General features: G+C 68.5%; 49 protein-coding genes and 2 tRNA genes (1 of these 51 cut by a window edge). 29 read left to right on the top strand and 22 right to left on the bottom strand.

Going from position 1 to position 57,022, the window contains the following annotated elements; translation table 11 throughout:
- A partial coding sequence (locus tag GVY41_RS10330; RefSeq protein WP_161656893.1) for a transposase domain-containing protein occupies window positions 1–106 on the top strand: 106 nt, incomplete at its 5' end.
- A 118-nt stretch (window positions 107–224) separates the two neighbouring features.
- Complete coding sequence (locus tag GVY41_RS10335) at window positions 225–2,045, top strand: TniQ family protein (protein ID WP_161346133.1); 1,821 nt, start codon at window positions 225–227, stop codon at window positions 2,043–2,045.
- A 165-nt stretch (window positions 2,046–2,210) separates the two neighbouring features.
- On the opposite strand, the gene GVY41_RS10340 is transcribed toward GVY41_RS10335, so the two are convergent.
- Window positions 2,211–2,286 (bottom strand) — tRNA-Arg (locus GVY41_RS10340).
- Between the two features lie 299 nt (window positions 2,287–2,585).
- Between GVY41_RS10340 and GVY41_RS10345 the strand changes: the two genes are divergently transcribed.
- The 4 genes from GVY41_RS10345 to GVY41_RS10360 are packed head-to-tail and all read left to right on the top strand — an operon-like array spanning window position 2,586 to window position 6,228.
- Complete coding sequence (locus GVY41_RS10345; RefSeq protein ID WP_276208229.1) at window positions 2,586–3,647, top strand: LacI family DNA-binding transcriptional regulator; 1,062 nt, start codon at window positions 2,586–2,588, stop codon at window positions 3,645–3,647.
- A 10-nt stretch (window positions 3,648–3,657) separates the two neighbouring features.
- Complete coding sequence (locus GVY41_RS10350) at window positions 3,658–4,482, top strand: glycosyltransferase family 2 protein (protein WP_308421085.1); 825 nt, start codon at window positions 3,658–3,660, stop codon at window positions 4,480–4,482.
- Window positions 4,479–4,784 (top strand): lipid-A-disaccharide synthase N-terminal domain-containing protein, encoded by a 306-nt coding sequence (locus GVY41_RS10355; protein WP_161346135.1) that lies wholly within the window; start codon window positions 4,479–4,481, stop codon window positions 4,782–4,784. Before GVY41_RS10350 ends, GVY41_RS10355 begins: the two co-directional genes overlap by 4 nt.
- Entirely contained in the window at window positions 4,774–6,228 is a 1,455-nt protein-coding gene (locus GVY41_RS10360; RefSeq protein WP_161346145.1) for an ArnT family glycosyltransferase, read from the top strand. Before GVY41_RS10355 ends, GVY41_RS10360 begins: the two co-directional genes overlap by 11 nt.
- Before the next feature lie 13 nt (window positions 6,229–6,241).
- Here GVY41_RS10360 and GVY41_RS10365 read toward each other — a convergent pair whose 3' ends face one another.
- The 4 genes from GVY41_RS10365 to tsaD are packed head-to-tail and all read right to left on the bottom strand — an operon-like array spanning window position 6,242 to window position 9,035.
- The gene (locus tag GVY41_RS10365; RefSeq protein ID WP_161346147.1) at window positions 6,242–6,661 is read right to left on the bottom strand and encodes an EVE domain-containing protein; all 420 of its coding nucleotides are present in this window, start codon (window positions 6,659–6,661) and stop codon (window positions 6,242–6,244) included.
- The gene (locus GVY41_RS10370) at window positions 6,661–6,927 is read right to left on the bottom strand and encodes a YciI family protein (protein ID WP_161346149.1); all 267 of its coding nucleotides are present in this window, start codon (window positions 6,925–6,927) and stop codon (window positions 6,661–6,663) included. Before GVY41_RS10370 ends, GVY41_RS10365 begins: the two co-directional genes overlap by 1 nt.
- A 3-nt stretch (window positions 6,928–6,930) precedes the next feature.
- A complete protein-coding gene (locus GVY41_RS10375; RefSeq protein ID WP_161346150.1) occupies window positions 6,931–7,893 on the bottom strand; it encodes an NAD(P)H-dependent glycerol-3-phosphate dehydrogenase in 963 nt (320 codons plus the stop codon).
- Window positions 7,890–9,035: a tRNA (adenosine(37)-N6)-threonylcarbamoyltransferase complex transferase subunit TsaD gene (gene tsaD / locus GVY41_RS10380; RefSeq protein ID WP_161346152.1), complete on the bottom strand. Its 1,146-nt coding sequence runs from the start codon at window positions 9,033–9,035 to the stop codon at window positions 7,890–7,892. Before tsaD ends, GVY41_RS10375 begins: the two co-directional genes overlap by 4 nt.
- A gap of 73 nt (window positions 9,036–9,108) precedes the next feature.
- Between tsaD and GVY41_RS10385 the strand changes: the two genes are divergently transcribed.
- From GVY41_RS10385 to GVY41_RS10395, 3 genes are all read left to right on the top strand, one after another.
- Complete coding sequence (locus GVY41_RS10385) at window positions 9,109–9,828, top strand: uroporphyrinogen-III synthase (RefSeq protein ID WP_161346154.1); 720 nt, start codon at window positions 9,109–9,111, stop codon at window positions 9,826–9,828.
- Between the two features lie 63 nt (window positions 9,829–9,891).
- Complete coding sequence (locus tag GVY41_RS20200) at window positions 9,892–11,358, top strand: COG4223 family protein (RefSeq protein WP_161346156.1); 1,467 nt, start codon at window positions 9,892–9,894, stop codon at window positions 11,356–11,358.
- A 10-nt stretch (window positions 11,359–11,368) separates the two neighbouring features.
- A complete protein-coding gene (locus tag GVY41_RS10395; protein ID WP_161346158.1) occupies window positions 11,369–12,913 on the top strand; it encodes a heme biosynthesis protein HemY in 1,545 nt (514 codons plus the stop codon).
- 78 nt (window positions 12,914–12,991) lie between these two features.
- Here the strand turns inward: GVY41_RS10395 and GVY41_RS10400 are convergent, their stop codons facing one another.
- The 5 genes from GVY41_RS10400 to GVY41_RS10420 all read right to left on the bottom strand — a co-directional run bounded on the left by GVY41_RS10400 (window position 12,992) and on the right by GVY41_RS10420 (window position 19,629).
- A complete protein-coding gene (locus tag GVY41_RS10400; RefSeq protein WP_161346160.1) occupies window positions 12,992–15,451 on the bottom strand; it encodes an arsenate reductase (azurin) large subunit in 2,460 nt (819 codons plus the stop codon).
- Between the two features lie 13 nt (window positions 15,452–15,464).
- Complete coding sequence (locus GVY41_RS10405; protein ID WP_161346162.1) at window positions 15,465–15,989, bottom strand: arsenate reductase (azurin) small subunit; 525 nt, start codon at window positions 15,987–15,989, stop codon at window positions 15,465–15,467.
- A 150-nt stretch (window positions 15,990–16,139) separates the two neighbouring features.
- On the bottom strand, window positions 16,140–17,357 hold the full coding sequence (locus GVY41_RS10410; RefSeq protein ID WP_161346164.1) for a sigma-54-dependent transcriptional regulator: 1,218 nt from the start codon (window positions 17,355–17,357) through the stop codon (window positions 16,140–16,142).
- Complete coding sequence (locus GVY41_RS10415) at window positions 17,351–18,778, bottom strand: sensor histidine kinase (RefSeq protein WP_161346166.1); 1,428 nt, start codon at window positions 18,776–18,778, stop codon at window positions 17,351–17,353. The genes GVY41_RS10410 and GVY41_RS10415 overlap by 7 nt, the downstream gene beginning before the upstream one ends.
- Window positions 18,778–19,629 carry a substrate-binding domain-containing protein gene (locus tag GVY41_RS10420; RefSeq protein ID WP_163535488.1) on the bottom strand — a complete coding sequence of 284 codons (852 nt, stop codon included), beginning with the start codon at window positions 19,627–19,629 and terminating at the stop codon, window positions 18,778–18,780. Before GVY41_RS10420 ends, GVY41_RS10415 begins: the two co-directional genes overlap by 1 nt.
- A gap of 106 nt (window positions 19,630–19,735) precedes the next feature.
- Here GVY41_RS10420 and rsgA point away from each other — a divergent pair, with 106 nt between their 5' ends.
- The gene (gene rsgA, locus GVY41_RS10425; protein ID WP_161346168.1) at window positions 19,736–20,770 is read left to right on the top strand and encodes a ribosome small subunit-dependent GTPase A; all 1,035 of its coding nucleotides are present in this window, start codon (window positions 19,736–19,738) and stop codon (window positions 20,768–20,770) included.
- A gap of 160 nt (window positions 20,771–20,930) precedes the next feature.
- Window positions 20,931–21,006 (top strand) — tRNA-Thr (locus tag GVY41_RS10430).
- 107 nt (window positions 21,007–21,113) lie between these two features.
- Here GVY41_RS10430 and GVY41_RS10435 read toward each other — a convergent pair.
- The 4 genes from GVY41_RS10435 to GVY41_RS10450 all read right to left on the bottom strand — a co-directional run bounded on the left by GVY41_RS10435 (window position 21,114) and on the right by GVY41_RS10450 (window position 24,465).
- Window positions 21,114–21,614, bottom strand: coding sequence for a YciE/YciF ferroxidase family protein (locus tag GVY41_RS10435; RefSeq protein WP_161346170.1), 501 nt, complete (start codon window positions 21,612–21,614; stop codon window positions 21,114–21,116).
- A 418-nt stretch (window positions 21,615–22,032) separates the two neighbouring features.
- Window positions 22,033–22,374, bottom strand: coding sequence for a DUF2853 family protein (locus tag GVY41_RS10440; RefSeq protein ID WP_161346172.1), 342 nt, complete (start codon window positions 22,372–22,374; stop codon window positions 22,033–22,035).
- A 154-nt stretch (window positions 22,375–22,528) separates the two neighbouring features.
- Window positions 22,529–23,917, bottom strand: coding sequence for an adenosylhomocysteinase (gene ahcY, locus GVY41_RS10445; RefSeq protein WP_229726035.1), 1,389 nt, complete (start codon window positions 23,915–23,917; stop codon window positions 22,529–22,531).
- Between the two features lie 104 nt (window positions 23,918–24,021).
- Window positions 24,022–24,465, bottom strand: a complete 444-nt coding sequence (locus GVY41_RS10450) for a hypothetical protein (RefSeq protein WP_161346176.1) — start codon at window positions 24,463–24,465, stop codon at window positions 24,022–24,024.
- 181 nt (window positions 24,466–24,646) lie between these two features.
- Here GVY41_RS10450 and GVY41_RS10455 point away from each other — a divergent pair, with 181 nt between their 5' ends.
- Window positions 24,647–25,255: an HD domain-containing protein gene (locus GVY41_RS10455; RefSeq protein WP_161346178.1), complete on the top strand. Its 609-nt coding sequence runs from the start codon at window positions 24,647–24,649 to the stop codon at window positions 25,253–25,255.
- A gap of 3 nt (window positions 25,256–25,258) precedes the next feature.
- On the opposite strand, the gene GVY41_RS10460 is transcribed toward GVY41_RS10455, so the two are convergent.
- From GVY41_RS10460 to GVY41_RS10470, 3 genes are all read right to left on the bottom strand, one after another.
- Window positions 25,259–25,576, bottom strand: a complete 318-nt coding sequence (locus GVY41_RS10460) for an H-NS histone family protein (RefSeq protein WP_161346180.1) — start codon at window positions 25,574–25,576, stop codon at window positions 25,259–25,261.
- Between the two features lie 129 nt (window positions 25,577–25,705).
- Window positions 25,706–26,260, bottom strand: coding sequence for an ActR/PrrA/RegA family redox response regulator transcription factor (locus tag GVY41_RS10465; protein ID WP_161346182.1), 555 nt, complete (start codon window positions 26,258–26,260; stop codon window positions 25,706–25,708).
- Between the two features lie 69 nt (window positions 26,261–26,329).
- Window positions 26,330–26,956, bottom strand: coding sequence for an SCO family protein (locus GVY41_RS10470; RefSeq protein WP_161346184.1), 627 nt, complete (start codon window positions 26,954–26,956; stop codon window positions 26,330–26,332).
- Window positions 26,957–27,047: 91 nt separating this feature from the next.
- On the opposite strand from GVY41_RS10470, the gene regB reads away from it, so the two are divergent.
- The 7 genes from regB to trxA all read left to right on the top strand — a co-directional run bounded on the left by regB (window position 27,048) and on the right by trxA (window position 39,325).
- Window positions 27,048–28,433 carry a sensor histidine kinase RegB gene (gene regB / locus GVY41_RS10475; protein ID WP_161346186.1) on the top strand — a complete coding sequence of 462 codons (1,386 nt, stop codon included), beginning with the start codon at window positions 27,048–27,050 and terminating at the stop codon, window positions 28,431–28,433.
- Window positions 28,434–28,573: 140 nt separating this feature from the next.
- Window positions 28,574–30,262, top strand: a complete 1,689-nt coding sequence (locus tag GVY41_RS10480) for a PAS-domain containing protein (RefSeq protein WP_161346188.1) — start codon at window positions 28,574–28,576, stop codon at window positions 30,260–30,262.
- Window positions 30,263–30,410: 148 nt separating this feature from the next.
- Entirely contained in the window at window positions 30,411–31,958 is a 1,548-nt protein-coding gene (gene tsaE / locus GVY41_RS10485; RefSeq protein ID WP_161346200.1) for a tRNA (adenosine(37)-N6)-threonylcarbamoyltransferase complex ATPase subunit type 1 TsaE, read from the top strand.
- Window positions 31,940–32,635 carry a nucleotidyltransferase family protein gene (locus GVY41_RS10490; RefSeq protein ID WP_229726034.1) on the top strand — a complete coding sequence of 232 codons (696 nt, stop codon included), beginning with the start codon at window positions 31,940–31,942 and terminating at the stop codon, window positions 32,633–32,635. Before tsaE ends, GVY41_RS10490 begins: the two co-directional genes overlap by 19 nt.
- Window positions 32,628–35,585 carry a double-strand break repair protein AddB gene (addB, locus tag GVY41_RS10495; RefSeq protein WP_161346202.1) on the top strand — a complete coding sequence of 986 codons (2,958 nt, stop codon included), beginning with the start codon at window positions 32,628–32,630 and terminating at the stop codon, window positions 35,583–35,585. Before GVY41_RS10490 ends, addB begins: the two co-directional genes overlap by 8 nt.
- Entirely contained in the window at window positions 35,582–38,947 is a 3,366-nt protein-coding gene (gene addA, locus GVY41_RS10500; protein WP_161346204.1) for a double-strand break repair helicase AddA, read from the top strand. Before addB ends, addA begins: the two co-directional genes overlap by 4 nt.
- A 57-nt stretch (window positions 38,948–39,004) precedes the next feature.
- Window positions 39,005–39,325, top strand: coding sequence for a thioredoxin (gene trxA, locus GVY41_RS10505; protein WP_161346206.1), 321 nt, complete (start codon window positions 39,005–39,007; stop codon window positions 39,323–39,325).
- Between the two features lie 51 nt (window positions 39,326–39,376).
- Here the strand turns inward: trxA and GVY41_RS10510 are convergent, their stop codons facing one another.
- Entirely contained in the window at window positions 39,377–40,369 is a 993-nt protein-coding gene (locus GVY41_RS10510; protein ID WP_161346208.1) for a phosphotransferase family protein, read from the bottom strand.
- A gap of 130 nt (window positions 40,370–40,499) precedes the next feature.
- On the opposite strand from GVY41_RS10510, the gene hslV reads away from it, so the two are divergent.
- From hslV to GVY41_RS10530, 4 genes are read left to right on the top strand one after another with little or no spacing between them, the layout of a single operon-like run.
- The gene (hslV, locus tag GVY41_RS10515) at window positions 40,500–41,081 is read left to right on the top strand and encodes an ATP-dependent protease subunit HslV (RefSeq protein WP_161346210.1); all 582 of its coding nucleotides are present in this window, start codon (window positions 40,500–40,502) and stop codon (window positions 41,079–41,081) included.
- A complete protein-coding gene (locus GVY41_RS10520) occupies window positions 41,062–42,132 on the top strand; it encodes a hypothetical protein (RefSeq protein ID WP_161656895.1) in 1,071 nt (356 codons plus the stop codon). The genes hslV and GVY41_RS10520 overlap by 20 nt, the downstream gene beginning before the upstream one ends.
- Window positions 42,129–43,436, top strand: a complete 1,308-nt coding sequence (gene hslU, locus GVY41_RS10525; RefSeq protein ID WP_161346212.1) for an ATP-dependent protease ATPase subunit HslU — start codon at window positions 42,129–42,131, stop codon at window positions 43,434–43,436. The genes GVY41_RS10520 and hslU overlap by 4 nt, the downstream gene beginning before the upstream one ends.
- Before the next feature lie 58 nt (window positions 43,437–43,494).
- Complete coding sequence (locus GVY41_RS10530; protein ID WP_161346214.1) at window positions 43,495–44,607, top strand: alpha/beta hydrolase; 1,113 nt, start codon at window positions 43,495–43,497, stop codon at window positions 44,605–44,607.
- A 3-nt stretch (window positions 44,608–44,610) separates the two neighbouring features.
- Here GVY41_RS10530 and GVY41_RS10535 read toward each other — a convergent pair whose 3' ends face one another.
- From GVY41_RS10535 to GVY41_RS10545, 3 genes are all read right to left on the bottom strand, one after another.
- Window positions 44,611–45,222 carry a Smr/MutS family protein gene (locus GVY41_RS10535; RefSeq protein ID WP_161346216.1) on the bottom strand — a complete coding sequence of 204 codons (612 nt, stop codon included), beginning with the start codon at window positions 45,220–45,222 and terminating at the stop codon, window positions 44,611–44,613.
- Window positions 45,219–46,076, bottom strand: a complete 858-nt coding sequence (gene mltA / locus GVY41_RS10540; protein ID WP_229726033.1) for a murein transglycosylase A — start codon at window positions 46,074–46,076, stop codon at window positions 45,219–45,221. The genes GVY41_RS10535 and mltA overlap by 4 nt, the downstream gene beginning before the upstream one ends.
- A gap of 80 nt (window positions 46,077–46,156) precedes the next feature.
- A complete protein-coding gene (locus GVY41_RS10545; protein WP_161346220.1) occupies window positions 46,157–46,819 on the bottom strand; it encodes a Tim44/TimA family putative adaptor protein in 663 nt (220 codons plus the stop codon).
- Between the two features lie 133 nt (window positions 46,820–46,952).
- On the opposite strand from GVY41_RS10545, the gene GVY41_RS10550 reads away from it, so the two are divergent.
- The 6 genes from GVY41_RS10550 to GVY41_RS10575 all read left to right on the top strand — a co-directional run bounded on the left by GVY41_RS10550 (window position 46,953) and on the right by GVY41_RS10575 (window position 55,793).
- Entirely contained in the window at window positions 46,953–47,453 is a 501-nt protein-coding gene (locus tag GVY41_RS10550) for an FxsA family protein (protein ID WP_161346222.1), read from the top strand.
- A gap of 94 nt (window positions 47,454–47,547) precedes the next feature.
- The gene (secB, locus tag GVY41_RS10555; protein WP_161346224.1) at window positions 47,548–48,072 is read left to right on the top strand and encodes a protein-export chaperone SecB; all 525 of its coding nucleotides are present in this window, start codon (window positions 47,548–47,550) and stop codon (window positions 48,070–48,072) included.
- A gap of 72 nt (window positions 48,073–48,144) precedes the next feature.
- A complete protein-coding gene (idi, locus tag GVY41_RS10560) occupies window positions 48,145–48,678 on the top strand; it encodes an isopentenyl-diphosphate Delta-isomerase (protein WP_161346226.1) in 534 nt (177 codons plus the stop codon).
- A 230-nt stretch (window positions 48,679–48,908) separates the two neighbouring features.
- Window positions 48,909–50,693 (top strand): autotransporter assembly complex protein TamA, encoded by a 1,785-nt coding sequence (locus GVY41_RS10565; RefSeq protein WP_161346228.1) that lies wholly within the window; start codon window positions 48,909–48,911, stop codon window positions 50,691–50,693.
- A 2-nt stretch (window positions 50,694–50,695) separates the two neighbouring features.
- The gene (locus GVY41_RS10570; RefSeq protein ID WP_229726032.1) at window positions 50,696–54,568 is read left to right on the top strand and encodes a translocation/assembly module TamB domain-containing protein; all 3,873 of its coding nucleotides are present in this window, start codon (window positions 50,696–50,698) and stop codon (window positions 54,566–54,568) included.
- 169 nt (window positions 54,569–54,737) lie between these two features.
- Window positions 54,738–55,793, top strand: a complete 1,056-nt coding sequence (locus GVY41_RS10575; protein WP_161346230.1) for a PRC-barrel domain-containing protein — start codon at window positions 54,738–54,740, stop codon at window positions 55,791–55,793.
- A gap of 274 nt (window positions 55,794–56,067) precedes the next feature.
- Here GVY41_RS10575 and GVY41_RS10580 read toward each other — a convergent pair whose 3' ends face one another.
- Window positions 56,068–57,022, bottom strand: the 3' portion of a protein-coding gene (locus GVY41_RS10580; protein WP_161346232.1) for a sensor histidine kinase. Its footprint extends 794 nt past the window's final position; 955 of the gene's 1,749 nt are visible here — the last part of the coding sequence; its start codon lies beyond the right edge, outside the window; its stop codon occupies window positions 56,068–56,070.

Below are 57,022 nucleotides of genomic sequence, written 5' to 3' on the forward strand. Positions count from 1 at the left end.
CAATGCCGTCGATCCCCAAGCCTGGCTCGCCGACACCCTAGCCCGCATCCCAGACTACAAGATCACAAAGGTCGACGACCTGCTGCCCTGGCGCTGGAACCGATAGCGGTCAGGCCGGACGCTTACCTCTTCTGAGCATGTTCACCTGGTTGACCGGGCACCAAAGGTTGCGATTGGCCGCCGAATGCCTGAGAAAGGCGGTGCCCTCCCAAGACAGTGCCCGAATGCTCGCTCCTGCCCATCGTGAAACGCTGCTTTCGTTCCTCGGTCGACTGGCGACCTCGAAGGGCGTCAGGGTCGCCGACCTTGCCTTCGATCTGGGCGGATCGATACGGAAGTTTCTGAACCACGATCCTGCGGCAATTGACAGCCTCGCCGCTTGGGCAGGACTGTCTGACCACCAACTCCAAGAGCTGCTCACTTGGTCCGGGCGAGCTGTCGGCAACGTCCGGACCTCGTTCCGCGGCGAGATTTTCGTGTCGCGTGCCCTTCGCAACCCGGTTGTCCGCGGTTGCCTAGACTGCCTGCGGGAGGATACTTTCTCGCACCCAGCGGCGCCATTGGACGCCATGATCCTCCGCGGTGACTGGCAGTTCAGAGAAGTTTCGATCTGCGTCCGGCACCGTCGCCCGCTTGCGGAGCTATGGACTGCTGCCAAAGTCATTGAGCGCTACAATGTGCCGGCCCGCCTCGGAGAGATGCTCCCTCGTATCCTTGATGCTTTGGAACCCTCCCCGATTGAGCTGTCCGCATATGACCTCTGGCTGGATCGGCGGATGGAAGACGGGAATGACACGACCGCGCTGGCCAGCCGTTCGCTTTATGCGGGGACGACCTTCTGTCGTCTTCTCGGCGGCGAACTGCTTCGCATAGATGGCGTAGAGCCCTGTGATCCGATCAACCACCTTCGCCTTGCTCAAGCTGCGGGATTCGAGGTGGCGCGTCAGGGCGACGAGGCGATACGTGGGGCGCTCTATCGCATTGCCGCATGTGCCACGGGCAAGCTGGATGAGCCGAATGCGGCGTTCGGGGAGCTCTTCACTAAGTTCAAGCTCAATTACTGCGATGACGCGGCCTTCGCGCCGTTCATAGGCTTGCTTCGCGAGTGCATCTTGGACGTCTGGCCCGTAGCGGCCGGTGAAGACCTGTTGGGCACGCCCACTGCCGAGCGGCGTCTCCATTCGATCGTTACGGCTGCCGACGAAGCTGGCGTTTCTCCCGCACTCGCGAAGCAGTTCTTGGTTGAAGCTGGCGCAATCACTCGCAGTGACCCTCGCCCCGACGGCCGGACGACGTTCCCTGCAGCGCCCTATCGCGATCTGCTCTCCATGATTCCAAGGTTGGTGCAGAACGGGGAAATGCGGCGGCGAATGGGCGCGACCGCTGTGGAACTAAAGACGCTTGAGGAAGGCGGCGTCCTGACGCCGCGCACCCGCGTTCCGACCACACGGGCAAGATGGCTAGTGGAGGATGGCCTGATCTTCATCGCCGAGCTCCAGGCACTAGTTTCGCCCGTCGCACCAGATGATGGCGAGTGGGAGGGCATCCAGCAGGCCAAGGTTCGGCATGGCGTGCCTATTGCGCAGATCATCGCTGCGATCCGGTCAGGCGACGTTCGCATCGGTCGTCGCACATTTGCCGAGGGCTACCGGTCCTTTGTGGTTGCAAAGATGGACACGAATGCCCTCAGGGCCGAACCAAGTGGGCCCATTGCGGAGGAAGTCATCTCCGTCGCGGCCTTCGGGCGGTCGATAGGGCTCCGGGATGGTGGACTGTTTCTTGCGATGGCGGATGCAGGGCACATCTCATGCCGCTCTCAGTGGAACGCCAAGACCCAAAAATCACAACTGGTCATGACTCGACGCGACATCGCCGCGTTCCATTCGACCTATCTGACCACTCGCACCATCTCGATTGAATACGGCCTGCACCGCAACGCGGTCCGGACGATTCTAAAGATGAAAGGCGCGTTACCGTTCACCGCCTATGGCCGGTCCTACGGGATGGTCTTCCTGCGCGGGGACATCGAGCGTCACTTCACGTAAGATGAGCGCAAGAGCGCACGCACGAACTTCAACAGAAATTATCATTTTGAATTAATATGTTGGATCACTGCCGCAGCAATCTAAAACGATTCCCTTGACACGGATGTGCACGCTTATGGCCATTTCGTGCATGGTTATGCTTCATCAGCAGAAGTGCAATCTGAGTGGTGACCCCGGATGGATTCGAACCATCGACCTGCCGCTTAGGAGGCGGCCGCTCTATCCCCTGAGCTACGGGGCCCACGGGGCTCTACATGCTGGCAAATGGCCTGCGTTGCAAGCCGCAGCGCGGGATCGGCGCCGGAGAAATGCGGGGACATGCGGGTTAGCGTCCAGCAAAAGAAGGCGGGGGAGCAGATTTTTGGCCCACCGCTCCCCCTCCAGGTCCATCGCGCCCTTCGGATGGAAGGCTTGCCGGGCGCGCGGGGTCTTGTCAGCCGGGGCTGTTAGCGGTCACATAGCCAGTGCCGCCTCGCTTGCACAAGGAAATCCTTTGGCGATAAGCAAGGACAGTGACCCCGCTGCAACAAGGATGCGCCCGTGAGCCGACAGCCCGACCCCGATACCCGCCGGCCGCTTCCGCGCAACCCGGCCCTGCGGCCGCTGACCCTGCGCGATGTGTCCGAGGCCTCGGGCGTGTCGGAGATGACGGTCAGCCGGGTGCTGCGCAACCGCGGCGACGTGTCGGACGCGACGCGTGACAAGGTTCTCGTCGCCGCCAAGATGCTGGGCTACGTGCCCAACAAGATCGCCGGGGCGCTGGCCAGCCAGCGGGTGAACCTGGTGGCGGTGGTGGTGCCCTCGCTTGGCAACCTCGTCTTCCCCGAAGTGCTCAGCGGCATTTCCGAAACGCTGGAAGATACCGGCCTGCAACCCGTCTTCGGCGTCACCAACTACTCGCCGGAACGCGAGGAGTCGGTTCTGTATGAAATGCTGTCCTGGCGCCCCTCGGGCGTGATCGTCGCGGGGCTGGAGCATTCCGACGCCTCGCGCGCCATGCTGCGCAATGCCGGCATCCCGATCGTCGAGATCATGGATGTCGATGGCGATCCCATCGATTCGGTCGTCGGCATCTCGCATGTGCGGGCGGGCCGCGAGATGGCGCGGGCGATCATCTCGGCGGGCTATCGCCGCATCGGCTTCCTCGGCACCAAGATGCCCGAGGATTACCGCGCCCGCAAACGCATGCAGGGCTTCGAGGCGGAGCTGGCCGAAGCTGGCGTGGGGATCGAGGACCGCGAGTTCTACTCCGGCGGCTCGGCCCTCGCCAAGGGCCGCGAGATGACGGCAGCGATGCTGGCCCGCAGCCCGAACCTCGATTTCCTCTATTACTCCAATGACATGATCGGCGCGGGTGGCCTGCTGTGGTGCCTTGAGAAGGGCATCGACGTACCCGGCAAGCTCGGCCTCGCCGGGTTCAACGGCGTCGACCTGCTGGACGGATTGCCCCGCAAGCTCGCCACCATGGACGCCTGCCGGCGCGAGATCGGCCAGCGCGCGGCGCAGATCATCGCGGGGCAAAGCAACAGCGGGCTGGTCGGCGGCGAGCGGGTGGAGCTTACCCCGCGCCTGCAACCGGGCGACACGATCCGCAAGGTCTAGGGGCGCCTAGATGGACAAGCGCGGCGCCGTCGTGTTTAACGGCGCGGCAATGACAACTGGCCAGATCCGGGCGGACGCGATGACAGAAGTATCCATCGTGATCCCGATGAAGAACGAGGTCGGGAATGTCGCGGCGCTGGTGACGGACATCGCCGCCGCCTGCGCGGCCGGTCCCGCTTTCGAGATCATCGTGGTCGATGACGGGTCCACCGATGGCACGGGCGAAGCTGTGGCCCGCCTTGCCGCCACCCTCCCCAACCTGCGCCTGCTGCGGCATCCGGTGTCGGGCGGCCAGTCCGCCGCGGTGCATTCGGGCGTGCTGGCGGCCCGCGGCGCGATCTGCTGCACACTGGATGGTGACGGTCAGAACCCCCCCTCGGAACTCCCCGGCCTGATGGCCCCGCTGCTGGCCGACGGCACCGGACGGCTTGGGCTGGTGGCGGGCCAGCGGGTGGCGCGGCAGGATACCTGGTCGAAGAAGCTCGCCTCGCGCGCCGCCAACCGCCTGCGCGCCGCGATGCTGAAGGACGGCACCCGCGACACCGGCTGCGGGCTGAAAGCCTTCCGGCGCGAGGCGTTCCTGGCCCTCCCCTATTTCAACCACATGCACCGCTACCTGCCCGCCCTGTTCCGCCGCGACGGCTGGGAGATCGCCCATGTCGATGTCAGCCACCGCAACCGTCAGGCGGGGCGGTCCAATTACTCCAACCTGCAGCGCGCGCTGGTCGGCGCCCATGACCTGATCGGCGTCGCCTGGCTGATCCGCCGCCGCAAGACCGCGCGGCCTGCCGAGGTCACGCTGCCCGCCCAAGTCCATTCGGAACCCGGCGCATGACCGACTCCGTCTTCACCTTCCTGCATGTCCACAGCTGGACCGAGTTCTGGTGGGTCATGATCGGCCTTCTCGGCCAGCTGCTGTTTACCGGACGTTTCCTGGTGCAATGGCTGGCCTCGGAACGCGCCCGCCGCTCGGTGATCCCGGTGGCGTTCTGGTGGTTCTCCATCGGCGGCGGCTTGATCCTGCTGGCCTATGCCATCTACCGCAAGGACCCGGTCTTCATCCTCGGCCAGTCGATGGGCGTGTTCATCTACATCCGCAACCTCTGGCTGATCCGGGCAGAGCGTCGTGCGGTCTGACACGCGCGGCCTATGGCTCGGCCCGGCGCTCGTCGCGCTGACCCTCATCACCGCCCTGCGCATCGCCGCCCTCGCTCTCACCCCCATGGATCTGTTCGTCGACGAGGCGCAATACTGGCTCTGGGGCCAGGAGCTTGCCTTCGGCTACTACTCCAAACCCCCCCTCATCGCCTGGCTGATCCGCGCGGTCACCGATCTCGCCGGCTCCGACGCGACCTTCTGGGTGCGCCTCCCCGGCCCGCTGCTGCATATGGCAACCGCCCTCCTCCTCGGCGCCATCGCCGCGCGGCTGTGGTCGCCCCGCGCTGCCCTCTTCACCGCGCTGGCCTACGCCACCCTGCCGATGGTCGCCGTCGCCTCGCTGCTGATCTCGACCGACAGCGTGATGTTCCCCTTCCTCGCCGCCGCGCTGCTGCTCTGGCTGCAAACCGCGGAACGCCCCCGCGCCGCCACCGCGATTGCCGCCGGCCTCTGCCTCGGCCTCGCCCTGCTGGCAAAATACGCCGCCATCTACTTCCTGATCGGCGCCGCCCTCGCCCCGCTGCTCTCCCCCGCCGCGCGCGTGAAACCTTCCCTCGCCCTGCTGGCCCTCCTCGCCTTCGCCGCTACCATCGCGCCGAACATCCTGTGGAACATGGCCAACGGCTTCTCGACGCTGGAACACACGCTCGACAATGCCGACTGGGTCCGCGACCCCGCCGCGCGGATAGAGCTGTCGCTGGCCGGCCCCGCCGCCTTCCTCGCCGCGCAATTCGCCGTCTTCGGCCCGGTGCTGTTCGGCGGCCTGTGCGCGCTCACCGTCTCCACCTTCCGCCGCCGCACCGGCGCGCCGGTGCCGCTTCTGCTGGCCTTCACCCTGCCCGCGCTCGCCGTCGTCACCGTGCAGGCCGTCCTGTCCGACGCCTATGCCAACTGGGCCGCCTCCGCCTACCTTGCCGGCACCGTCGCTGTCGTCCCCTGGCTGCTGGCCCGCGCCCGCGCCTGGCTCGGCATCTCCTTCGCGATCAACGGCGCACTCTGCCTCGCCCTGCCGCTCGCCGCCATCTTCGCCGACCGGCTGAGCCTCGGCGATCCCGATGACCTCCTCCTCGCCCGCCAGATCGGCCAGGCCGAACTCTCGCACCAGATCATCGCCGAAGCGCAGGCCCAAGACCTGCAAACCGTCGTCGCCCGCAACCGCGACGTCCTCGCCGACCTGTTCTACACCGGCCGCGAGGCAAGCCTCACCTACCGGGCCGAGCCGCAACCCGGCCGCCCCCCGCATCACTACGCGCTGAAATTCCCGCTGGAACCCGGCCTGCCCGGCGATGTGCTGCTGGTCAGCATGGACGGCGCGCCGGACTGCACGCCCGCCGCGCCGCTGCAAACCATCACCCCCGCCCGCGGCACATGGGCCGGCAAGACCATCACCCTCTGGCGCGTCCCTGCCAACTGCTGGGGCTAGCCAACTGCTGGGATTAGGGCTCCACCCCGCCCAACTCGCACACCATCTTCCACTCTTCCGCCGTCACCGGCTGCACCGACAGCCGCATCGACGTCACCAGCGCCATATCCTTCAGCCGCGGGTCCGCCTTCACCTCGGCCAGCGTCACCGGCCGCTTGAAGGGGCGCACCGCCCGGATATCCACGCAGTCCCAGCGCGCGTCATCCGTCGTGCTGTCCGGGTGGCTCTCAGCGCAGACCTCGACGATCCCGACGATCTCTTTCCCGATGTTGGAATGGTAGAAGAACCCTTGGTCGCCGATCTTCATCGCGCGCATGTGGTTGCGGGCCTGATAGTTCCGCACTCCGCCCCATTCCTCGCCCACATCGCCCTTGGCAACCTGCGCGTCCCAGCCCCAGACATCGGGCTCCGACTTGAACAGCCAATACGCCATCAGCCGATCACCCGCTTCCACTCGGTCACGCTGACGCTCTCGAACAGCCCCGCCGCCGCGTAGGGATCGCCCGCCGCCCAGGCCTGCGCGGCCTCAAGGTCCGGCTGCTCCACCACCACCAGCGATCCACACATCTCGCCATTCTCCAGAAACGGCCCAGCCAGCACCACCGGAGTGGACTTCAGGTAAGCCACATGGCTATCCCGCGTCTCCAGCCGGGTTTGCAGATGGCCGGGCTTGTCGCGGCAGATCACGGCATAGAGCATAGGTCATTCCTTCTTCAGGGGACGGGACAGCAGGGCCTCGGCGGCCTCTGCCACGGTAATCTTGTGCTGACACAGCGCCGTGACCATATCGGCCAGCGGCATCTCCACCCCGCGCTGCGCGGCAAGCTTCGACACGGCGGCGGCGGTCGCCACGCCCTCCACGGTCACGGCAGGGTCAAACCCCTCGCCGCGCCCCAGCGCCTGCCCCAGCCGGAAGTTGCGCGACTGGGCCGAGGTGCAGGTCAGCACCAGATCGCCCAGCCCCGACAACCCGGCAAGCGTCTCCGCCCGCGCTCCCAGCGCCAGCGCGAGCCGGCTCATCTCGGCAAAGCCGCGCGTCACCAGTGCCGCCCGCGCCGATTCGCCAAGCCCCGCGCCAATCACCACCCCCGCGGCAATGGCGATCACATTCTTCAGCGCCCCGCCCAGCTCTGCCCCCAGCGGGTCGCCCGACAGGTAAATCCGCAGCGTCGGCGCCGACAGCTCCCCCTGCAACCGCGCCCCCAGCGCCGGATCGGCACAGGCCAGCGTCAGCGCCGTCGGCAATCCCCGCGCAATATCGGCAGCAAAGCTCGGCCCGGTCAGAATCGCCGGCGCCAGCCCGGGGCAGACCCGCGCGATCAGCCCCGTCGGCCCCTCCAGCGTCGCAAGGTCGATGCCCTTCGAACAGGCCACCAGCGCCCGCCCCTGCAACGCCGCGCAATGCGCGCCCAGCGCCCCCGCCATCTGCTGCATCGGCATCGCCAGCAGCACCGTCTGCGCGCCCGCGAAATCCTCCAGCCGGGCGGAAACCGTCACCCCCTCCGGCAACTCCACCCCCGGCAAGCGCCGCTCATTGCGCCGGCTCGCCGCCATCTCGGCCACCTGCCCCGCATCCCGCGCCCAGAGGCCCACGCCCTGCCCGCCCCGCGCCAGCGCCACCGCCAGCGCCGTGCCGAACGCCCCGGCCCCCATCACCGCGATCATGCCTTGGCCCCCCGCTTGCCCGCGCCCAGCATCGGCGCCGCGTGCTGGTCCAGCGGCCAGCGCGGCCGCGCCGCCAGATCCATCCCGTCGCGCCCCCCGATGCGGAACCGCTCGATCCCCGCCCAGGCGATCATCGCGGCGTTGTCGGTGCACAGCTTCAGCGGCGGCGCCAGGAACCGCGCGCCGGCCTCGTCGCAGACCCGTTCCAGCGCGGCGCGGATCACCGAATTGGCGGCGACACCGCCCGCGACGGCCAGAACCGGCGCGTATTCCTGACCATTCTGGTTTACATATGGCGTCTGTATGGCTTCCATATCGTTTCCATACGCCTCGCCCAGCAGCTTCAGCGCCCTCCGGGACTTCTCGGCCAGCACATCCGCCACAGCCGCCTGAAACCCCGCACACAGGTCCGCCCGGTCCTGCCGCGTCAGCCCGCCCGCCTCCGCCATCGCCGCATCCCGCGCCCGCAGCAACGCGGTTTTCAGCCCCGAAAAGCTCATGTCGCAGCCCGGCCGGTCCAGCAGCGGCCGCGGAAAGGCGATGCGTCTGGGGTCGCCCGCCCGCGCCTCCGCCTCCACCGCAGGCCCGCCCGGCTGTGGCAACCCCAGCAATTTCGCAGTTTTGTCAAAGGCTTCGCCGGGGGCATCGTCGATTGTGCCGCCCAGCCGGGAAAACTCCTCGGGCCCGCGCACGATCAGGAACTGGCAATGCCCGCCCGACACCAGCAGCATCAGATAGGGGAACGCCAGCCCATCGGTCAGCCGCGGCGTCAGCGCATGTCCCGCCAGATGGTTCACCCCCACCAACGGCAACCCCGCCCCCGCCGCCAGCCCCTTGGCACACATCACCCCGGCCATGACCCCGCCAATCAGCCCCGGCCCGGCCGTCACCGCGATTCCGTCCATGTTTTCAAGGGTTAACCCCGCCTGATCCAGAGCCTCCTCGACGCACAGATCCAGCTTCTCCACATGCGCCCGCGCCGCCAGCTCCGGCACCACCCCGCCGAAATCAGCATGCAAGGCCACCTGCCCGGCGACCACCGAAGACAGGATTTCCGCGCGGCCATCCCGCAGCCGAACGACCGCCGCCGCGGTATCGTCGCAGCTGCTTTCCAGCCCCAGAAAAGTGATCGTCTCGCCCATCGCACCAACCGTTGCGGGAACCCTTCGCCGCAGGTAACACCCGTAGGGCATCCACACAATCCCGGGGGCACCGATGGCCCAGCCGACCCTGCTGCTGACCCGCCCCGCCCCGCAATCCCAGCGGTTCGCGGCAGAGTGTGCGGCGCGCTTTCCCGGCGTGCCGGTGCTGATCTCCCCGCTGATGCAGATCGTAAATCTGCCGCTTTCACAGGATGTTGCAGGCGCCGATGCCCTCATCCTCACCTCCGAGAACGCCGCTCTCGCCCTCGCGCCGCAAACCGCCCTGCGCCCCCCCGCCTGGTGCGTCGGCCCCCGCACCGCCACCGCCGCCCGCGCCGAAGGCTTCCCCATAGCAGGCATCGCGGAGGACGCCGCCAGCCTGACAAGCCTCCTGAAAACCCATGCCCAAGGCGCCACCCTCCTCCATGCCCGCGGCCGCCACGTCGTCGCGGACCTCCCCACCGCACTCGCCCCGGCCGGGATTACCGTCACCGAAGCAATGGTTTACGACCAGCAAGCCTGCGCCCTGACCGACGAGGCCCGCACCCTCCTCACCCGCCCCGGCCCCATTCTCGCCCCCCTCTTCTCTCCCCGCTCCGCCCGCCTCCTGGCCGAGGCCGTCCCCCCACGCCGCCTTCACATCGCCGCAATCAGTGCCGCCGTGGCCCGGGCAGCGGAACCACTCGCCCCGCTCGGGCTTGAGCTTGCGGCTCGTCCCGACTCCGCTGCCATGCTGGAGGCCCTGGGGCGGCTGATTGCCACCCTGCAGCAATCCTCGCCCCACGGCGCTTGAAGGCGCCAAGGCTGCAGGGCTAAGGTGCCAGCAGGACCGCCCCCGAGACAAGGAAGCTGCCCGGTGAAAACGCCCCGCAAGACCCCGAAGACGGACGCCACGACCGAAGCCACCGCGACCGACCCCAATGCGGAAAGCCCGGTGGAGCCGCAGGCGCCGCTGATCCTCGGTCCTGAAATGGGGACGACCGGTGCGGCAGAGCCTGCGCCCGACCTGCGCAGCGACCCGATGACCGAGCCGCAGGACAGCCCTCCGTCCAGCCCAGAAGCAGCGCCGGCAGCGGACGCGCCCGACCTGCGCAGCGACCCGATGACGGAACCGCCGGACCCTGTCACGGTCGACCGGGTCGCGGCCGAGCCAGAGGTGCCCGACCTGCGCAGCGATCCGCCGGTCAGCCCCTTCGCGCGCGCAGACCCCGAGCCGGTGGTGCCGCCCCGCGCCAAGCCGGAACCGGCCACCGAACCCCTCGCCGCCGCGAAGGAGCTTGGCCCCACGCCCGAACCCCGCCGCCGCAGTGGCTTCGTGCCGGCCCTGCTCGGCGGTGTCATCGCCGCCGGCCTTGGGGCAGGCGCCGCGCTTTACCTGATGCCGCAGGGTTGGCAGCCCGCCGGCCCCACCGCCGAAGAAATCGCCCGCGATGAGGCGACCGACACCCAGCTCGCTGCATTGGTGGCCGAGATCGAGGCGCTGAAATCGGCCCCGGCCCCCGAACCAGATACCTCGCTGATCGAGACGACCGAGGCGCTGTCACGCGACCTCGCTGCCGCGAATGACGCGCAGGCAGAAGCACTTACCCGGCTGCAAGACATCGAAACCCGGCTCGAAAGTCTCGAATCCGGCACCGGCTTTGGCGCCACTTCCGGCGGCGTCGAGCCCGGCACCGTCGATGCCGTCCGCGCCGAGATGGAGGCGATGCGCCAGCTGATCGAAGAGCAGCGCGGCGCGCAGCAGGAGGTCGCGGCCGCCGCCGCCTCTGCCGAGGAACGCCTCGCCGCCGCCGAGGCCGAAGCCGCCCGCCTCGCGTCGGAGGCGGAAGCCGCCGCCACCGCCGCCCAGTCCCGCGCCGCGCTGTCGCATCTGCGGGCCGCGCTGGAAAGCGGCGCGCCGCTGGCCCCGGTGATCGAGACCCTGTCCGCGGCGGGCCTCACGGTCCCCGAGGCGCTCACCGCCCTGCCGGACGGCGTGCCCACGCTTGGCAGCCTTCAGGACAGCTTCCCCGAAGCCGCCCGCGCCGCACTGGCCGCCTCGCTGCCCGTCACCGCCGGCACCGGCACCTGGGACCGCGTCGGGGCCTTCCTGCAGGCGCAGACCGGCGCGCGCAGTCTGGACCCGCGCGAAGGAACCGACCCCGACGCCGTGCTGTCCCGCGCCGAAGCCGCCCTGACCACCGGCGACCTGCAAGCCACGCTGGCCGAGCTGGAGGGCCTGCCCGCCGAGGGCCGCGCCGAGACTGCCGCATGGGAGGCCGAGGCCGCCGCCCGCATCGCCGCGACCGGGGCGGCCGACGCCCTCGCCGCTGAAATTCAGTGAGGGGGCACAGATGATCTGGTCTTTCGTCAAGGTCGCGCTCTTCGTCGCGGCCATCGCTGCCCTCACGCTTGGCGCCACCTGGCTGTCCGACAGCGCCGAGGGCATCCGGGTCGCCGTCGCCGGGATGGAATTCACCCTTGGCGCGCTGCAGGCGGCGATTGCCGCGGTGCTGCTGATCCTTGGCGTCTGGCTGTTCCTGAAGGTGCTGGGGTTGATCGTCGCCGTGCTGAAATTCCTCAGCGGCGACGAAACCGCGATCAGCCGCTATTTCGACCGCAACCGCGAGCGCAAGGGCTATGAGGCGCTGGCCGAGGGGATGATGGCGCTGGCCTCGGGCGAGGGGAAACTGGCCCAGACCCGCGCGAGCCGCGCCGAACGGCTGCTGCACCGGCCCGAGCTGACCGACCTCATCTCTGCGCAGGCCGCCGAGATGCAGGGCGACCGCAAGCGGGCCATCGAGATCTACAAGCGGCTGCTGTCCGATGACCGTACCCGCTTTGCCGGGGTCCGCGGGCTGATGCACCAGAAGCTGGCTGAGGGCGATACCGAAACCGCGCTGCGGCTGGCCGAGAAGGCTTTCGAGATGAAGCCCCGGCATGAGGAGGTGCAGGACATCCTGCTGCGCCTGCAGACGGAATCAGGCAACTGGGCCGGGGCGCGCACCACACTGGGGGCCGAGGCCCGCCAGGGCCGCCTGCCCCGCGACGTTCACAAGCGCCGCGACGCGCTGCTGGCGCTGCAAGAGGCCAAGGAGGTCTTCAAGGAAGGCAACAGCATCGAGGCGCGCGAGGCGGCGATTGCCGCCAACAAGGCCTCCCCCGACCTGATCCCGGCCGCCGTCATGGCGGCGCGCGGCTATGTGGCGAAGGGCGAGCCGAAAAGCGCGCTGCGGGTGCTGCGCAAGGCCTGGGAGGTGCAGCCGCATCCCGATCTCGCCGCCGCCTTCGCCGGAATGGTCCCCGAGGAGTCGCCGATCGACCGGCTGTCGCGGTTCGAGACGCTGTTCAAGGCCAATCCCGGCGCCGAGGAAACCGTGCTGACCCGCACCGAACTGCTGATCGCCGCGGAAGATTTCCCCGGCGCGCGGCGGGTGATGGGCGATCTGGCGGAACGGCACCCCACCGCCCGCACGCTGACGCTGATGGCCGCCATCGCCCGCGGCGAGGGCGCCGACGAGGCCGAGGTGCGCGGCTGGCTTACGCGGGCGGTATCCGCCAGCCGGGGCCCGCAATGGATCTGCGACAAGTGCCAGACTGTCGCCGCCGACTGGTCGCCGGTCTGCGGCGCCTGCGGCGGCTTCGACACGCTCAGCTGGCGCGAGGCGCCCGATACCCCGCCGCTGCCGCATGGGGCCGAGATGCTGCCGCTGATCGTGGGCCGCCCCGCCCCGGTGCAGGAGGAGGAGGACACCCCGCCCCCGCCCCGCCAGCCGGTCGACGTAACCCCGCCAGAGCCGGAGCCCGCGCCGAAACCTGCGCCGCCCGCAGAACCGGAAGAGACCGATCCCTTCGCCGAGCCGCCTTCGGTCGCCGCAGCCCGCGGCATCAAGGCCTAAGGAAAGGGGCGAGGCACATCAGCGCCCCGCCCCAAACCCGACAGTCGCCCCGCCCAATCACCGGGCGGGGCGTTTTGCTTACAGCTCCACTTCCCACGACTTGTAGGACACCCGCGCCGCAGCCGGTGTTGCATCCGAGATCTTGCGGATATTCGCCCAGGTCTGCTTGTAGTTCGGCAGGATCAGCTCATTGGTGCCGGCGTTGATCACGTTGCCCTGCGTGCCGTTGGGCGCGCCGAAGATCATGAAGGTCTCGTTCCGCCGCGCCGTCGGTTCGGGATAGACCAGCCCCTGCGTCGCGCCGACATCGTTGTAGATCTCGACCATATCGCCGGGGTTCAGGCCCAGTTCCGCCATATCCTCGGGGTGGATCTGGATGAAGGGCACCGGGAAACGGTCCATGACGAACTCGTTCTTCTGGTCGAGGAACCAGTTCTGCCAGTTGAGGTTGGCCCGCCCGGCATTGATCAGGAAGCGGAAGCTGGCCTTCTGCTGCGCCTTGCCGGGAGCCTGCAGCCCGCGCCACGCGCCCATGCAGAACAGCGCCTTGCCATCCTCGCGCCCGTGGCGGGTGAAGACGCCATCGGTATACAGCCGCTTGGTCCCGACCAGCTTGCCATCGGCAAAGCCGGTGACAGGCTCCTGCACGCCATTGTTGCCCATGTCCTTCAACCGGGCATAGGTCACCTCGGGGTTGGCCGTGTGATAGCCGTCCATGAAGGCGTCTTCCTCGGTCTCCCAGTCATAGCCTTGGAACTGGTCGGCATACTCCTCGCGCCCCTCCTCGCGCAGCACCCGTTCCATGTGGTTTGCCAGCCGCGCCGCGATGATGCAGTCGGGCTGCGCCGAACCGGGCCCGTCCATGTATTTCTCGACCAGCCGCAGCCGCCGCTCGCCGTTCATCGAGGTCAGGTTCATCTCGCCCGATTCCACCGCCGGCAGGATCACATGCGCCGCCTGCCCGATCTGGCTGTGGATGATGTCGACGCAGACAGAGAAGATGCCGCCTGCCTCGATCGCGCCGACGATGGCATCGACCAGCTCTTCGCGGGTCGCACCGGCGCGCGCATCCATCGCCTCCTTCACCATGTTCGAGCGCTTGTTGTAGACGCGCTTGAATTCGGCAGCGTTGAGCGTGGTCTTGTAGTGGTCGTTGGCCCAGATGTGGTGAACCTTGCCACCGCCGCCGATGATCAGCTGGTCGATGTAAGGCGCAGGCCGCCCGACATGCGCATCCGACGGGCGGAAATACCCCTCCTGGTGTCCGCCCAGACGGCACACCCCGCCGCCCTCGCGCCCGACATTGCCGGTGGCGAGGCCGATATTCACCAGCGCGCCGATGACGCGGTAGTTGTCATTGCCCCAGATGATTCCCTTTTCATAGCCGGTCACCGTCTTGCGGCGGCTGCCGTCTTCCTTGGGCATGGCGATCCATTCCGCCGCCTGCACGATCTGCGCCTCGGTCAGCCCGGTGATCGCCGCGCCGTCGGCCAGCGACAGGCGGCAAGCGTCCCGCGCCGCCTCGAACGAGCCAAGCGCGGCCGGATGCGCCGCATCCTCGGCCACCGCCACATCGCCCTGGAAGGTCGAGGCGGCGATGAACTCCGCGTCCACCCAGCCCTGATCGGCGATATAGGTGAACAACGTGTTGAACAGTGCCAGATCCGACCCGCTCTCGATGGCCAGATGCAGCACGTTCTCGGCGCCCGCCACCTGTTCGGAATTGTCCACCGTCACGGTGCGGCGCGGATCGACGACGATCACCTTCGCGCCGTTCTGCATCCCCTTGACCATGTGGTTCAGGTACAGGTTGGTCTGGCATTCCACCGGGTTGGTGCCGACCAGGAAGATGGTGTCGGCCAGCTGGTAGTCCTCATAGGCGTAGTTGAGCTCGTCCACGCCCATGTCGCGGGTCGAATGCACCTCGGAGTTATAGGCAGGGCGGTTGTGGATCCGGCAGTTCTTGATCTTCATGCTGCCGAAATACAGCTTGCCGGTGCCCCAGGTGTTCTCATACCCGCCGGCAGACCCGCCGTGGTCGAACATGGAAACGTAAAGGTCGTTCTCGTCCTCCTTGTCCACCACCCGGGCGGTGACACGGGCGACAAGGTCCAGCGCGTCATCCCAGCTGGCCGGCTGCCAGGTGCCATAGCGCCAGACCAGCGGGTCGGTCAGACGCTGCTGCTGGGTGCCGGTAATGTCGGATCGCCGGTTCTCGGCCATCCGCGCGCCGCGGACAGAGCCGAGGCCAAGGTTCACCTCGCAATCCACATCCGGCTTGATGACCAGATGCACATCCTTGCCGCCTTGCTTGACGACATTGTACATCGACGGCGCATACCAGGCGTCGGTTTCGGCATATTGCTGCTGCGACAGGTCCACGCCCGCCCAGTTGCTGTCGGTCGTGCCCTGCTGCTTCAGCGGCCAAGTGTAGGCCTTGTAGCCGCAGCCGACGATGCAATAGTGGCAGGTGACGTTTTGAACCCTGGCGTCTGCGGGAATGATCGGCAGACGGTCGATCTGGCGCTTGTAGGCCATGATGTATCCTCCCTCAGCTTTCCAGAACGTTGGACAGACGGCCATAGATCAGCTCGTCGGCGCCCTCGGCAAAGATGTCGCCGGCATCGTCGATGCGCAGGCTGAACTGCGGCAGGTTCTGCGTGGCATGGCCCCAGACCTGCTGCCCGCCCGCCTCGCAGTCGAAGCGGCTGAAATGCCCCGGGCAGTTCAGCGTCTTGTCGGCGGCGTGATAGGACATGTTGTAGCCCTTGTGCGGGCACAGCACCGAGAAGGCGACGACGTCGCCATCGGGTCCGGCCCCGCCCTCGACCCTGGTGCCAAGCTTCAGCAGCACGCCGGGGCTTTCGGCATCAGGATAGGTGATGTCCATCGGCTCGTTGAGGGTCAGATCAGCAAGGTTCGCCAGCCGGTTCGACGGATAATCCACCATCGCGCGGGCCTGCGCCTTGGCCTGGCTCGCGGGCAGCACGGCCCCTGCCGCGACCCCTGCCGCGCCGAGCACACCGCCGCGCAGGAACTGTCGGCGGCCTGTGTCCACCAGTTTGTTGCATTTCATGGGTACGTCCCTCCCTAGGTTCCCTGCGGGCAGGGTATCAGGGACGGACGGTGGCCCGCGACGGGGCCGGGGCCGATACTGCGGCGCGGCAAGTCGTTGCACCTGAGGGGTTATTCGCGGCGTTCGGATCTCCGAACGTCCGCCTCGCGGTTACAGTCCCAGCTTCTGCATCTTCTCCCACAGCGTCGTGCGCGACACCTGCAGCAGCTTCGCCGCCTCGGCCACCTGCCCGCCGGTGCGCTCCAGCGCCGCAAGGATATGCGCCCGCTCGGCGGTATCGCGGGCCTGCGACAGGCTGGGCAAATCGCCCTCCGCGGCGGTCTGCCGTTCCGGGAACAGGTCGGCGGGGAACAGCATCTCACCCTCCGCCGTGGTCATCGCCTGCACCAGCCGCGCCCGCAGCTCGCGGCCATTTCCCGGCCAGTCATGCCCCCGCACCGCCTGCTCGGCCAGCGCCGAGATGCCGCGGAGCGGCGGCTCGCGCCTTGCGTTCAGCGCCTCGAACAGCCGGTGCAGCAGCCACAGCGAGTCGTCGGGGCGATCCCGCAGCGGCGGGATCGGGATCTCGAACAGGTCGAGCCGGAAGTAGAGGTCGCCGCGGAATGCCCCCGCCTCGACCGCCGCCGCGATGTCCAGCCCGCAGGCCGCGATGATCCGCGCCGCGGGCCGCCCGTCCAGCCAGCCCATCAGCCAGGATTGCGCCGCGCCCGGCAAACGCTCCAGCCCGTTCAGGAACAGCACGCCCTCGCCCACCTGCGCCGCGCCCTCCATGATCGCGGCCAGCGCGTCCGCCTCGCGCGCAAGGTTTACATGCACGAACGGCGCCGCCGCCCGGTCCGAGGCGGCATGGATCCGCCGCGCCACCAGCGCCTTGCCGGTGCCGGGGCCGCCGCGCACCAGAACCGGCCGGTCGGTCAGCGCCGCGGTGGCCGCCAGCTCCTCGATCCGCCGGGCCGCGGGCGAGATGCCCAGCAGATCGTCCGCCACCGCCCCCCGCGGACGCAGCAGCAGCACCAGCCGCTGCAGAAACGGCGCCATCTCGAAGGGCTTGGTGATGTAATCCGCCGCCCCCGATTGCAGCAGCCGCACCGCTTGCTGGATGTCGCCCTGCCCGGTGATGAACAGGAACGGCGGCGGCGTGATGGTGCGGCACAGCGTGGTGAACACTTCCTCGCCAGTGCCGTCGGGCAGGCGGATGTCGCAGACCACCGCGTCGATCGGAGCGCGCGGGGTGCGCAGCGCGCCGATCGCCCGCTGCGCCAGCTTCAGCCAGACCACCTCGGCCCCCTCCAGCCCCAGCCGCTGCGCGATGGACCCGCCCATGATCTCGTCATCCTCGATCAGCGCGATGCGGCGGCCGGTCAGCATGGCGCCTCCCCCGCCGGCAGATGCACCGTGATCTCGGACACACCGTCCCACCGCGCATACTCCACCCGGCCCCGCGCCGCGGCCACCAGATCGCGCACCAGCCGCAGCCCGACGCCGCCGCCCGGCTGCAGCGGCGCATCGGTCATCAGCCGCAGGCGCGCGGGTTCCGGCAGGCCCGGCCCGCTGTCGCGGATCATCAGCACCAACCCCTCCGCATCCGCCCGCACCGACAGGCCGACGCGGCCCCCATTGCCCGCTGCAGCCGAGGCGTTCAGCAGCAGGTTCAGCGCGATCTGCCGCGCCGCCGCCGCCGGGAAGCCCGCCAACGCGGCGGCCGGGGCGGCCACCTGCCAGTCCAGCACCTGCCCCAGCCGCGACACCTCGGGCGAGAACAGCAGGCGCAGGTCGTCGAAATCCTCGGGCGTCAGCGCCATGCCGTGCCGGTCCAGCCGGTTCTGCTCCAGCGTCGCGCGCGACACGTCGCGCAGATGCCGCAGACCGCGGTCCAGAAGGTCCGCCGCCTCGCGCACCACCTCGGGCCGGTCCGCATAGGTGCGGATGGTGTCGGTGGCGTTCAGCAGCCCGCCAAGCGGGTTGTTGATCTCATGCGCCAGCGAGGATGACAGCCGTCCCAGGCTGACAAAGCGCTCTCGCTCGGCCAGCCGCCGTTCGGCCTCGGCCCGCGCCTCCACCGCGCCCGACATGGCGTTGTAGGTCTGGAACAGCCGCGCCAGTTCGGTATCGCCCTTCGGCAGATCGGCTGCCGGAATCGCCACCGGCACCCCCTCGGTCCGCGCCATGTGGCCGGCCAGCATCGACACCGGCCGCAGCATCCGCCGCACCGCCAGATACCCGCCGCAGGCCAGCACCAGCGTCGCCAGCGCATTCCCCGCCAGCAGGTACAGCCCCGCCCTCCGCCGTTCGGCCACCAGATCCGACACATCCAGCTCGCTGACGATCTGGCCCACGGCGCGGCCCTGATAGGCCAGCTCCGCCCGCACATGCACGGGGTCATCGCCGCGCGGCAGGCGGATCTCATCCACCGCCTGCGCCGCCTGCAACAGGGGCGCAAGGTCGCTGTCCACCGCCGCCCGCCGCGGGTCCGACGCGGCAATGACGCGCCCCGCCTCATCCGCCACCACGGTCAGCACCATCCGCTGCCCGGCCAGCGCGCTCGTCGCCCGGTCCAGCGTGTCATAGACCTCCCACACGTCGCGGCGCAGGACCGAGGGGCCAAGCGCCACCGCCAGCCCGTCCACATGCAGCCGCGCCAGCTCGCGCAGCCGCTCCTCCTGCACCGCATCCAGTGACACCAGCACCTGGCGCGAGGCGACGACGCCCACCAGCACCATCAGCCCCGCCGCGATCAGCGGCACCCGCACCGACAGCGGCAATCCCCGCAAGGGCGCGGCCGGCACCATCACCCGGCCTGCACGTCGCGCATCCGGGCGCGGATGCCGTCGAACAGCGCCGCCTCGCCCGGTACCACCCCGTCCAGTTGCAGCAGCGACAGCGCCGCCTGCCCCTCGGCGGTGCCCGACAGGCCCAGCAACGCGCCCCGCAACGCAGTGACGGCAGGATCATCGACGCGCTCGCGCCGGGTCACGAAGGGCGGAAAGCCAAGTTCCTCCGACCTTCCGATCACCCGCGTCTGCGCCGTCAGCCCCGGCTCCACCCCCGCCAGCGCCTCCCAGACATAGCCATCGACGCTGCCCGACCGCGTCAGCCCGCCCGCCACCGCCCGCACCACATTGCGGTGGCCATAGGCGAAGAGGGTGCGCAGAAAGAACGCCTCGGGCCGCGCCCCGATACGGGCGAGGTCAGACGCGGTGATCAGCCAACCCGAATTGCTGTCCGGGTCCGAAAACGCGTGGGTGCCGCCCTGCAGGTCGGGCAGCGCGGCGGCGGGATCGTCGCGCCCCACGATCAGGTAGGACTGATACAGCGGCGCCCCGCGCCAAACCGGCACCCCCAGCAGCGCCAGCGCCGGTTCGTGCTGCAAGAACGGGAAGCCGCAGAGCCAGGCGGCATCGACCGCGCCCTCCAGCAGCATCCCCGTCACCTCCTGATAGGTGCGGCGCTGGACCAGCTCTATCGCGCGCCCGCTGCCGGTGCCAAGCGCCGCCCGCAGCCGCGCGATCACCTCGGCATCATTGTCGAGGAACACCGGCGTCAGCCCCAGCCGGATCGGCTCTGCCGCGCGCAACAAACCCGGGGCCGCGATCAGCGCCGCGGCCCCAGCGATCAACGTCCGGCGTGCAAATCTGGTCATGATGGCTCCCTCCCCGCACGATAGGGCGCAACCCGGCGCGCGCGCAAGGGACAGCCCGGATGCGGAAAGGCTTGCATCGGCGCGGTCTCGCGGACATGGCTATGCCATGACCGACAGCGCCCCAGATACGCCCCCCACCCTGCCCGACCTTGGCTGGTCCGATTTCTTCAGCGATCAGCTGGCGGAGGATGAGGCCGCGCTGTGCCCGCAGCGCATCGCCACGGTCCACCGCGCCCGGATGACCGCCATCGGCGCGGCCGGCCCGGTGAAGCTGCGCCTGCCGCCCAAGCTCAACACCGGCGATTTCGCAGTGGGCGACTGGATCCTGGCAGAGCCCGAAACCCACCTGCTGATCCGCCGGCTCGACCGCCGGGCGCTGCTGCAGCGCCATACCGAGGGCGCCCGCGTCCCGCAGCTGATCGCGGCCAATGTCGATACGCTGTTCATCGTCACCTCCTGCAACGCCGATTTCAACCCGGCCCGGCTGGAACGGTATCTGGCCCTGTGCAACGAGGCCGGCACCCGTGCGGTCATCGTGCTGACCAAGGCCGATCAGGTCGAGGACCCCGCCCCCTATCAGCAGCAGGCCGCCGTCCTGCAACGCGGGCTGGAGGTGGTGACGCTGAACGCCAAAAGCCCCGAGGCGGTGACGATCCTCGCGCCCTGGTGCGGGCCGGGGCAGACGGTGGCGCTGGTCGGCTCCTCGGGCGTCGGCAAGTCCACCTTGTTGAACATGCTCGCCGACAAGGCGCCCGAGGACGAACAGGAAACCGGCGACATCCGCGAGGATGACGCGAAGGGCCGCCACACCACCACCTCGCGGTCCCTGCACGGGATCAAGGGCGGCGGCTGGGTGATCGACACGCCCGGCATCCGCACCCTGCATGTCAGCGATGTCGCCGGAGGGCTGGAGACGCTGTTTGCCGAAATCACCGAACTGGCCCCGAACTGCCGCTTCCGCGACTGCACCCACGGCCACGAACCCGGCTGCGCCGTGCAGGCCGCGGTGAAGGCGGGCACGCTGGACCCCGCAAGGCTCGACCGCTGGCGCAAGCTGGTGGAGGAGAACCGCGACAACACGCCGGTGGAGACCGGGCCGCGGGGAAACAGGACGGTGGTGCCGCGGGGGAAGAAGTGGTGAGGGTTTTCGAAGGGTGATTTCCGCCTGCTTGCGGGGCGGGCGCCCAAGCCGGACGGCCAACGTTTCCACCTTGCACGATGGCCCCTGACCGGGTAAACGCACCTCCGGTGTGCCGATGTTGCTCTGCTCGCAGAGCAACAGGTTCTATGCCGAGAAGGATGCCGCTGTAGCTCAGCTGGTAGAGCACGTCATTCGTAATGATGGGGTCGGGGGTTCGAGTCCCTTCAGCGGCACCATCCTTCTCAAACCACCCGATCCGCACGCAAATGCCGCCCAGAGTATCCGGGCGGCATCTTTCGTTCAGCTAGCCGCCCGCCCCACCCGGGACGAGCGGCCGCACCCCTTACGCGGCGCGGTTCAGACGGCTTTCCGCCAGCTTCGACAGCTTCACATCCGTGGCCTTTTCCTCGGCCAGGGTCTCCTGGAGCAGGTCGGCGCATTCGGTGCGGCCGAGTTCCTTGGACCAGGCGATCAGGGTGCCATAGCGGGTGATCTCGTAGTGCTCTACCGCCTGCGCGGCGGCAGCGAGGGCCGCGTCCAGAACGCCGTCATCGTCGATGTCGCCGGCGATCTCGTTGGCTTCCTTGATGATGCCGTCGATGGCCGGACAGGTCACCGCCTTGGGCTTTTCGCCCAGCAGGCTGAACACCTGCTCCAGCCGCGCGACATGGCCGCGGGTTTCTTCGAGGTGCATTTCGAAGCCGCTTTTCAGCGCCGGGGCCGTGGCTTTCTCGATCATTTTCGGCAGGGCTTTCTCGATCTGCTTTTCGGCATAGTAGATGTCCTGCAGGGTGTGCAGGTAGAGGTCGTCCATCGTGTGGATATCTGCGCCAAAGAGGGCCATGGGGGAATCCTTCCATTGGTTGCGCGGGCTGCACCGGGTGCGGCCCGCAGTGCCCCCATAAAACGGCTCCGCGCGTGGAATGTTCCCCGGATCCGGGCGCAGAGCCATATGGGATATGTATAGGTTCTGTAGGGTTTCCATACCGGCGGTGCCTGGGCGCCGAACTGCGCCAAAGCGGGGCGTCCCCCGAAAAAACGGAGGGCCCCGGCACCCCTACCGAGACCCTCCCCCACCCCACGTGCTCCCTACTCACCACACGTGACTGCAAAAGGTCTCGGCCTACTGGCCTATGGATGGACCCTAGAGTCGGCGGCGATTCCATGCAAGATGCGATTTCAAAGAAATCGACATGAAATCAGGGTGTTAAGGTGAATATGGCATTAAGCACGGCACCTGAGCGGGCGCCGTGCCAGGGCCGTCAGGCGTAGACGGATTCCTTGCCGAACTGCTTGACCAGCAGGTAGTAGATCGCCGGCCGATACTTGTTGCGGTCGGATTTGCCATAGGTCTCGACCGCGGCGTCGATCGCCGCCATCAGTTCTGGCCCATCGGCAAGCCCCAGTTTCTTCATCAGAAAATTGGCCTTCACCCGCTCCAGCTCTGCTTTGTCAGACGCGGCAATGGTTTCGGCATCGGCGTTGTAGATCGCCGGTCCGCAGCCGATGGTGACCTTGGTCAGCAGCGCCATATCGACCTCGATGCCGCATTTGCTCTGCAACGCCTCGGCATACTTCGCAACGAGGTCTTCACGTTTACCCATGTTCTTCCACCCTTATTCAGCCGAATTGCACCGGCCTTGAACCGCCCCGAACCCCTCGGGACAGGCTAAGCATAGGGCTCACGGGCGCGTGATGGCAAAAGAAAACCGCCCGCGGCGCAGGGCCCGGGCGGTTTGTCGCGTTCTGGCGCGGTGATCAGTAGCGGTAATGCTCCGACTTGAACGGGCCGTCCACGTTCACGCCGATATAGTCGGCCTGATCCTTGCGCAGCTCTGTCAGTTTCACGCCGATCTTCTTCAGATGCAGGCGGGCGACCTTTTCATCCAGATGCTTGGGCAGGATGTAGACGCCCGGGGCATATTCGCCTTCCTTGGTCCACAACTCGATCTGCGCCAGCACCTGATTGGTGAAGCTGGCCGACATCACGAAGGACGGGTGGCCGGTGGCGTTGCCAAGGTTCAACAGCCGGCCTTCCGACAGCAGGATGATCCGCGCGCCCGAAGGCATCTCGATCATGTCCACCTGGTCCTTGATGTTGGTCCATTTGTGGTTCTTCAGCGCGGCGACCTGAATCTCATTGTCGAAATGGCCGATATTGCCGACGATGGCCATGTCCTTCATCTCGCGGATATGCTCGATGCGGATCACGTCCTTGTTGCCGGTGGTGGTGATGAAGATGTCGGCGGATGCGACGACGTCTTCCAGCAGCACAACTTCAAATCCGTCCATCGCCGCCTGAAGTGCGCAGATCGGGTCCACCTCGGTCACCTTCACGCGGGCACCGGCGCCTTGCAGCGAGGCGGCGGAGCCCTTGCCCACATCGCCATAGCCGCAGACGACGGCGACTTTGCCGGCCATCATGGTGTCTGTGGCGCGGCGGATGCCATCGACCAGCGATTCCTTGCAGCCATACTTGTTGTCGAACTTCGACTTGGTGACAGAGTCGTTCACGTTGATCGCCGGGAAGGGCAGCAGGCCCTTCTTGTGCAGGTCATACAGGCGGTGAACCCCGGTGGTGGTTTCTTCCGACACGCCCTTGATCGCGGCGCGCTGTGCGGTGAACCAGCCCGGCGAGGCGGCAAGGCGCTTCTTGATCTGGGCAAACAGGCACACTTCCTCATCCGAGGTCGGCACATCGATCAGCCCGGTCTCGCCAGCCTCGACCCGCGCGCCCAAGAGGATGTAGAGCGTGGCATCGCCGCCATCGTCGAGGATCATGTTGCAGGTGCCTTCCGGGAACTGGAAGATCTTGTCGGTATAGGCCCAGTAATCTTCCAGCGTCTCGCCCTTGGTCGCAAACACCGGGATCCCGGCTTCGGCAATGGCCGCGGCGGCGTGATCCTGGGTCGAGAAGATGTTGCAGCTGGCCCAACGCACATCGGCGCCAAGCGCCTTCAGCGTCTCGATCAGCACGGCGGTCTGGATGGTCATGTGCAGGCTGCCGGCGATGCGCGCGCCCTTCAGCGGCTGCGCGGCGCCGAACTCCTCGCGCAGCGCCATCAGGCCCGGCATCTCGGTTTCTGCAATATCGAGTTCCTTGCGACCATAGGCGGCGAGGGAGATGTCCTTGACGATGTAATCCATGGCAGCCTGTGCCTCCTGACCCAACAAATTCAGGTCAGCACGTAGCATTGCCGGGCGCTTGCGGCAATGCGCAGCACCCGGCGATTTACCAACGATTGCACAGGTCAGCCGGCCGCGAGAGCGTCGAGTCCCGTTTCGCCAGCCCAATCCCGCCCGGTCTCGATCACGCAGGCGATGCCATCGGTGCGGGTGGCCAGCATCGTCCAGGTTCCCAGCCGGTCCGAGGCCCAAAGCTCGACAAAGACCCCGTCGCGCTCTTGCGGAGCGCTGACCCGGTTTTCCTCGAAGTCATTCGACAGCTTCTCGGTCACCGTGACGCGTACATCGCAATAGGGTTCGTCATAGGCCTGGTCGTCGCCATAGGCGGTCACAAGATCGAGAACGGCAAGGTTATCAAGGCTTGGTGCCTCGGCGCTGCGCTGCACGGCTTCGGACGGCGGTGCCAGCCGGTACGAGAACGACTCGGCCGGCGCCGTCATCGCCAGGGTGGCGGCAGCTACGACGAGGCCCAAGGCGGCGAAAACTGTGGCGGTCTGGGAGGTTTTCATCAGCGGCTCCTTTGCGGTCCGGGTGATGTTTGCGGGGATCGGCTTGCGACTGCGCGCGGCCTGATCGGTTGAATCTCTGCATAACAAGCGCGGCGGGGCCCATTTGGTTCCCCCAGCGGCGTTTACAGGGCGGCGGCCTGCCCGTAATCAGGGCAGAACGATCCCCAAAAAGACGGTTGTCATGGCCCGAGTTTCGCAAAAACCCCCGCGCGCCTGGCAGCGGATGCTGTCAGGCCGACGCCTTGATCTGCTGGACCCGGCGCCGCTGGATATCGAGATCGAGGATATTGCCCATGGGCTGGCGTTTGTCGCACGCTGGAACGGGCAGACGCGGGGCGACTTTGCCTATTCGGTGGCCGAGCATTCGCTGCTGGTGGAGGAAATCTTCGCGCGGCTGGTGCCGGGGGCCCCGGTGAAATGGCGGCTGGCAGCATTGTTGCACGATGCCCCCGAATATGTGATCGGCGACATGATCAGCCCGGTGAAATCCGCCATTGGTCCGACCTATGGCGAACTGGACCAGCGCCTGACGGCTGCGGTGCATTTGCGCTTTGGCCTACCCGCAATGCTGCCGGTGGGGATCAAGAAAGACATCAAGCGCGCCGACCGGCTGTCTGCCTGGCTGGAAGCGGTACAGATCGCCGGCTTTACCGCAGCCGAGGCGGACAGGTTCTTCGGCCGTCCCGACCGGGCGGTGATGCAGGGGCTGGAGATCCGCTTGCGGCCGCCGGCCGAGGTGCGGGCGGATTACACCGCCCGGCACGGTGATCTCATGGCGCTGATGCCGTAGGCGTCAGATCGCCAGATCGTCCAGGCTCTTGCCCTCTTTCAGCGCAGCCTCGACCCAACGCGGCCGACGGCCCCGGCCGGTCCAGGTATCGGACGGGCTTGCCGGATTGGCATATTTCGGTGCAGCGGATTTGCGCTTTTTTTGCACCTGCACGCCGGTCAGCTCTGCCAGCGAGAACCCCAGTTTGCGGGCGGTTTCTTCTAGCTCGCTCAGGGCTTCTTTTTTCTTGCGGTCTTCAAAAGACGCTATCGCGCGTGCGACCTGTGTCTGAAGGTCGCGCAGCTCTTTCAGCGAAAGATCGTCCAGGTTGAAAGCGTTCATCATTGATCCCTTAAAATCTCATCCCTCTTTCGCCATTTAATTCCGGGAAATGCAAAATGCAAAGAAAAAACCCCGAAGCGGCGCTTCGGGGTCTTGCGGCTGTCGCGGGACGGCAAGTCTCCGCCAGTTTCAGCGCGGGCTGCGTTTCGCCAGGATGCGCTGCAAGGTGCGGCGGTGCATGTTCAGCCGACGCGCCGTTTCGCTGACATTGCGGTCGCACATCTCATAGACGCGCTGGATATGCTCCCACCGCACACGGTCGGCAGACATCGGGTTTTCGGGCGGAGGCGGCAGTGCCTCGCCGGTGGACAGCAGCGCCGCGGTGATGTCATTGGCATCGGCCGGCTTCGACAGATAGTCGGTCGCGCCCATCTTCACCGCGGCGACGGCCGTGGCGATGGCGCCGTAGCCGGTCAGCACCACGATCCGCGCATCGGGCCGCTTCTCGCGCAGTGCCTCGACGACGTCGAGCCCGTTGCCATCTTCCAGCCGCAGGTCGATCACCGCATAGGCCGGGGCCGATTGCTGGACGATGGCCTTGCCTGCCGCTACGCTTTCGGCCGTGACAGGCGCGAAGCCCCGCTTTTCCATGGCGCGTGCAAGCCGGGTGACGAAAGGTGCATCGTCATCGACCAGCAAAAGGGATCTGTCAGGCCCCAGCTCGGCATGTTCGTCCTCGGCCATTTTTCGAGTTTCCCCCACATCGTCCGTTGAACCGTTCTAGGGCGTTAGGCGGCTGGGGTCAAACTCTGCCTAGCTGGCAGCCTCGATGAAACAGGCGGCGCGCTCGGCCATCTGCTGCGGCGCGACATCGCGGTTGAAATATTCGACAAAGCCATGGCCCGGCAACACCAGGTAGGTCTGTGTCGAATGATCGACGAGGTAATAATCATCCTCGGCCGGCTGCGCCTTGTAATAGGTGCGATAGGCCTGACTTGCGGCCCGAACCTGTTCTTCGCTGCCGGTCAGGCCGATCATGCGTTCATGCATCATCGACGCGAATTCGCCCATCACCTCGGGCGTATCCCGGTTTGGATCGATGGAAATGAACACCGGCGTCACCTGATAACCCATTTCTTCCAGCGCATCGACCGCCTCGGCATTCCGGGCATTGTCGAGCGGGCAGACATCCGGGCAGAAGGTATAGCCGAAATACAGCAAGCTCGGCTCGGTGATGACATCGGCATCGGTCACGGTGGCGCCGGTCTTGTCCACCAGCGTGAACGGCCCGCCGATCGCGCCCGCCCCACCGGCGACCACGCCCTGTCGGCAATCGGCGAACTGATCGTTGCCGCCCCGGGTCAGCGCGAAACTGACCACAAGCCCGATCGCCACCACCGAAACTGCCGCGACCGCGAGTCTTTGCGTCGAAACTGCCATGCACATATCCCCCAGCTACATGGCGCATTGATCCCTCATCCGGCCATCACTATCAATCCCGCAAGCACCCGTTGCGACATCGAGACCGCTCATGCCCGACACGACCGATGCCATTCCACGCGAAACGCACAGCGATTGGATGCGTCTGCAAACGCTGATCCTGCTGCGCTGGGGTGCGATCACCGGGCAACTGGTGGCGATCACAGTTGCGTGGCGCTTCTACGGCATCCAGTTCAACCTCGGCGCCTGCTTCCTGGTGGTGGGCGCCGCGATCATCGCCAACCTTGTGTCGATTTTCGTCTACCCCGCCAACAAGCGGCTGACGCAGGTCGAGGCGGTGATGACGCTGCTGTTCGACACCGCGCAACTGGCGCTGCTGCTGGCGCTGACCGGCGGGCTGCACAACCCCTTCGCGCTGCTGATCCTCGCCCCCGCCACCATCGGCGCCACCGCGCTGCAAACGCGGGCCACGGTGTTTCTGGCGGCTGCGACCGTCGCCATGGTCACGCTGTTCGGCTATGCCAACCTGCCGCTGCGGATGCCCGATGGCAGTCAGATCCGGGTGCCGCCGCTGGTGGAGTTCGGTCACTGGCTGGCAATCGTGATCGGCGTGGTGTTCCTCGGCATCTATGCGCGGCGGGTGTCGTCCGAGATGCATTCGATGGGCGATGCGCTGCTGGCAACCCAGATGGCACTGGCGCGCGAACAGAAGCTTACCGATCTTGGCGGCGTCGTGGCTGCCGCCGCGCATGAGCTTGGCACGCCGCTGGCCACCATCAAGCTGGTCAGTGCCGAGCTGATCGACGAACTGGAGGACCGGCCGGACCTGCGCGAGGATGCAGAGCTGATCCGCAGCCAAGCCGACCGCTGCCGCGACATCCTGCGCTCGATGGGCCGCAGCGGCAAAAGCGACCGGCTGATGCACAGCGCCCCCATCCTGCAGGTGCTGCGCGACGCGGCCGAGCCCCATGCCGCCCGCGGCAAGGCGCTGCATTTCGATGCCGCGCCCGGACCGGGCGGCGATGAGCGCCAGCCGCTGATCCTGCGCCAGTCCGAGGTGATGCACGGCCTGCGCAACCTGATCCAGAACGCGGTGGATTTCGCCCGCGCCAATGTGTGGATCGATGTGGAATGGACGCCGTGGCAGATTTCCGTCCGCATCGTCGATGACGGGCCGGGCTATCCGCCGCAGCTGTTCGGCCGACTCGGCGACCCGTTCACCCGCCGCCGCTCCAGCGACGCGGACCGGGCGCAGCGCCCGGAATATGAAGGCATGGGACTTGGCCTGTTCATCGCCAAGACCCTGCTGGAGCGGACGGGCGCCGAGCTGACCTTCGCCAATGCCGCCGACCCGTTCCTGACCGCCGATGAACGCCCGCAGCGCAGCGGCGCGATTGTCGAGGTGATCTGGCCGCGCGACCGGATCGCCGCGACCGAAAGCGGCCCGCTTGGCGAGAATCTCCGCATCGAGGAGTGAGCGGCCGGCCGGATCCCCGATCGCCCATGAGTTGCAGGAATTTCTGTTCTGCTCGCGAGGGTTAACCAGCCATTAACCATTCGCTCCAAGACTGGCCCGGTGTCCTCCGCAGCCCACAAACGGGAAGGATCGGTCAGCAGATGCCTCCGAACTGGGCCTTCGCCCTTATCCTCGTCGCCACATCGGTCGGGTCGGCCTTCGTGGCCCTGGCGCTGCTCTCGGCGCTGACCCCGCGCCGTGGCCGGCCCCGCAAGCTGGCCGAGGTAGAGCCGGTGCTGGAGGAAGCGGTGTTCCTGTTCGACGATCAGGCACTGATAGACGCCTCGGCCCCGGCCCGCGCGCTGATGGATGCGACTCCACTGCGCGGCAGCGACTGGTCTCGGCTCTGCGCCTTTCTCGGCCCGCAATTCGATCGGTTCGAGGCGGAAATGGCCCGCCTTGCCGAGCGGGGCATCCTCGAGCTGAAAGGCGCCGGACCGGCCCCGCTGCGGCTGAAGGCAGAGATGATCTCGGGTCTGGCGCGGATCACCCTCTCGGACCCCGAGGCCGAGGGGCGGGGGCGGATGGTCGATGCGCTCAGCCTGCGCGCGATGGAGGATGAACTGGAGGGTCTGCGCGAGGCCACCGACGTGCTGCCGGTTCTGGCCTGGCGTCAGGACGGGCGGGGCGAGGTGACCTGGGCAAACCGCGCCTACCTGCTGCAATCGGGCGCGTTGACCGGCGATGTCGAGGATCCCTGCCTCTGGCCGCTGCCGCGCCTGTTCGATCTGGGCCCCGCGGCGCCGCCCGTGCCCGGAGTTGCCCCGCCGGCGCCGCGCCGGATGCGTCTGGATCTGCCCGGCCGCGACAAGCCGCTCTGGTTCGACTGCCACAGCCTCGAGACGACGGGCGGCACCATCAATTTCGCGCTGCCCGCCGATGCGACGGTGCGGGCAGAGACTGCGCTGCGCGAGTTTGTGCAGACGCTGACCAAGACCTTCGCGCATCTGCCGATCGGGCTGGCGATCTTCGACCGGCAGCGGCAACTGGCGCTGTTCAACCCGGCGCTTATCGACCTGACGACGCTTGGCGCCGACTTCCTGTCTGGCCGCCCGACGCTGTTCTCCTTCCTCGACCGCCTGCGCGAGGCGCGGATGATCCCCGAACCCAAGGATTACCGCAGCTGGCGCCAGCAGATGACCGAACTGGAAAGGGCCGCCTCGACCGGCCACTACCAGGATATCTGGACCCTGCCCTCGGGCCTGACCTATCAGGTCACCGGCCGCCCGCATCCCGATGGGGCGGTGGCGCTGCTGATCGAGGATATCTCGGCCGAAGTGTCCCTGACCCGCCGGTTCCGCTCGGATCTGGAACTGGGGCAGGCAGTGGTCGACAGCCTGCCCGAGGCGATTGCCGTCTTTTCGCCGGCCGGGGTGTTGGTGATGTCGAATTCCGCCTATGCGCGGATGTGGGGCGCCGACCCGGCTACCACCCTGAGCGAGGTGGGCGCGACCGAGTCGATGCGGCTGTGGCAAGCCGGCAGCCTGCCGAATCCGATCTGGGCCGATGCGCGCGATTTCATCTCCAGCATCGGCCCCCGTGCCGATTGGACCGGCGAGGCGGTGCTGCAATCCGGCCAGCGCATCGCCTGCCGGTTCCAGGCCATCGCCGGCGGGGCCACGCTGGCGGGCTTCTTGCCGCAGGACGGTGATGTGTTGCTGCCGCTAGGTCCTCGCCGATTGCGCCGTCGGCGAGACCTGGCGACGCCCGAGGTTGCCCCCGACTATCCGGCAGACCTCCATCGCCCGGTCGCGGACGAGGTTCTGGAGCCGGATCGCGCAAAGGCCTGAAGATCGACAGCGAGGCGGCGGAGGTGAAGCAACTCCGCAGACCGCCGCACCTTTCGGCTGCATCGGCTCAACGCCGCTGCCCGGCCAACCTGTCATGCCGGCGCCTCGGCGCTTGCGGCTGCGGCCCGGGCGGATAAAAGTCGGGCACATGACCGATGCCCCGCACCTCGCCCCCCTCACACCGCCAGGATCGCCCGCAGCGCCGCTGCGTCTGGCGCTGCGCCTGCAAGACGCCGAGGCCACGGCGAGGCTGGCCCGGCACCTGGCCCCCCAATTGCGCGCCGGCGACGTGCTGCTGCTGCAAGGCCCGATCGGCGCCGGCAAGACCCATTTCGCGCGTTCCCTCATCCAGTCGCTTCTCGCCGCCGAGGACCGTACCGAGGATGTGCCCTCCCCCACCTTCACGCTGGTGCAGACCTATCTGGCCGCGGGGCTGGAAATCTGGCACGCCGACCTCTATCGCCTGACCTCGCCAGCCGAGGCCGGGGAGCTGGGGCTCGAAGAGGCTTTCTCCGAAGCGTTGTGCCTGATCGAATGGCCTGACCGGCTTGGCAGCCTCGCCCCGGCGAACGCGCTGACCCTGGCCTTCGCGCCCGAGCCGGACGGTGACGGGCGGCGCCTGACGCTCACCGCCGCCGACCCGCGCTGGCACGCAATCCTGGCCATGGAGCCCCCGATGACCGAAGCCCCGCGCGACGCCGCCGCCTTCATCGCTGCTGCCGGCTGGGGCGATGCCGCGCGCAGCCGCCTCGCCGGCGATGCCTCCAACCGCAAATATGACCGCCTGATCCGCGCGGGTGGCGGCCGCGCCGTGCTGATGGATGCCGATCCCGCCAAGGGCGAAGATGTCGCGCCCTTCCTCGCCATCGACCGTGCCCTGCTGCTGCGCGGGCTGACGGCTCCGGACGTGTTGGCAGAGGACCGGGCGCAGGGCTTCCTGCTGCTCGAGGATCTGGGCGACGATCTCTTCGCCCGGGTGCTCGCCCGCGACCCCGCGCAGGAAACCACCCTCTATGCCGCCGCAACCGATGTGCTGACCCATCTACATGGGTCGCCTCTGCCCTCGGGCCTGCGCGCCTATGACGCCGCGCTGATGGGCAAGATGGCCGCGCTGGCGCTGGACTGGTATCTGCCGGGCGTCACCGGCACCCACACCGACAGCGCCGGTTTTGCCGATCTCGTCGCAGCGCTCAAAAACACCCTCGCGCCCGGCGACCCGGTGATGGCCCTGCGCGACTACCATGCCGAAAACCTGCTCTGGCTGCCCGGCCGCTCCGGCATCGCCCGCGTCGGCCTGCTGGACTTTCAGGACGCGATGGCCGGCCCCCGCGCCTATGACCTCGTGTCGATGCTGCAGGACGCCCGCCGCGACGTGCCAGAGGCCGTCGAGGCCGAGATGGTCGCCCGCTATTGCGCGCAAAACCGGCTGGACCCGGGCCGCTTTTCCGCCGAATACGCCTTCTGCGGCGCGCAGCGGAACCTGCGCATCCTCGGCGTCTTCGCCCGCCTCTCGATGCATTACGGCAAGCCGCAGTATGTGGACCTGATCCCCCGGGTCTGGGGCCTGCTGCAACGCGATCTGGCGCATCCGGAGCTGGCGGAGCTGCAAGCCGCCGTCGCATCCACCCTGCCCGCGCCGGATGCCGCCGCCCTGCAACGGATCAAGGAGCAGGCCGGATGCCACCCGCTGCGCTGATGCTCTACGCCGCCGGCTTCGGCACCCGCATGGGCGCGCTGACGGCGGACCGGCCCAAGCCGCTGATCCCCGTCGCCGGGCGCGCGCTCATCGACCATGCGCTGGCGCTGGTGCCAACGGGGCTGCGCGTCGTGGTGAACACCCACTATCGGGCGGACCAGATCGCCGCCCATGTCGCCGGGCGCGGGTTTTTGCTGTCGCATGAGCCGGAATTGCTGGAAACCGGCGGCGGCCTGCGCGCCGCACTGCCGCTGCTGGACGCGGACCCGGTCTACACGCTCAACACCGATGCGGTCTGGACTGGCCCCAATCCGCTGGAAACGCTCGCCGCCGCCTGGGATGCGGACCGGATGGACGCGCTGCTGCTGGTGCTGCCACCCGCCCGCGCCACCGGTCACAAGGGCCGCGGCGATTTCGCCATGGCGGAGGATGGCGGGCTGAGCCGCGGCCCGGGCTTCGTGCCGGCGGTGGTGCATACAGGTGCGCAGATCATCTCACCCCGGCTGCTGGAGGCGGTGCCGGAGCGCATCTTCTCCAGCAACCGGCTGTGGGATGCCGCAGAGGCGCGCGGCCGGCTGTTCGGCGTGATCCACCCAGGCGGCTGGTGCGATGTCGGCCAGCCGAGCTCGCTGCCGTTGGCCGAGGCGCTGCTGGCGGAAGCGGCGCAAGGTGTTTGACCCCTCCGCCAGACCGCGCCTGTTCGCCCTGCCCTGCGGCGCCGATTTCCCGGCGGCGCTGGTGGACGGGATGATCGCGCGGATGGCGGGCCAGCCGCCCGAGGCGATGGCGCGGGTGACGCTGTATCTCAACACCCACCGGATGCTGCGCCGGGTGCGCGAGGTGTTCGGCGCGCGCGGCGCGCGTCTGCTGCCGCGGCTGCGGCTGGTCACCGATCTTGGCCGCGATCCGCTGGCGGGGCTGCCGCCCGCGATCCCGCCGCTGCGCCGGCGGCTGGAGCTGGCGCAGCTGGTGGCCGTGCTGGTCGCCCGCCAACCCGATTTCGCGCCCGGAACCGCCACCTATGACCTTGCCGACAGCCTTGCCACGCTGATGGACGAGATGCAGGGTGAGGGCGTCGACCCTGCCGCGCTGGAACGGCTCGACATCGCCGACCATGCCGCGCATTGGCAGCGGGCGCTGGCCTTCATCCGCATCGTCGCGCGCTATTTCGACGGCTCCGAAGCGCCCGACCCCGAGGCGCGGCAGCGCAAGGTGGCCGAGGCGCTGGTGCAGGCCTGGGCCGAGGCGCCGCCGTCGGGGCCGGTGATCGCCGCAGGGTCCACCGGCTCGCGCGGGGCGACATCGCTGTTCCTGCAGGCGGTAGCGCGGCTGCCACAAGGCGCGGTGGTGCTGCCCGGCTTCGACTTCGACTTGCCCGAGGCGGTGTGGACCGCCCTCGACGACGGCATCTTCCCGGCCGAGGACCACCCGCAATACCGCTTCTGGACGCTGACCCGCGCACTGGACCTGACCCCGCGTGACGTGGCGCGTTGGAGCGAGGCGCAGGCCCCCTCGGATGCGCGCAACCGCCTGGTCTCGCTCGCCCTGCGCCCCGCGCCGGTGACGGACCAATGGCTGACCGAGGGCGCGCGGCTGGCCGATCTGGCCGGCGCCACCGCGGGGCTGACGCTGATCGAGGCCCCGAACCCGCGGACCGAGGCGCTCGCCATTGCGCTGCGGCTGCGGCAGGCGGCCGAGGACGGCACCCGCGCTGCGCTGGTCACGCCCGACCGGCTGCTCGGGCGGCGCGTGGCGGCGGCGCTGGATCGCTGGGGGATCCTCGCCGACGAATCCGCCGGCCAGCCGCTGGTGCTATCGCCGCCGGGCCGCTTCTTGCGCCATGTCGCGGCCCTGGTGGGGCAGAAGCTGACGGTCGAGGCCCTGCTGACCCTGCTCAAGCACCCGCTGACCTGCACGGGCGGCGACACCCGCGGCCCGCATCTGCTGTTCACGCGCGAGCTGGAGCTGCATCTGCGCCGTCATGGGCCCGCGTTCCCGGGGGCTGCCGATCTGGCGAAATGGGCCGCGAAGGGGCCGGAGGATGGCCGGGAGGCTTGGACCCAGTGGCTGGGCGAGACGCTGTGCGGGCTGGAGGCGCTCACCGGCGAACGCCCGCTTTTGGCCTGCATAGAGACGCTTTTGGTCCGGGCCGAGGCGCTTGCGGCCGGCCCGGGTGGCTCGCCCAAACCCCTCTGGGCCGAGGCGGCAGGGCGCGAGGCCGCGCGGATCATGGGAGAGCTTCAGCGCGAGGCCCCGCATGGCGGCAGCTTCACCCCGCATGACTTTGCAGACCTGCTGGCGACGCTGCTGCAAGCGGGCTCTGTCCGCACCCCCGATGCGCCGCATCCGCTGATCGCGATCTGGGGCACGCTCGAGGCGCGGGTGCAGGGGGCGGATCTGGTGATCCTCGGCGGGTTGACCGATGGCGTCTGGCCGGAACTGCCGCCGCCGGACCCCTGGCTGTCGCGCAAGATGCGGGCCGAGGCGGGGCTGCTGCTGCCCGAGCGCCGCGTCGGCCTTGCCGCGCATGATTTCCAGCAGGCAGTGGCGGCGCGCGACGTGGTGCTCAGCCGCGCCCTGCGCGATGCCGAGGCGGAAACCGTGCCCTCGCGCTGGCTGAACCGGTTGACCAACCTGCTCAACGGGCTGGCGGCGCAGGGCGGCCCGCAGGCGCTGGCGGCGATGCAGGCGCGCGGCGCGGCACTGATCGCGGATGCGCTACGGCTGGAGGCACCCGAGGCCCCCGCCCCCCGCGCCCACCGCCCCGCCCCGCGCCCGCCGCTGGCCCACCGCCCGCGCGAGCTTGCGGTGACCGGCATCCGCACCCTGATCCGCGATCCCTATGCCATCTACGCCCGCCATATCCTGCGGCTTCGCCCGCTGGACCCGATCGGCGCAGCCCCCGATGCGCGGCTGCGCGGGCAGGCGCTGCACCTGATCGTGGAGCGGTTCATCCGCCAGCGCCCGGCAGGCGAGACGCCCGAGGCGGCGGCGGCCCGGCTGCTGGCGGTCGCGGATGCGGTGCTGACCGAAGAGATCCCCTGGCCAAGCGCACGGCGGCTGTGGCGGGCGCGGCTGGCCCGCGTGGCGCCGCGCTTTCTGGCGGCAGAGGCCGGGCGCGCAGCGCGTGGCGCGCCGATGCTGATCGAGAAAACAGGCTCTGTCACACTGCAAACGCTTGGTTTCACCCTCACCGCGCGCCCCGACAGGATCGACCTGCTGGAAGATGGCCGGGTGCATATCTACGACTACAAGACCGGCGAGCCGCCAAGCCTGAAGATGCAGGAACATTTCGAAAAGCAACTGCTGCTGGAGGCGGCGATGGCCGAACGCGGTGCCTTCGCGGCGCTTGGCCCGCGCGAGGTGGAGGCCGTCACCTATATCGGCCTTGGCACCGGCGCCAAGCTGGTCACCAACCCGCTGGAGGATGACATTCTTGGCAAGACCTGGTCGGGCCTGCACCGGCTGATCGGCGGCTATCTGTTGGAAGGGCGCGGCTATACCGCCCGCCGCGCGATGTTCGAGCAGCGCGATGTCAGCGATTACGACCACCTCTCGCGCTATGGCGAATGGGAGCTGAACGAGGCCGCCACCCCCGAGCGCGTCGGCCCGGAGGAGGCATCATGACCCGCAACGCCGCAAGCCAGCGGCAGGTTCTGGCAGCAGAGCCCCGCGCCTCGACCTGGCTGTCGGCCAATGCCGGGTCAGGCAAGACCCGGGTGCTGACGGACCGGGTGGCGCGGCTGCTTCTGGGCGGGACCGAGCCGCAGCATATCCTGTGCCTGACCTATACCAAGGCCGCCGCGTCCGAGATGCAGAACCGCCTGTTCCGGCGCCTTGGTGAGTGGGCGATGCTGGAGGAGGGCCGCCTGCGCGCCGCGCTGGCCGAGCTTGGCATCGACGGCATGGTCAGCGACGAGACGCTGGCCGAGGCGCGGCGGTTGTTCGCCCGCGCCATCGAGACGCCGGGCGGGCTGCGGATCCAGACGATCCATTCGTTTTGCGCCGGCCTGCTGCGGCGCTTCCCGCTGGAGGCGGGCGTGTCGCCCAGCTTCACCGAGATGGATGACCGCGCCGCCGAACTCTTGCGCGCCGAGATCGTGGAAGAGCTTGCGGGCGGCGAGGATGTCGGCGCCGTGGATGCGCTGGCGGGGCTGGTGGCGGGCGATGACCTCTCGCCGGTGCTGGGCGATTTGTGCAGGAATAGTGACGCATTTGCCGTTCCGCTGAGCCGCCCGGCGGCGCTGGCGCTGTTCGGCCTGCCGCCCGGCCATGACCGCGCCGCGCTGCTGGCCGAGGTGCTGATGGGGGATGAAGCGGCGCTGCTGGCCGACTTGGTGCCGCTGCTGCTGGCGAGCGGCCCCAACGATTGCAAGGCGGGGGAGCGGCTGGCCTCGCTGAACCTCACGGACACCGACTGCCTGACCGCGCTGGAAGATGTGCTGCTGACCGGCAAGGGCGCGAAAGAGCCCTTCACTGCCAAGACCGGCAGCTTCCCGACCAAGGGCCTTGCCTCCGGCCCCTGCGCGCCGCTGATGCCCCGCCTGCAGGCGCTGATGCTGCGGGTGGAGGCGGCGCGGCCGCGGCGGATCGCGCTCGCGGCAGCAGAGCGCGCGCTGGCGCTGCACCGTTTCGCCGCCGCCTTCCTGCCGCGCTATCACGCCCGCAAGGCCGCCCGCGGCTGGCTGGATTTCGATGACCTGATCGCCCGCGCCGGGCGGTTGCTGTCGGACCGCAGCGTGGCGCAATGGGTGCTGTTCCGGCTCGATGGCGGCATCGACCACATTCTGGTGGATGAGGCACAAGATACCAGCCCCGGCCAATGGGCGGTGATCGAACGGCTGAGCGAGGAGTTCACCGCCGGCGAGGGCGCGCGCGAAGGGCGGCGCACGCTGTTCGTGGTGGGGGACAAGAAACAGTCGATCTACAGCTTTCAGGGCGCCGACCTGACCGCCTTTGACCGGATGCGCGGCCAGTTTGCCAGCCGTTTTCAGGCCGTCGGCGCGGCGATGCAGGATCTGACGCTGGACCACTCCTTCCGCTCTGCCCCCGCGGTGCTGCACGTGGTGGACCTTGCCTTTGACGGGCGCGAAGATCGCGGCATCGGCGGCGCGCCGCTGCACCTGGCCTTCAAGGAGCAGATGCCGGGGCGCGTGGACCTTTGGCCGCTGATCCCCAAGGCGGAGCGCGAGGAGCCCGAGGCCTGGGACGCGCCGGTGGACCAGTTGCCCGAGGCGCATCCGGCGGTGCAGCTGGCCCGCCGCATCGCGGCTTGGATCGGTGAAACCATCGCCGCGGGCACGCAGATCCCGGTGCCCGGCGGCACGCGCCCGGTACATGAGGGTGATTTCCTGATCCTGGTGCAGCGGCGCTCGGAGCTGTTCGCCGAGATCATCGCGGCCTGCAAGGCGGCGGGGCTGGCGATTGCGGGCGCCGACCGGCTGAAGCTGGGCGGCGAGCTGGCGGTGAAGGACATCCGCGCCGTGCTGGCCTTTCTGGCGACGCCCGAGGATGACCTGTCGCTGGCCGCGGCCCTCCGCTCGCCCCTGTTCGGCTGGACCGAGGCGCAGCTTTACGATCTGGCGCAGCCGCGCAAGGGCTACCTGTGGCAGGCGCTGCGCGGGCGCGAGGATCATGCGGACACGCGCGCGATCCTGAATGACCTGCGCGACCGGGCCGATTTCCTGCGGCCCTATGAGCTGATCGAACGGCTGCTGACGCGCCACGGTGGCCGCAAGCGGCTGGTGGCGCGGCTGGGGCCGGAGGCGGAGGACGGCATCGATGAGCTGCTGACCCAGGCGCTGGCCTTTGAACGCAGCGCGGTGCCCAGCCTGACTGGGTTCCTGGTCTGGATGGAGGGCGGCGATGTCGAGGTGAAGCGCCGTCCCGAGGCGGCGGGCCGCGCCATCCGGGTGATGACGGTGCATGGCGCCAAGGGGCTGGAGGCGCCGGTGGTGATCTTGCCCGACACCATCCGCGGCGAGCGCAACCGGGGCGCCGCGATCCTGCGGCTGGAGGATGGCCCGCCGGTCTGGGGTGCGAATGCCGATGACTCGCCCCCGCTGATGACTGCGGCCCGCGCGGCCGCGAAGGCGCGGGAGGCGGAGGAGCGGGACCGGCTGCTCTATGTGGCGATGACGCGGGCGGAAAGCTGGCTGGTGGCCTGCGGCGCGGGCGATGCGGGCAATAGCGGCGATCAGTGGTGGAGCCTTGTGGCCGCCGCGATGGAGAAGGCCGGGGCCGAACCGGCGCAGGCGGGGTTTGGGCCGATCCTGCGCTTTGCCTCGGGCGAATGGCCGGCGGATGCGCCCGCCGCTGCCCCCATCGTGGCTCAAGCGGATTTGCCGCCTCTGCCGGGTTGGGCGCTGCACCCGGCGCCGCCCGCCATCGGGCCGGAAAAGCCGCTCTCCCCCTCGGACCTCGGCGGCGCCAAGGCGCTGCCCGGCGAGGCGGCGTTGCTGGATGAGGATGCCGCGCTGCGCCGAGGGCGGCAGTTGCACCTGCTGTTGGAGCATCTGCCCGACTGGCCCATTGAGGCGCAGGCTGAGATCGCCCTGCGGCTGCTCTCGGTCGGCGAAGACAGTGCCGATCCTGCAGAGATAGAGACTGTTCTGGTCGAGGCGCAGGCGGTTCTGACCAGCGAGGCGATGCGCCCCTGGCTCGGCCCCGAGACACTGGCCGAAGTCGAGATCACCGCGCATCTGGCGGAACTCGGCGGCCGCAGGATCCACGGCATCCTCGACCGGCTGTGGATCGGCGAGGACCGGGTGCTGGCGATCGACTACAAGTCGAACGCCGTGGTTCCCTCACGCCCCGAGGATGTGCCCTTGGGCCTGCTGCGCCAGATGGGGGCCTATGCCGCGGCGCTGGAACAGATCTACCCGGGCCGCCGGATCGACACCGCGATCCTGTGGGTGCGAACCGGCCAGCTGATGCCGCTGCCTTGCGATATCGTGAGGGCGGCCTTGCAAGCGGGCACCATCCCTTGACCTGCCCTGCCCGCATCCATACTTTCAGGTCCAACCCGTTTCATCAGGAGAACGCCGATGGCGACCCATGCCGTGACCGATGCCACCTTTGACGCCGAAGTCCGCCAGTCGGATATTCCGGTCGTCGTGGACTTCTGGGCCGAATGGTGCGGCCCCTGCCGCCAGATCGGCCCGGCGCTGGAAGAGATCGCCACCGAGATGGAAGGCAAGGTCAAGATCGTGAAGATCAACGTCGACGAGAACCCCGACAGCCCGGCGCAGCTGGGTGTGCGCGGCATCCCGGCGCTGTTCCTGTTCAAGGACGGCCAGGTCGTGTCGAACAAGGTTGGTGCTGCGCCCAAGGCCGCACTGCAAAGCTGGATCCAGTCGGCGATCTGATTGCTGGCAACCGAAACGAGAGGGGCGCCCATTGCGGCGCCCCTTTTGCGTTCAGCGCAGGTCCGGGAACGCCCGCCGCGCGATGGCGCGGAGCGCTGCCAGCCGGATCTGCTGCAGAAGGTCGGACTTCGCCGCCGCCGCCGGAATCCGCGCCCAGTCTGCGACAATCTGGTTGCGCAGCAGGAAGCCGATGCTGGCGTCGTCGCAGCCCGAGAACGCGTAGCCCTTGAAGAAGGCCACCAGTGCCCGCGGCGGCAGCACCTCGCCCTCGGGGATCTGCTCGGGGTCGGTGCAGGTGACGGCATAGTTCAGCAGCAGCCGAGCCACGTCATGCCCCACGGGGGCGCTTTGCGCCGGGGCGAAGTCCAGCCCCCATGCCCCGCCCTGCCCCGGCGGATCGCCCGCCAGCACCAGGTTGCGCAGGTTCATGTCGCCGTGCCGCCCCCCGGCGCGGGCGGGCAAGCCATCATAGCGCGCGCCCTCGGCGATCACCCGGTCGCTCAGCGCGAGGAACTCGCGCGCCAGCGGCACCTGGCGGCGGCCGGCCTCCACCGCGTCACGCTGACGGGCCAGGTGGTCGCAGACGGCGCGGGGGCGGTAGGCGCGCATCCCGGCATCGGTGGCGGTGTGGAAGCGCGAGAGCCAGGCACCACACGCCTCCAGCGCGTCATCGAGCTGTTCGGGCCGCGTCGCCTGTTCCATGATCGCGGCGGCGGTGTCGCCCGGCACCCGCTCCATCAGCAGGGCATGGCTTTCGGGCAGGGCGGCGAGCACGCGCGGCACCCCTCCACCCATGGCGCGCAGGGCGGCCTGCTGCGCGGCAAGGCTGCCCGAGAACAGCGCGGGATCGGCCGGCAGCGGCGCCAGTTTCAGCACCAGCGGTGGGTGGCCGGGGGCCGTCATCTCCAGCACGATGCGGCGGCGGGTGGGCTCGTCGCGCCAGGACAGCATCTTGGGCGCATAGCCATCAACCGGCACCTCTGCCATCGCGGCGAGCCGCGGCCACAGCGCCATCGCCGCCTGTTCCAGCCCTGTCCTGCTCATTCCCATCCTGTCCGTTTGGCCCCGCACCATGCTGGCCGATCTGCGTGGCGAGGGGAAGGGGCGGCAAGCGGGGTTGCGGCCCACGGCCCCACGCCCATATTCAGTCCGTGACACAACGGAAGGCAGATCCATGACGCGTGACGAGTTTCCAGGCTGGCACGGCACCACGATCATCGGGGTGCGCCGCGGCGGCAAGGTGGTGATTGCCGGCGATGGCCAGGTCAGCCTTGGCCAGACGGTCATCAAGGGCTCGGCCCGCAAGGTGCGCCGCCTGTCACCCGGCGGGCATGACGTGGTCGCTGGCTTCGCCGGATCGACCGCCGATGCCTTCACCCTGCTGGAGCGGCTCGAGAAGAAGCTGGAGGCCGCGCCCGGCCAACTGGCCCGCGCATGCGTGGAACTGGCAAAGGACTGGCGCACCGACAAGTATCTGCAAAAGCTGGAGGCGATGCTGATCGTGACCGACGGCACCGCGCTGCTGGTCGTTACCGGCGCAGGCGATGTGCTGGAGCCGGAGCATGACGTCGCCGCCATCGGCTCGGGCGGGAACTATGCCTTGGCCGCCGCACGGGCGCTGATGGAGACGGAGTTCGATGCCGAGACCATCGCCCGCAAGGCGATGGCGATTGCGGCTGACATCTGCGTCTACACCAATGGCAAGCTGACGGTGGAGAGCATCGAGGGGGCCAGCCATGTCTCCAGCCGTGACTGACGCCCCCGGCTTCACCCGCGATGACCTGCGCGCCGGCGTTGCCGCCGGGCTGCTGACCGAACCGCAGGCCGCCAGCCTGCTGGCGCTGGCGCAGGCCCGGCATGGCGCCCGCAGCACCCTGCCGGAAGAAGACGAACCCTTCGAGCTGTTCCGCGGCTTTGCCGAGATCTTCATCTCGGTCGGGCTCGTGCTGCTGCTGTCGGGCGTGATCGGCATCTCGGCGCTGTTCGGCAGCCCGCTGCTGCTGATGGCGGTGACCGCTGGCGCTTGCTGGATGCTGGCGCGCTATTTCACCCTGCGGCGGCGGATGGTGCTGCCGTCGATCGTGCTGGTCTGCGGCTTTGCGGCCGCCATCGCCGCGGTGGCGGGCTGGCTGGTGGGACCGGAGGGGACCGGCGGCGGGCTGCTGACCTGTGCGCTGATCGCGGCGGGGCTGGCGCTGTGGTATCGCGTGTTCCGCCTGCCCTTCACCATGTTCCTGCTGGGGCTGACCGGGCTTGCGGCCGTCGTCATCGTCACGGACAGCATCGCGCCGGACGCTGCCCTGCATGGCTGGCAGGCGATGTTCGATCTGCGCGCCGGGTCCGGCCTTGCGCTTGGCACGCTGGCCTTTGGCCTTGCGGCCTTCGCAGGTGGCATGTGGTTCGACAGCCGCGATCCGCACCGGCTTGGCCGCCATGCCGCCAGCGGGTTCTGGCTGCATCTGCTGGCCGCGCCGGCGCTGGTGAACACCGTGGCGCTGACCTTCTACAACATGGGCCCCGGCACCGGCTATGTGCTGCTGGCGCTCGCGCTCGGGCTGATCGCCATGCTGGCGCTGGTGATCGACCGGCGCAGCTTCCTGACCGCAGGCATCGGTTACCTCGCCTTCCTCATCACGCTTGTCGCCCGGCAGGGCGGCGAGCTGGACTGGCCCTGGGTCGTGCTGATCCTCGGCGCCGTCATCACCGGCCTTGGCGCCACCTGGACTGACCTGCGCGCCCGCCTGATGCGCGCGCTCCCGGGCTTTCCGGGCAAGCGCCGCCTGCCGCCCTATCTGGAGACCCCATGACCGACCTGACCCCGCGCGAGATCGTATCCGAGCTCGACCGCTACATCATCGGCCAAAGTGGCGCCAAGCGCGCCGTGGCCGTGGCCCTGCGCAACCGCTGGCGGCGCAAGCTGCTGGGGGATGACCTGCGCGAAGAGGTGTATCCGAAGAACATCCTGATGATCGGTCCCACCGGCGTCGGCAAGACCGAGATCAGCCGCCGTCTGGCAAAGCTGGCCCGCGCGCCCTTCATCAAGGTCGAGGCGACGAAGTTCACCGAGGTCGGCTATGTCGGCCGCGATGTCGAACAGATCATCCGTGATCTGGCCGATGCCGCCATCGTCGACACCCGCACCCGAATGCGCGAGGAGGTGAAGGCCCGCGCCCACAAGGCCGCCGAGGAACGGGTGATCGAGGCGCTGGCCGGCACCGAGGCGCGCGAGGGCACCCGCGAGATGTTCCGCGGCAAGCTGAAGCGCGGCGAGCTGGACGCGACGGTGATCGAGCTGGAGGTGGCCGACAGCGGCCCCGCCATGCCGTTCGAACTGCCGGGGCAGCCCGGCGGGATGGGCATGGGTGCGATGAACCTGGGCGAGATCTTCGGCAAGGCCTTCGGCGCCCGCAAGATCCGCAAGAAGCTGACCGTGGCCGAAAGCTATGACCTGCTGATCAGCGAAGAGGCCGACAAGTTGCTGGACGATGAGATCGTGAAGGCCGCCGCGCTGGAGGCGGTGCAGGAGAGCGGCATCGTGTTCATCGACGAGATCGACAAGGTCTGCGCCCGCGCCGATGCCCGCGGCGCCGATATCTCGCGCGAGGGCGTGCAGCGCGACCTGCTGCCGCTGATCGAGGGCACGACGGTCAGCACCAAATATGGCCCGGTGAAGACCGACCATATCCTGTTCATCGCCTCGGGCGCCTTCCACATCGCCAAGCCCTCGGACCTGCTGCCCGAGTTGCAGGGCCGCCTGCCGATCCGGGTGGAGCTGCGCGCGCTGACGGAAGAGGATTTCGTGCGAATCCTGACCGAGACGGACAACGCGCTGACCCGCCAATACACAGCGCTGATGGCGACGGAGCAGGTGACGGTGACCTTTACCCCCGAAGGCATCGCCGCGCTGGCCCGCATTGCCGCCGAGGTGAACCGCAGCATCGAGAATATCGGGGCGCGGCGGCTTTACACGGTGATGGAGCGGGTGTTCGAGGAGCTGTCCTTCACCGCGCCGGACCGGGGCGGCGAGGCGGTGGTGGTGGATGCCGATTTCGTCGAGAAGAACCTTGGCGACCTGTCCCGCTCCGCCGATCTGAGCCGTTACGTGCTGTAACGCTGGCGATGCGCGCCGGGGCGGGCTACGAAATTCGTGACCTGTCCCGGAGCGCGCCATGATCGCCTTTCGTCCCGCCTTGCTTGTTGTGCTGCTGCTGGCGGCCTGCACCCCGCGCGGTGCGATTGTCGTGGATCCGGCGGCCGTCGAGGTGGGCACGGTGCGCCCGGTCTTCGTGGGCACCTCCCGCGGCAAGGATGAAGAGACGGGCACCGAATATGCCCGCTTCCGCAACCCCGAAACCCGCTTCGCCCGCTTCGACATCTCGATCCCGCCAGCGCATCAGCCGGGGCGGATCGTCTATACCAAGCCGGGCCGCGCCGCGGACCCGCAGACCGATTTCCTGACGACGCGCGAGATCACCTATGACGAGCCCGGCGCCTTCCGCGCCGATCTGGCACGCGAGCTGCGGCAAACCCCGCGCGGCAGCCGCGAGGCGGTGATCTTCGTCCACGGTTTCAACACCACCTTTGCCGAAGGGCTCTACCGCATCGCGCAACTGTCGCATGACCTGAAGATGCCGGGCGTGGCGGTGCATTACGCCTGGCCCTCGCGCGCGGCGCCTTTGGCCTATGCCTATGACCGCGATTCCGCCATGTTCGCCCGCGACGGGCTGGAAGGCCTGTTGGATGAGGTGGCAGCAGCAGGGGCAGAGCGGGTGGTGCTGGTCGGCCACTCGATGGGCGCGGCGGTGACGATGGAAACCCTGCGGCAGATGGCGATTGCGGGGAAACCCGCGCGCAACATCGCCGGCGTGGTGCTGATCTCGCCCGATCTGGATGTGGATCTGTTCCGCGCGCAGGCCACGCGGATCGGCACGCTGCCGCAGCCCTTCGTGATCTTCACCTCGAAGAAAGACCGGGCGCTGGCGCTGTCGGCCCGGGTTTCGGGGGAAACGGCGCGGCTGGGGAACGTGACCGACGTGGCTCTGCTGTCGGGGCTGGATGTGACGCTGATCGACGTCACCTCCTACTCCACCGGCGCGGGCCATTTCACGCCGGGCACCTCGCCCGCGCTGATCGGCATCCTGTCGCGGATCAGCGAAGTGGATGATGCCCTTGCCAGCGGCCAGATCGGGCAGACCGGGCTGCTGCCGGGGGTAGTGCTGACGGTGCAGGGCGCGACGCAGATCGTGATGTCGCCGGTGACGGCGCTGGCGGGCGGGCAGTAGCGCCTAGCGACCGCGCCGCAGGTAGACGTAAAAGGCCCCGGCCCCGCCATGCTTCAGATGCGCCTGCACCACCTGCAGCACCAGCGCGCCAAGCGGCGGCATGGTCAGCCATTGCGGCACCTGATGGCGCAGCACGCCCTGCCGCTGCGGGATCGGGCCATTGTCGAGCCCGCGCTTGCCCTTGCCGGTGATGACCAGCACCAGCCGCCGCCCCGCCATGGCAGAGCGCAGGATGAAATGGGTCAGTTCGGGGTGCGCCTCGGCCAGCGTCATGCCGTGCAGGTCGATCCGCGCCTCTGGTTCCAGCCGGCCGCGGGTCATGGTCTTGTGGGTCTTGTGGTCCATGCGGACCGGCGCGGCGGCCAGCCGGTCCGAGACCGAGGGGGCAAGGTCCATGCGGAAGGCAAGATCCGGGGCGGACTGGCCGATGCGGAAATCCTTCACCTCGGGGCGGGGCTTCTTCCTGGGGACATCGACCTGCGGCACCTGATGGGTGGGGACATGCGCCTTCGGTTCGGCCAGCGGCCGGCCGGGATGCAGCGGCTGCGCGCTGGCGGCGATGCGCTGCCACAGCTCCTGTTCCTCCGGCCGCAGGCCGCGCGGCCGCCGGGTCACAGTTTCGCTCCGGGTGCCATCCGTTCCGCCAGTGCCGGCGGCAGCAGCACCACCAGCCGGCCGGGATCCTTCATCCGGCCCGCCATCTCGCCCGCCTCGGCGCCCGATCCGCAGAACAGGTCACCGCGCTGCGGGCCATGCATGGCGCTGCCGCTGTCCTGCGCGATGCACAGCCGCGACTGCGTCCGCGTCTCTACCCAGACCGGCGCCCCCAGCGGGATGTGATCGCTGTCGACGGCAAGACTACGCAGCGGCGTCACCGGGCGGCCCATGGCACCGATGGGGCCAGAGCTTTCGGGCAGGTCCAGCAGCTTGAAGAACACGAAGGACGGGTTGTGCCAGAACAGTTCTACCGCCTGCCCCGGATGCGCGGCGCACCAGGCGCGGATCGTCTGCGCCGACATCGCCTCGGCTGACACCTCGCCGCGCCGGATCAGTTCCTGCCCGATGGACCGGTAGGGCTGGCCATTGCGCCCGGCATATCCCAGCCGCAGCAGCCGCCCATCCTCAAGCCGCACCCGGGCCGATCCCTGCACCTGCGCCAGAAACGCCTCCACCGGGCTGTCGAGCCAGACCAGCTCTTGCCCGCGCAGCAGGCCGCCAAGCTCGATCGCGGCGCGCGAGGGGCCGACGAGCCCGGCGGCATACTCGGCGGGCAGCGCGTAGAGCGGCCAGGCAAAGCGCGGCGTCGCGGTCAGCGAGCCTTGCAGCTCGGGTTCGTAATAGCCGGTCAGCAGTGCTGGCGGGGTGCCGATCTCGACCGGCACGAAATGCCGCTGGAAGAATTCGCGCGCATCGCCGCCGGTATCCGCGGCGGCAGCGGCCCAATCAGGCCCCAGCAGATCTGCCGTCACGAAAAACGCCGCCCGTGCGGCGGCGTGGTCGTCCCTGTCCCAGCCGGGAAGGGCGGCGTGGGTCCTTCGCCGCGCCGCGATCATTCCCCGGTGGCCACCAGTTGCCAGTTCGGGTCCGACGCACCCATCTTGCGGGCAAAGGTCCAGACATCGCGCTGCTTGCGCGCCGATTTCGGATCGCCCTCGACGATGGCGCCATTGCTGTCACGCGCGACAGAGATCAGCTCGCCGACATAGCGCACCGCGATCTCGCCCTCATCGGTGGCCGCGTCGAACTCGGCTCCGTGCAATGCCAGTTCTCGCAACCCGATGAACTCGGCGGTGATGGTCAGGCCCTGCGCCTCGCGGGCGGCAACCACTTCGGCGAAGCTGTCATAAACTTCGCGGCCAAGGAACGGCTTGACCGAGGCGAGATCGCCCTTCTCGAAGGCCATCAGGATCATCTCATAGGCGCCGCGGGCGCCTTGCAGGAACTCGCCCACCGAAAAGCTGGGTTCGGCCAGCTTCATCGCCGCCAGTGCCCGCGCGGCATCGCTGCCCTCGGAAACGTGATCGGTGATGTCGCGGTCGGGCCCGCCCTCGATCACCTCGAAGTCGCGGCGCACGGCGCGGCCTTCGGGCAGGGGCGCAGCGACAGGGGGTTTCTCGAACCCTTCGCGTGTGCCGAGAACGGCTTTCAGGCGCAGGATCAGGAAAATGGCAATCCCGGCCAGGACAAGCAGTTGGATAACGGCATTCGACATGAGCAGACCTTTGAAAACGGACAGGCGACTACGCGCGGGGTTGGCACATCTCGCCGTCGCTACCTATGTAGGGCAGGGGCGAGGTCAAGTCCACCTTCGCCCGGAACCGAGGATAAGCACAGGAATCCTGCCGATGTGGCTTTTCGTGGCCTTTCTGGCCGTCCCGCTGATCGAGATCACGCTGTTCATCCAGGTGGGCGGGCTGATCGGCCTGTGGCCGACGCTGGCGCTTGTGCTGCTGACGGCAGTGGCCGGCACCTGGCTGATGCGCCGCGAAGGCGCGCGGGCGCTGAACGACCTGCGCCGGTCGCTGAACGATCTGCGCGATCCGACAGGCGATATTGCCCATGGCGCGATGATCCTGCTGGCCGGGGCGCTGCTGCTTACGCCGGGGTTCTTTACCGACACGGTGGGGATCTTGCTGCTGATCAAGCCGGTTCGGGCCTGGCTGATGGCGCAGGTCGGCAAGCGCGTCACCATGACGCGGTTCACCGTCGGCGGCGCGCCGATGGACGGGCGCCACCCGGGCCGGCATCCCGAACCCCATCGCAGCCCCACCGTGATCGACGCCGAGTTTCATGAGGTCGATGACAGCACACCGCCGCGCGGCCCTTCTGGCTGGACCCGCGACTAGCCTTTCGCCCTGCCATTGAGCCGCGCGGGGCGAGGTGCTACACCCTCCACCGACCCAGATTTCCACCGAAGTTACCCAACGGGAGACGCTACAGATGGCCGAAAACGGCAACGGGGCAGAGCCCCAACCGGAAACCCAGCCGGCCGCCGCGCCGCAGACCCCCCGGATGCAGGTGCTGGCCCAGTTCATCCGCGACATGAGCTTCGAGAATGTCGTGGCGCAGAAGGGCCTGACCAATGCCGACGTGCAGCCGGAAATGTCGGTGCAGGTCAGCCTCGACGCGCGCAAGCGCCCGGCTGACAACCAGTATGAGGTGACCACCAAGTTCAAGATCACCTCGGCCAACCGCGCCGACAAGGCGCCGCTGTTCCTGCTGGAGCTGGAATATGGCGGCATCTTCCTGGTCGAGGGCGTGCCGGAAGAGCAGATGCACCCCTATCTGCTGATCGAATGCCCGCGGATGCTGTTTCCCTTTGTGCGCCGCATCGTTTCGGACGTGACCCGCGATGGTGGCTTCCCGCCGCTGAACCTCGACACCGTGGATTTCCTGGCGCTCTACCGCTCGGAGCTTGCGCGGCGCGCCGAGGCGCAGAAGGCTCAGCCGCAGGCGCTGATCTGAACGCCGGACATCTGACACGCGCCGCTGCGGGATCCCCCTGCGGCGGCGTCTTCCATTGGGGCTTGCCAAAGAATGACCGACATGATCCCCGCCTGGGTAGAGGGCACCCTGACCCCGATGGACAAGCTCGAGGTGCATCGCCTCGGCCTGCGCCACAAGGCAGTGTCGGTCTTCGTGCTGGCCGGAGAGCGGGTGCTGATCCAGCGCCGCGCCGCAGGCAAGTATCACACGCCGGGGCTTTGGGCGAACACCTGCTGCACCCATCCGCATTGGGATGAACCGGCCGCCGCTTGTGCGGTGCGCCGGCTGCGCGAGGAGCTGGGGATCGACGGGCTGGCGCTGAGTGCCGCCGAAACCGTGGAATACCGCGCCGATGTCGGCAATGGCATGACCGAGCATGAACTGGTGGAGATCTTCGTGGCCGAGGCTCCGGACGATCTTTCGGTCAGCCCCGCCCCCGCCGAAGTGTCGGCCGTGCGCTGGATCGCCCTGCGCGATCTGCTGGAAGAGGTGGAGGACGAGCCCGAACATTTCACCCCCTGGCTGCGGATCTATCTGTCCGATCACCGTGACCGCATCTTTGGTCGCCGCGTCGGCAGCAGCTGAGAAGTTGTGACAAATTCACCCCGCCCGCGCAAAATCGTCGCAGGGCAGGGAACAAGCGATTCCTTGCCAGCATTGTCCCCTCGGGACTGGCATCCTCGCCCCGGACCTGCGAAACCTTGGGTCAGATGAGGCGGGGGACGGCAAAGGGGCATCGCATGCAGGAGAAGCTTCGCTCTGCGAACTGGGCCCGGGCCTTTGTTCCATCATCGCGCGGAACATCGCTTGCCTTGATGGCCTCGGCCGCAGCGGTGTCGGTGCTGGCCCCGGCCGCGCTGGCCCTGGACTTGCAGTTGCGGGTGGCTGGCGCGGATGAGGATCTGCGCGACGCGATCCAAGGCGCCTCGTTGCTCTACTCCAGCCAGGACGAGGAGGAGGCGCCCGATGCGCAGGACCTGCTCGCCTCGGCCCGCGCCGATTACGGGCGCATCCTTGGCGCGCTTTATGCCGAGGGCCATTACTCCGGCGTCATCCGCATCCTGATCGACGGGCGCGAGGCGGCGGCGATCCCGCCCCTGGATGCGCCCGATGTCATCCGCACCATTGCCATCGAGGTAGATCCCGGCCCCGGCTTCCGCTTCAGCCGCGCCGAAGCCGCGCCGCTGGCGCGCGGCACCGAACTGCCCGAGGGCTTTGCCGTGGGCCAGCCCGCCGGGTCGGGCGAGATTGTCGGCGCGGCGGATGCGGGGGCCGAGGCCTGGCGCAATGCCGGCCATGCCAAGGTGCGGGTCGGCAACCAGCAGGTGACGGCCAATCACCGCGACGCCACGCTCGATGCGCGCATCGGCTTCGATCCCGGCCCGCGCGTCACCTTCGGCCGGATGGCGATCAGCGGCAACGAGCGGGTGCGCGAGCGGCGGATCGACAAGATCGCCGGCTTCCCGACCGGCGAGGTCTACGACCCCGAAGAGCTGGAAGACGTCGCCGACCGCCTGCGCCGTACCGGCGCCTTCCGGTCGGTCGCGCTGACCGAGGCCGAAAACCTCGGGCCGGGCGCGACGCTGGATTACCAGCTTGTCGTGGTCGAGGAACGCCGCCGCCGCATGAGCTTTGGCGCCGAGGTCTCGAGCCTCGATGGCGCGCTGGTCTCGGCCGGCTGGATGCACCGCAACCTTCTGGGCGGGGCCGAGCGACTGGTGATCAATGGCGAGATCGGCGGCATCGGCGCGCAGACCGGCGGCGAGGATTACAGCCTTGGCGTGCGGCTCGACCGGCCAGGCACCCCGTTCCGCGATTCCACCGCCTTTGTGGAGGCGCTGGTCGAACGCGCGCAGGAAGAGGATTACACCGCCGACACCGCCCGCATCGGCTTTGGCCTGACCCGCTACATCACCGATACGCTGACCGGCGAGGTCGGCATCGGCTATGAGATTTCCGAAGTCACCGACGAGTTCGACGAGATCATCTATGAGCAGCTGATCCTTCCGGTGACGCTGACCTGGGATACCCGCGACAATGCGCTGGACGCAGCCGAGGGCTATTATGCCCAGGGCGAGATGACGGCCTTCCGCGGTTTTGGCACCACAGGCACCGGCGCGCGGCTGGGGTTCGACGGGCGCGCCTATCGCGGCTTTGGGATGGATGACCGGGTGGTTCTGGCCGGGCGGGTGCAGGGCGGGGCCATCGTCGGGTCCGACCTTCTGGAAACCCCGCGCGAATACCTGTTCTACTCGGGCGGCGGCGGTACCGTGCGCGGCCAGCCCTACCAGTCGCTGGGGGTGGAGATCGACCGCGGCGGCGGCCAGATCCAGGATATCGGCGGCGACCGGTTCGTGGCGTTTTCGGCCGAGGCCCGTGTCGGCATCCGCGGTAATTTCGGGGCGGTGGCCTTCTACGATGCCGGCTTTGTCGGGGTCGAGGATTTCTCGGAAGACAACGGCGCCTGGCATTCCGGCGCGGGCGTCGGCCTGCGCTACGACACCGGCATCGGCCCGATCCGGCTCGACGTGGCGGCCCCGGTGTCTGGCGATACCGATGACGGCGTGCAGATCTACCTTGGGATTGGACAGGCATTCTGATGATGATGCAGCGGCTTTTCCCCCTCGCGCTCTGCCTGTTCCTGCCGCTGACCGCAGTTGCCCAGGAGGCTGCCGAAACGGCGCAATCCGATGCCGACCGCGGCTGGCTGACGGAGTTCCTTGAGGAAAATCTGTCCAGCGCCGGGCGGGATGTGCGGGTCGAAGGCTTCGCGGGGGCCTTCTCGTCCCGCGCGACCTTCACCAGCATGAGCTTTGCCGATGACGATGGCGTCTGGCTGACGATCCGCGATGGCGCGATCCAGTGGAACCGTTCGGCGCTTCTGGCCGGCCGCATCGAGATCCGCGAACTGACCGCCGCCGAGATCGACCTGCCGCGCACCCCTGGCAGCGGCGAGGAGGGCACCGACCTGCCCACCCCCGAGGCCTCGGGTTTTGCGCTGCCGGAATTGCCGGTCTCGGTGCAGATCGGCACCTTGAGGGCGGACCGCGTGGTTCTGGGCGAGCCCATCTTCGGCGCCGAGGCGGTGTTCTCGCTGGAAGGCACCGGCCAGCTTGCGGGCGGCGAGGGCAGCGTTGAGTTGACCGTAAACCGCATAGACGGCGCCGAGGGCGAGCTGTCGTTTACCGGCGCGTATGCCAATGAGACCCGGCAGGCGACCGTGGACCTGCTGCTGAGCGAGGGGGCGGACGGCATCGCCACCACCCTGATCGGCCTGCCCGGCGCCCCGGCCCTGACGCTGGCGGTCAACGGCAGCGGCCCGATCGACGATTTCGGCGCCGATGTGGTGCTGACGACCAATGGCGAGCCGCGGCTTTCGGGCCGGGTGGAGCTGCTGGCGCAGGTGCCAGAGGGGCAGACCGAGCCGGTGCGCAGCTTCCGGGTCGATCTGGGCGGTGATGTCGCGCCGCTGTTCCTGCCCGCCTATCGCGATTTCTTCGGGACCGAGATCCGCCTTGTCGCCGCCGGTGCGCGGCAGCCTACGGGCGAGCTGGCGCTGTCGGACCTGAGCCTGCAGGCACGCGGCATCGACCTGCGCGGGAAGCTGCAGGTGGGCGCCGATGGCCTGCCGGTGCTGGCCGACCTGTCGGCACGGCTGGGGCTGGAGGATGGCAGCGAGATGATCCTGCCGGGCTCTGGCGAGCCCACACGCCTGCGCGCTGCGGTGCTGAAGCTGGGCTTCGACGCAGCCGAGGGCCCGGATTGGACCCTTGCCGGTGAGGTCATGGGACTTCAGCAAAGCGGCATCGGCATCGCCCGGCTGCGACTGGATGGCGCCGGGCAGATCCAGCGCCCGGCCGAGGCTGGGGACCCCGCCGCAGTGACGGCGGGCTTCGATTTTGCCGCCACCGGGATCTCCACCGAGGATGAGGTGCTGGCCCAGGCCATCGGCCCGCGCCTGACCGGCCGCGCACAGGTGGACTGGCAGGCGGGCGGCGCACTGGAAATATCCGACCTTGTGGCCGAGGGCGCCGATTACGGGCTGAACGCCAACGCCACCATCACCGGCCTCGACAGCGCCTTCACCATCGACGGCTCGGCGCAGGCGCGGCTGGACAATCTGACCCGGTTTTCCGGGGTTGCAGGGCGCCCGCTGTCTGGCGCGGCGGATGCCGATCTGTCGGGCAGCTATGGCCTGCTGTCGGGCATCATTGATGTCACCGCGGAAGTCGCCGGCACTGACCTGACGGCGGATATTGCGGAACTGGACGCGCTTCTGGCCGGCCGCTCGCGCATCGCCGCCTCGATCCGGCGGGATGAGACGGGGACGGAACTGCGCTCGCTGACCCTGCGCGCCGGGACGCTGGCGGCGGATGCGTCTGGCACGCTGGCGACGGGGGCCAGCAACCTGACCGCGACGCTGGACTTTGCCGACCTGTCGGTGATGGGCGGGCCCTATCGCGGCAGCCTGTCGGTCGAGGCTGGATTGCAGCAGGCGGGCGAGGTCAACCGCTTTACCGTCAGCGGCAGCGGCAGCGATCTTGCCGTGGGCATCGCCGAGGCGGACGGGCTGCTGGCGGGCACCACCGCGCTGACCTTTGTCGGCAGCGAGATGGACGGCGCGATCACGCTGGAGACGGCGCAGATCGGCAACCCGCAGATCACGCTGGATGCCAGCGGCCGCTATGAGGCCGGGGCGAGCGACCTGGCCGCCACGCTCAATCTGCCGAACCTTTCCGTGCTTGGCGGCGGCTATCGCGGCCAGCTGGCGGCCGAGGCGCGGGTGACGGAAACCGGCCCGGTGCAGCGGCTGGAGTTGACGGGGACGGGCACCGGCCTCGCCATCGGCCAGGCCGAGGCGGACCGGGTGCTTGCTGGGACCACGCAGCTGGACCTTGCCGCCGAGATGGAAGCGGGGGCGATCCGGGTGGACAGGTTCAACCTGACCAACCCGCAGCTGACCGCCAGTGCCACCGCGCTGGCGGAAGGCGAGGCGCGCAGCGTCGAGATTGACGCGCGGCTGGCGAACATGGCGCTGCTGGTGCCGGGCTTTCCGGGTGCGCTGACCGTGACCGGCACCGCCGAGGATATCGGCGGCAGCTACCGGCTGGACCTGACCGGGCAGGGGCCCGGCGGCACCAATGCGCGCGTCTCGGGCACCGTGGCTGGCGATTTCGGCACCGCCGATCTGGCGATCACCGGCGGCGCGCAGGCCGGGCTCGCCAACCCCTTCATCGCCCCGCAAAGTGTCGAGGGGCCGCTGTCCTTCGACCTGCGCCTGAACGGCGCGCCGGGCCTTCCGGCGCTGTCGGGGCGGATCTCCACCACCGGCGCGCGCTTCTCGGCCCCGACCGCGGGTATCGCCATCGAACAGCTTTCGGCCAGTGCCGACCTGTCCGGCGGGCGGGCCCAGCTGACGGCGGATGCGCGGGTGCAGGAGGGCGGGCGCATCGGCGTGTCGGGCCCGGTGACCCTGTCCGCGCCCTTCGACGGCGATCTGACCGTGGAGTTCGACCGCACCCGCCTGCGCGATCCTGACCTCTACGATACCCGCGTCGATGGCTCGCTGCGCATTCGCGGGCCGCTGGCCGGCGGAGCGAGCATCTCCGGCACGCTGCGGCTGGACGAGACCGAGATCCGCGTCCCCTCCACCGGGCTCGGCGGCGCGACGGCGATCCCGGATCTGGCCCATGTGGCCGAACCGGGCGACGTGCGTGCCACCCGCGGCCGGGCCGGGCTGCTGGAGACGGCGGGCGGCGGGTCCGGCGGCACCTCGCGGCCCTATGGGCTCGACGTGCGGGTGATCGCGCTGAACCAGATCTTCGTGCGTGGCCGCGGGCTCGATGCCGAGCTTGGCGGACAGGTGCGCCTGCTGGGAACCACCGCCAATGTGCAGCCGCAGGGCCGGTTCGAGCTGATCCGCGGCCGGCTCGACATCCTGGGCCAGCGGTTCGACCTCGATGAGGGGTTGATCGAGCTGCAGGGCAGCCTTCAGCCCTATATCCGCTTCTCGGCCTCGACCGAGACGGAGGGGGATACCGCCTCCATCGTGATCTCTGGCCCGGCCTACGAGCCTGATATCAGCTTCGTCTCCTCGTCCGGCCTGCCCGAGGAGGAGGTACTGGCGCGGCTGCTGTTCGGGCGCGGGCTCGACAATATCTCGCCCCTGCAGGCGGCGCAGCTGGCCTCGGCGGTGGCGACGCTTGCGGGAAGCGGCGGCGAGGGGATCATCGGGCGGCTGCGGCAGAACTTCGGGCTCGACGACTTCGACCTGACCACCGATGCCGATGGCAATGCGGCGGTGCGGGCCGGCAAGTATCTGTCCGAAAACGTCTATACCGATGTGACCGTGGGGGCCGAGGGCAACAGCTCGATCAGCCTCAACCTCGATGTGACAAGCAACATCGTCATCCGCGGCGAGGTGGAAGCCACTGGCAATTCCGGCCTCGGGGTCTTCTTCGAAAAGGACTACTGACCCACCGATCCGGCATGACGGCCCCGGAAAAGGGCCGTCTAACGCCAGATGGAGCCTTCGGGTTCCCGAAATCTCAAACCTTTCTTTCAGGAACTAGCCCCGCACAAACTGGTTGTTAGGGCATAGCAAGGGCCACACACGGCCTGACCCGAACTGAAAGGAATGCGACATGAACAAGCTTCTTGCATCGACCGCAATCGTTGCGATGACGGCTCTGCCGCTGGCCGCACAGACCACCACCACCGAAACCACTTCGCCGGAAACCACCGCGCCGATGTCGACGGACAGCACCGCGCCCTCGACCACCGGCTCGGCCACCATGGATGCCACCACCGACAGCGCCACGGACGCCACCGCCGCTGACACCGCCGGCACCGACACGATGGGAACGGGCGACTTTTCCTACACCGCCATGGATGACGAGCTGATGGCGTCGGAGTTCATCGGCCAGACCGTCTATGTGTCGGAAGGCACCGTCGATCTGACCGCCGGCAACAACGCCGACTGGGAGAGCGTCGGCGATATCAGCGACGTGGTGATGAGCCGTGAAGGCGAAGCCCAGGCGATCCTCGTGGATGTCGGAGGCTTCTTGGGCATTGGCGCGAAGACCGTTGCCGTGGACATTGAACAACTGAACATCGTGTCCGATGGCGAAAGCGCTGACGAGTACTTCGTGGTCTTCACCGCAACCCGCGAAGCACTGGAAAATGCGCCCGAGTTCGTCAGCGCCGACGAAGCTGACGCCGCGATGGACACCACCGCGACCGACAGCACGATGGCTGCCGACACCACGACGGCACCGGCCGCCACCGACACCATGGCGACCGACACCACGACTGCCGACACCACGGCGACCGACACCACCACCGGCATGGCCACCGACACGACCACGGGCATGGCTGATGGCACCACGACGTCGGATGACCCGATGGCCGGTCTGATCGACCCGACCACGCTGACCGCCGAGCAGCTGCAAGGCGCCCCCGTCTATGACGCCAGTGACGAGCGCATCGGCGACATCTCGGAGCTGGTCGTCGCTGCTGACGGCACCATCACCGAGGCCGTGATCGATATCGGCGGCTTCCTCGGGATCGGCGCCAAGCCGGTTGCTCTGAACTTCGAGCAGCTGCAGGTCATGGCTGAAGATGCGGACGGAACGGGTGTGCGTATCCACCTGAACGCGACCGAAGAAGAACTGGAAGCGATGCCCGAATACGAGGGCTGAGAAACCCAGTAGCGTTACGAGTTCAAGGCCCGGGTAATCGCCCGGGCCTATTCGTTTGGACGTCAGGGAAGTAAGGCAGTGCCCCTTGGCGCAGACCAGTGCGGCGGCAGGTGCCTGGCGCCGCGGCTCGGGGGCGCATTGGGCCGGGGATGGGCACCCCCGGCCCTCGACGCAAACGAAGGGAGCCCCGCAGCCCCCATTCAATGGGGCGATGCGGTCAAGCCGGAAGCTTCGTCAAGCGGAGCGTGGGATGCCGATGTGCCGGGCCGCAGGGTCAGACCTTCGGCGGGCCGTCAGCCGGGGGGATGCCGCCAATCTCGAAACGCACGCTCAGGCGGTACTCGCCGTCGGCGCTGACGATCTCGACCATGCTGTCCAGCTGGCCGGCGAAAGCATTGATCAACTTGGTGCCGATGCCCGGCGCATCGCCCTCGGCCCGTTCCGGCACTTTTGAGCCCTGCGAATTCACGATCGCCAGTGTGGCGGTGCCGTCCTTCCCGTCGTGCAATGTCAGCCGGATCCAGCGCTGACCACCGCCCTCGGGCGCGCTGGCATATTTCACCGCATTCGTCAGCGCCTCGGTCGCCAGCAGCGACACCGGAACCGCCTGATCGGGATAGAGGGTCACCGGCGCAAAATCCGTGCGGATATCGAGGTTCGACCCCGGGGCCACCGACATCATCGTCATCTGGCTGACGATATCGCCCAGAAGCTGATCGGCCTGCACGGCCGACAGGGTTTCCGCCTGATAGAGATTGCGGTGGATGGTGGCGAGGCTGGCAACCCGGTCCTGCACGCTTTTCAGCACCCGCCGCGCGCCCGGCTCGTTCACCTGCCGGATCTGCATGTTCATGATCGAGGCGATCAGCTGCAGGTTGTTCTTCACCCGGTGGTGGATTTCCTTCAGCAGCACGGTCTTTTCCTGCAGCGAGGCTTCCAGCTCTGCCTCATCGCGGATCAGGATGCGGGCGAGGTTGTGGAAGGTCTGGCTGACATCGGCGATCTCGGCCGGGGCGTCCTTGAGGATGTCCGGCGGGGTGTCGCGGCGGCCGAGCGCAAAGCGCCGCATCTGGCCACGCAGTTCCCGCACATGGCGAATGACAAGCCGGTCCACGGCCGCATAGGCGACCAGCAGGCTGGTGATCCACATCGTCAGCGGGAACAGCAGGGTCGAGGGCGCAATCAGGTCGCGGCCCAGTTGCGCCTGCTCGGGCGGCCAGCTGCCGACG

The organism is Frigidibacter albus (genome assembly GCF_009908165.1).
Classification (GTDB): Bacteria; Pseudomonadota; Alphaproteobacteria; order Rhodobacterales; family Rhodobacteraceae; genus Frigidibacter; species Frigidibacter albus.

Bases quoted from the DNA above. Each gene is read 5' to 3' on its own strand.
- GVY41_RS10335 (WP_161346133.1), top strand. From the start codon at position 225: ATGCTCGCTCCTGCCCATCGTGAAACGCTGCTTTCGTTCCTCGGTCGA.
- GVY41_RS10350 (WP_308421085.1), top strand. From the start codon at position 3,658: ATGGACAAGCGCGGCGCCGTCGTGTTTAACGGCGCGGCAATGACAACT.
- GVY41_RS10355 (WP_161346135.1), top strand. From the start codon at position 4,479: ATGACCGACTCCGTCTTCACCTTCCTGCATGTCCACAGCTGGACCGAG.
- GVY41_RS10365 (WP_161346147.1), bottom strand. From the start codon at position 6,661: ATGGCGTATTGGCTGTTCAAGTCGGAGCCCGATGTCTGGGGCTGGGAC.
- GVY41_RS10370 (WP_161346149.1), bottom strand. From the start codon at position 6,927: ATGCTCTATGCCGTGATCTGCCGCGACAAGCCCGGCCATCTGCAAACC.
- GVY41_RS10375 (WP_161346150.1), bottom strand. From the start codon at position 7,893: ATGATCGCGGTGATGGGGGCCGGGGCGTTCGGCACGGCGCTGGCGGTG.
- tsaD (WP_161346152.1), bottom strand. From the start codon at position 9,035: ATGGGCGAGACGATCACTTTTCTGGGGCTGGAAAGCAGCTGCGACGAT.
- GVY41_RS10385 (WP_161346154.1), top strand. From the start codon at position 9,109: ATGGCCCAGCCGACCCTGCTGCTGACCCGCCCCGCCCCGCAATCCCAG.
- GVY41_RS10395 (WP_161346158.1), top strand. From the start codon at position 11,369: ATGATCTGGTCTTTCGTCAAGGTCGCGCTCTTCGTCGCGGCCATCGCT.
- GVY41_RS10400 (WP_161346160.1), bottom strand. From the start codon at position 15,451: ATGGCCTACAAGCGCCAGATCGACCGTCTGCCGATCATTCCCGCAGAC.
- GVY41_RS10405 (WP_161346162.1), bottom strand. From the start codon at position 15,989: ATGAAATGCAACAAACTGGTGGACACAGGCCGCCGACAGTTCCTGCGC.
- GVY41_RS10410 (WP_161346164.1), bottom strand. From the start codon at position 17,357: ATGCTGACCGGCCGCCGCATCGCGCTGATCGAGGATGACGAGATCATG.
- GVY41_RS10415 (WP_161346166.1), bottom strand. From the start codon at position 18,778: ATGGTGCCGGCCGCGCCCTTGCGGGGATTGCCGCTGTCGGTGCGGGTG.
- GVY41_RS10420 (WP_163535488.1), bottom strand. From the start codon at position 19,629: ATGACCAGATTTGCACGCCGGACGTTGATCGCTGGGGCCGCGGCGCTG.
- rsgA (WP_161346168.1), top strand. From the start codon at position 19,736: ATGACCGACAGCGCCCCAGATACGCCCCCCACCCTGCCCGACCTTGGC.
- GVY41_RS10435 (WP_161346170.1), bottom strand. From the start codon at position 21,614: ATGGCCCTCTTTGGCGCAGATATCCACACGATGGACGACCTCTACCTG.
- GVY41_RS10440 (WP_161346172.1), bottom strand. From the start codon at position 22,374: ATGGGTAAACGTGAAGACCTCGTTGCGAAGTATGCCGAGGCGTTGCAG.
- ahcY (WP_229726035.1), bottom strand. From the start codon at position 23,917: ATGGATTACATCGTCAAGGACATCTCCCTCGCCGCCTATGGTCGCAAG.
- GVY41_RS10450 (WP_161346176.1), bottom strand. From the start codon at position 24,465: ATGAAAACCTCCCAGACCGCCACAGTTTTCGCCGCCTTGGGCCTCGTC.
- GVY41_RS10455 (WP_161346178.1), top strand. From the start codon at position 24,647: ATGGCCCGAGTTTCGCAAAAACCCCCGCGCGCCTGGCAGCGGATGCTG.
- GVY41_RS10460 (WP_161346180.1), bottom strand. From the start codon at position 25,576: ATGAACGCTTTCAACCTGGACGATCTTTCGCTGAAAGAGCTGCGCGAC.
- GVY41_RS10465 (WP_161346182.1), bottom strand. From the start codon at position 26,260: ATGGCCGAGGACGAACATGCCGAGCTGGGGCCTGACAGATCCCTTTTG.
- GVY41_RS10470 (WP_161346184.1), bottom strand. From the start codon at position 26,956: ATGGCAGTTTCGACGCAAAGACTCGCGGTCGCGGCAGTTTCGGTGGTG.
- regB (WP_161346186.1), top strand. From the start codon at position 27,048: ATGCCCGACACGACCGATGCCATTCCACGCGAAACGCACAGCGATTGG.
- GVY41_RS10480 (WP_161346188.1), top strand. From the start codon at position 28,574: ATGCCTCCGAACTGGGCCTTCGCCCTTATCCTCGTCGCCACATCGGTC.
- tsaE (WP_161346200.1), top strand. From the start codon at position 30,411: ATGACCGATGCCCCGCACCTCGCCCCCCTCACACCGCCAGGATCGCCC.
- GVY41_RS10490 (WP_229726034.1), top strand. From the start codon at position 31,940: ATGCCACCCGCTGCGCTGATGCTCTACGCCGCCGGCTTCGGCACCCGC.
- addA (WP_161346204.1), top strand. From the start codon at position 35,582: ATGACCCGCAACGCCGCAAGCCAGCGGCAGGTTCTGGCAGCAGAGCCC.
- trxA (WP_161346206.1), top strand. From the start codon at position 39,005: ATGGCGACCCATGCCGTGACCGATGCCACCTTTGACGCCGAAGTCCGC.
- GVY41_RS10510 (WP_161346208.1), bottom strand. From the start codon at position 40,369: ATGAGCAGGACAGGGCTGGAACAGGCGGCGATGGCGCTGTGGCCGCGG.
- hslV (WP_161346210.1), top strand. From the start codon at position 40,500: ATGACGCGTGACGAGTTTCCAGGCTGGCACGGCACCACGATCATCGGG.
- GVY41_RS10520 (WP_161656895.1), top strand. From the start codon at position 41,062: ATGTCTCCAGCCGTGACTGACGCCCCCGGCTTCACCCGCGATGACCTG.
- hslU (WP_161346212.1), top strand. From the start codon at position 42,129: ATGACCGACCTGACCCCGCGCGAGATCGTATCCGAGCTCGACCGCTAC.
- GVY41_RS10530 (WP_161346214.1), top strand. From the start codon at position 43,495: ATGATCGCCTTTCGTCCCGCCTTGCTTGTTGTGCTGCTGCTGGCGGCC.
- GVY41_RS10545 (WP_161346220.1), bottom strand. From the start codon at position 46,819: ATGTCGAATGCCGTTATCCAACTGCTTGTCCTGGCCGGGATTGCCATT.
- GVY41_RS10550 (WP_161346222.1), top strand. From the start codon at position 46,953: ATGTGGCTTTTCGTGGCCTTTCTGGCCGTCCCGCTGATCGAGATCACG.
- secB (WP_161346224.1), top strand. From the start codon at position 47,548: ATGGCCGAAAACGGCAACGGGGCAGAGCCCCAACCGGAAACCCAGCCG.
- idi (WP_161346226.1), top strand. From the start codon at position 48,145: ATGACCGACATGATCCCCGCCTGGGTAGAGGGCACCCTGACCCCGATG.
- GVY41_RS10565 (WP_161346228.1), top strand. From the start codon at position 48,909: ATGGCCTCGGCCGCAGCGGTGTCGGTGCTGGCCCCGGCCGCGCTGGCC.
- GVY41_RS10570 (WP_229726032.1), top strand. From the start codon at position 50,696: ATGATGCAGCGGCTTTTCCCCCTCGCGCTCTGCCTGTTCCTGCCGCTG.
- GVY41_RS10575 (WP_161346230.1), top strand. From the start codon at position 54,738: ATGAACAAGCTTCTTGCATCGACCGCAATCGTTGCGATGACGGCTCTG.